The sequence below is a fragment of the Thermostichus sp. MS-CIW-37 genome (assembly GCF_054060065.1).
The window spans coordinates 1-54,885 of the sequence record NZ_JBSSCV010000005.1; the positions used below are offsets into that span (position 1 = coordinate 1).

55 protein-coding genes, 1 tRNA gene, 1 pseudogene and 1 riboswitch (1 of these 58 only partly in view) are annotated in these 54,885 nt (G+C 59.2%); of the genes and pseudogenes, 30 read left to right on the top strand and 27 right to left on the bottom strand.

Annotated features, from left to right (window positions below; translation table 11 throughout):
• Positions 1–332 precede the first annotated feature (332 nt).
• Together ACVWYZ_RS03515 and ACVWYZ_RS03520 are read right to left on the bottom strand one after the other, a co-directional pair.
• On the bottom strand, positions 333–1,130 hold the full coding sequence (locus ACVWYZ_RS03515; RefSeq protein ID WP_457466194.1) for an ABC transporter permease: 798 nt from the start codon (positions 1,128–1,130) through the stop codon (positions 333–335).
• 266 nt (positions 1,131–1,396) lie between these two features.
• Entirely contained in the window at positions 1,397–2,218 is an 822-nt protein-coding gene (locus tag ACVWYZ_RS03520) for an ABC transporter ATP-binding protein (protein WP_457466073.1), read from the bottom strand.
• Positions 2,219–2,414: 196 nt separating this feature from the next.
• Here ACVWYZ_RS03520 and argJ point away from each other — a divergent pair, with 196 nt between their 5' ends.
• The 3 genes and pseudogenes from argJ to hypA all read left to right on the top strand — a co-directional run bounded on the left by argJ (position 2,415) and on the right by hypA (position 4,685).
• A complete protein-coding gene (argJ, locus tag ACVWYZ_RS03525) occupies positions 2,415–3,632 on the top strand; it encodes a bifunctional glutamate N-acetyltransferase/amino-acid acetyltransferase ArgJ (protein ID WP_457466196.1) in 1,218 nt (405 codons plus the stop codon).
• Between the two features lie 126 nt (positions 3,633–3,758).
• Positions 3,759–4,283, top strand: a pseudogene (locus ACVWYZ_RS03530) (arginase family protein); the annotation flags it as partial.
• A 3-nt stretch (positions 4,284–4,286) separates the two neighbouring features.
• Positions 4,287–4,685 carry a hydrogenase maturation nickel metallochaperone HypA gene (hypA, locus tag ACVWYZ_RS03535; protein WP_011434106.1) on the top strand — a complete coding sequence of 133 codons (399 nt, stop codon included), beginning with the start codon at positions 4,287–4,289 and terminating at the stop codon, positions 4,683–4,685.
• Here the strand turns inward: hypA and ACVWYZ_RS03540 are convergent.
• Positions 4,682–4,945 (bottom strand): TMEM14 family protein, encoded by a 264-nt coding sequence (locus ACVWYZ_RS03540; protein ID WP_457466075.1) that lies wholly within the window; start codon positions 4,943–4,945, stop codon positions 4,682–4,684. The two genes, hypA and ACVWYZ_RS03540, sit on opposite strands and share 4 nt — an antisense overlap.
• Positions 4,946–5,147: 202 nt before the next feature.
• On the opposite strand from ACVWYZ_RS03540, the gene ACVWYZ_RS03545 reads away from it, so the two are divergent.
• The 3 genes from ACVWYZ_RS03545 to ACVWYZ_RS03555 all read left to right on the top strand — a co-directional run bounded on the left by ACVWYZ_RS03545 (position 5,148) and on the right by ACVWYZ_RS03555 (position 8,463).
• A complete protein-coding gene (locus tag ACVWYZ_RS03545; RefSeq protein WP_414374622.1) occupies positions 5,148–5,723 on the top strand; it encodes an ureidoglycolate lyase in 576 nt (191 codons plus the stop codon).
• A 577-nt stretch (positions 5,724–6,300) separates the two neighbouring features.
• On the top strand, positions 6,301–7,416 hold the full coding sequence (gene ftsZ, locus ACVWYZ_RS03550; protein ID WP_457466077.1) for a cell division protein FtsZ: 1,116 nt from the start codon (positions 6,301–6,303) through the stop codon (positions 7,414–7,416).
• Positions 7,417–7,485: 69 nt separating this feature from the next.
• The gene (locus tag ACVWYZ_RS03555) at positions 7,486–8,463 is read left to right on the top strand and encodes a D-alanine--D-alanine ligase family protein (RefSeq protein WP_457466079.1); all 978 of its coding nucleotides are present in this window, start codon (positions 7,486–7,488) and stop codon (positions 8,461–8,463) included.
• 42 nt (positions 8,464–8,505) lie between these two features.
• Here ACVWYZ_RS03555 and ACVWYZ_RS03560 read toward each other — a convergent pair whose 3' ends face one another.
• A complete protein-coding gene (locus ACVWYZ_RS03560) occupies positions 8,506–9,003 on the bottom strand; it encodes a hypothetical protein (protein WP_414330341.1) in 498 nt (165 codons plus the stop codon).
• 155 nt (positions 9,004–9,158) lie between these two features.
• Between ACVWYZ_RS03560 and bchM the strand changes: the two genes are divergently transcribed.
• On the top strand, positions 9,159–9,824 hold the full coding sequence (bchM, locus tag ACVWYZ_RS03565) for a magnesium protoporphyrin IX methyltransferase (RefSeq protein ID WP_414419521.1): 666 nt from the start codon (positions 9,159–9,161) through the stop codon (positions 9,822–9,824).
• 140 nt (positions 9,825–9,964) lie between these two features.
• On the opposite strand, the gene ACVWYZ_RS03570 is transcribed toward bchM, so the two are convergent.
• From ACVWYZ_RS03570 to ACVWYZ_RS03585, 4 genes are all read right to left on the bottom strand, one after another.
• Entirely contained in the window at positions 9,965–10,693 is a 729-nt protein-coding gene (locus ACVWYZ_RS03570) for a HEAT repeat domain-containing protein (protein WP_457466081.1), read from the bottom strand.
• A 106-nt stretch (positions 10,694–10,799) separates the two neighbouring features.
• On the bottom strand, positions 10,800–11,570 hold the full coding sequence (locus ACVWYZ_RS03575; protein ID WP_011433685.1) for a peptidylprolyl isomerase: 771 nt from the start codon (positions 11,568–11,570) through the stop codon (positions 10,800–10,802).
• Positions 11,571–11,665: 95 nt separating this feature from the next.
• Positions 11,666–12,421, bottom strand: a complete 756-nt coding sequence (locus ACVWYZ_RS03580) for a hypothetical protein (protein WP_457466083.1) — start codon at positions 12,419–12,421, stop codon at positions 11,666–11,668.
• A gap of 82 nt (positions 12,422–12,503) precedes the next feature.
• Positions 12,504–13,457: a DUF1517 domain-containing protein gene (locus ACVWYZ_RS03585; protein WP_238376757.1), complete on the bottom strand. Its 954-nt coding sequence runs from the start codon at positions 13,455–13,457 to the stop codon at positions 12,504–12,506.
• A 201-nt stretch (positions 13,458–13,658) separates the two neighbouring features.
• Here ACVWYZ_RS03585 and ACVWYZ_RS03590 point away from each other — a divergent pair, with 201 nt between their 5' ends.
• The 3 genes from ACVWYZ_RS03590 (at position 13,659) to nusB (ending at position 17,685) form a co-directional block, all read left to right on the top strand.
• The gene (locus ACVWYZ_RS03590; RefSeq protein WP_414330353.1) at positions 13,659–14,519 is read left to right on the top strand and encodes a Cof-type HAD-IIB family hydrolase; all 861 of its coding nucleotides are present in this window, start codon (positions 13,659–13,661) and stop codon (positions 14,517–14,519) included.
• Between the two features lie 11 nt (positions 14,520–14,530).
• A complete protein-coding gene (locus tag ACVWYZ_RS03595) occupies positions 14,531–16,690 on the top strand; it encodes an ATP-dependent helicase (protein ID WP_457466084.1) in 2,160 nt (719 codons plus the stop codon).
• Between the two features lie 119 nt (positions 16,691–16,809).
• Entirely contained in the window at positions 16,810–17,685 is an 876-nt protein-coding gene (gene nusB / locus ACVWYZ_RS03600; protein WP_457466086.1) for a transcription antitermination factor NusB, read from the top strand.
• Positions 17,686–17,690: 5 nt separating this feature from the next.
• Here the strand turns inward: nusB and ACVWYZ_RS03605 are convergent, their stop codons facing one another.
• Both ACVWYZ_RS03605 and ACVWYZ_RS03610 read right to left on the bottom strand, forming a co-directional pair.
• Complete coding sequence (locus ACVWYZ_RS03605) at positions 17,691–18,134, bottom strand: DUF29 domain-containing protein (RefSeq protein WP_414331397.1); 444 nt, start codon at positions 18,132–18,134, stop codon at positions 17,691–17,693.
• Between the two features lie 143 nt (positions 18,135–18,277).
• Positions 18,278–18,349 (bottom strand) — tRNA-Gly (locus tag ACVWYZ_RS03610).
• A gap of 233 nt (positions 18,350–18,582) precedes the next feature.
• Here ACVWYZ_RS03610 and ssuE point away from each other — a divergent pair.
• The 6 genes from ssuE to ACVWYZ_RS03640 all read left to right on the top strand — a co-directional run bounded on the left by ssuE (position 18,583) and on the right by ACVWYZ_RS03640 (position 23,865).
• Positions 18,583–19,110 (top strand): NADPH-dependent FMN reductase, encoded by a 528-nt coding sequence (ssuE, locus tag ACVWYZ_RS03615; RefSeq protein ID WP_414414120.1) that lies wholly within the window; start codon positions 18,583–18,585, stop codon positions 19,108–19,110.
• 232 nt (positions 19,111–19,342) lie between these two features.
• A riboswitch (Glutamine riboswitch) is annotated at positions 19,343–19,424 on the top strand.
• A gap of 79 nt (positions 19,425–19,503) precedes the next feature.
• The gene (locus ACVWYZ_RS03620; RefSeq protein ID WP_083757650.1) at positions 19,504–19,677 is read left to right on the top strand and encodes a DUF4278 domain-containing protein; all 174 of its coding nucleotides are present in this window, start codon (positions 19,504–19,506) and stop codon (positions 19,675–19,677) included.
• Between the two features lie 799 nt (positions 19,678–20,476).
• Complete coding sequence (secG, locus tag ACVWYZ_RS03625) at positions 20,477–20,716, top strand: preprotein translocase subunit SecG (protein ID WP_011433676.1); 240 nt, start codon at positions 20,477–20,479, stop codon at positions 20,714–20,716.
• Between the two features lie 12 nt (positions 20,717–20,728).
• On the top strand, positions 20,729–21,391 hold the full coding sequence (locus ACVWYZ_RS03630) for a YqiA/YcfP family alpha/beta fold hydrolase (protein ID WP_457466087.1): 663 nt from the start codon (positions 20,729–20,731) through the stop codon (positions 21,389–21,391).
• 58 nt (positions 21,392–21,449) lie between these two features.
• On the top strand, positions 21,450–22,184 hold the full coding sequence (locus ACVWYZ_RS03635) for an HAD family hydrolase (RefSeq protein ID WP_414343669.1): 735 nt from the start codon (positions 21,450–21,452) through the stop codon (positions 22,182–22,184).
• A 37-nt stretch (positions 22,185–22,221) separates the two neighbouring features.
• Positions 22,222–23,865 (top strand): gamma-glutamyltransferase family protein, encoded by a 1,644-nt coding sequence (locus tag ACVWYZ_RS03640; protein WP_457466089.1) that lies wholly within the window; start codon positions 22,222–22,224, stop codon positions 23,863–23,865.
• A gap of 5 nt (positions 23,866–23,870) precedes the next feature.
• On the opposite strand, the gene fabG is transcribed toward ACVWYZ_RS03640, so the two are convergent.
• Positions 23,871–24,632 (bottom strand): 3-oxoacyl-[acyl-carrier-protein] reductase, encoded by a 762-nt coding sequence (gene fabG / locus ACVWYZ_RS03645; RefSeq protein ID WP_011433672.1) that lies wholly within the window; start codon positions 24,630–24,632, stop codon positions 23,871–23,873.
• A 558-nt stretch (positions 24,633–25,190) separates the two neighbouring features.
• Between fabG and ACVWYZ_RS03650 the strand changes: the two genes are divergently transcribed.
• Entirely contained in the window at positions 25,191–25,685 is a 495-nt protein-coding gene (locus ACVWYZ_RS03650; RefSeq protein ID WP_457384829.1) for a DUF3531 family protein, read from the top strand.
• 12 nt (positions 25,686–25,697) lie between these two features.
• Here ACVWYZ_RS03650 and ACVWYZ_RS03655 read toward each other — a convergent pair whose 3' ends face one another.
• Positions 25,698–27,458 carry a sulfatase gene (locus ACVWYZ_RS03655; protein WP_457466091.1) on the bottom strand — a complete coding sequence of 587 codons (1,761 nt, stop codon included), beginning with the start codon at positions 27,456–27,458 and terminating at the stop codon, positions 25,698–25,700.
• 81 nt (positions 27,459–27,539) lie between these two features.
• A complete protein-coding gene (gene lptC / locus ACVWYZ_RS03660) occupies positions 27,540–28,514 on the bottom strand; it encodes an LPS export ABC transporter periplasmic protein LptC (RefSeq protein ID WP_457466092.1) in 975 nt (324 codons plus the stop codon).
• Between the two features lie 155 nt (positions 28,515–28,669).
• Between lptC and ACVWYZ_RS03665 the strand changes: the two genes are divergently transcribed.
• From ACVWYZ_RS03665 to ppk1, 3 genes are read left to right on the top strand one after another with little or no spacing between them, the layout of a single operon-like run.
• Positions 28,670–29,539: a branched-chain amino acid ABC transporter permease gene (locus ACVWYZ_RS03665; protein ID WP_414388243.1), complete on the top strand. Its 870-nt coding sequence runs from the start codon at positions 28,670–28,672 to the stop codon at positions 29,537–29,539.
• Positions 29,539–30,498: a branched-chain amino acid ABC transporter permease gene (locus tag ACVWYZ_RS03670; protein WP_414522371.1), complete on the top strand. Its 960-nt coding sequence runs from the start codon at positions 29,539–29,541 to the stop codon at positions 30,496–30,498. Before ACVWYZ_RS03665 ends, ACVWYZ_RS03670 begins: the two co-directional genes overlap by 1 nt.
• Before the next feature lie 58 nt (positions 30,499–30,556).
• Entirely contained in the window at positions 30,557–32,731 is a 2,175-nt protein-coding gene (ppk1, locus tag ACVWYZ_RS03675; RefSeq protein WP_457466199.1) for a polyphosphate kinase 1, read from the top strand.
• An 80-nt stretch (positions 32,732–32,811) separates the two neighbouring features.
• On the opposite strand, the gene ACVWYZ_RS03680 is transcribed toward ppk1, so the two are convergent.
• Positions 32,812–33,390 (bottom strand): DoxX family protein, encoded by a 579-nt coding sequence (locus ACVWYZ_RS03680; RefSeq protein ID WP_049749590.1) that lies wholly within the window; start codon positions 33,388–33,390, stop codon positions 32,812–32,814.
• Between the two features lie 301 nt (positions 33,391–33,691).
• Between ACVWYZ_RS03680 and ACVWYZ_RS03685 the strand changes: the two genes are divergently transcribed.
• The 3 genes from ACVWYZ_RS03685 (at position 33,692) to ACVWYZ_RS03695 (ending at position 36,603) form a co-directional block, all read left to right on the top strand.
• The gene (locus tag ACVWYZ_RS03685) at positions 33,692–34,783 is read left to right on the top strand and encodes an ABC transporter ATP-binding protein (RefSeq protein ID WP_457466095.1); all 1,092 of its coding nucleotides are present in this window, start codon (positions 33,692–33,694) and stop codon (positions 34,781–34,783) included.
• Between the two features lie 155 nt (positions 34,784–34,938).
• Positions 34,939–36,006, top strand: coding sequence for a GntR family transcriptional regulator (locus tag ACVWYZ_RS03690; RefSeq protein ID WP_457466201.1), 1,068 nt, complete (start codon positions 34,939–34,941; stop codon positions 36,004–36,006).
• Positions 36,007–36,120: 114 nt separating this feature from the next.
• Positions 36,121–36,603, top strand: a complete 483-nt coding sequence (locus ACVWYZ_RS03695) for a hypothetical protein (protein WP_457466097.1) — start codon at positions 36,121–36,123, stop codon at positions 36,601–36,603.
• On the opposite strand, the gene ribB is transcribed toward ACVWYZ_RS03695, so the two are convergent.
• The 13 genes from ribB to ACVWYZ_RS03760 form a co-directional block, all read right to left on the bottom strand.
• The gene (gene ribB / locus ACVWYZ_RS03700) at positions 36,592–37,845 is read right to left on the bottom strand and encodes a 3,4-dihydroxy-2-butanone-4-phosphate synthase (RefSeq protein WP_457466099.1); all 1,254 of its coding nucleotides are present in this window, start codon (positions 37,843–37,845) and stop codon (positions 36,592–36,594) included. The genes ACVWYZ_RS03695 and ribB overlap by 12 nt on opposite strands.
• A gap of 98 nt (positions 37,846–37,943) precedes the next feature.
• Positions 37,944–39,113: a molybdopterin-synthase adenylyltransferase MoeB gene (gene moeB / locus ACVWYZ_RS03705; RefSeq protein ID WP_414374571.1), complete on the bottom strand. Its 1,170-nt coding sequence runs from the start codon at positions 39,111–39,113 to the stop codon at positions 37,944–37,946.
• Between the two features lie 2 nt (positions 39,114–39,115).
• Positions 39,116–39,397 (bottom strand): MoaD/ThiS family protein, encoded by a 282-nt coding sequence (locus tag ACVWYZ_RS03710; RefSeq protein WP_457466101.1) that lies wholly within the window; start codon positions 39,395–39,397, stop codon positions 39,116–39,118.
• Positions 39,398–39,644: 247 nt separating this feature from the next.
• The gene (locus ACVWYZ_RS03715) at positions 39,645–40,133 is read right to left on the bottom strand and encodes a M67 family metallopeptidase (protein WP_457466103.1); all 489 of its coding nucleotides are present in this window, start codon (positions 40,131–40,133) and stop codon (positions 39,645–39,647) included.
• A gap of 161 nt (positions 40,134–40,294) precedes the next feature.
• Positions 40,295–40,591, bottom strand: coding sequence for a DUF6464 family protein (locus ACVWYZ_RS03720; protein WP_414329336.1), 297 nt, complete (start codon positions 40,589–40,591; stop codon positions 40,295–40,297).
• Between the two features lie 119 nt (positions 40,592–40,710).
• Positions 40,711–42,144, bottom strand: coding sequence for an argininosuccinate lyase (gene argH / locus ACVWYZ_RS03725; protein ID WP_457466105.1), 1,434 nt, complete (start codon positions 42,142–42,144; stop codon positions 40,711–40,713).
• Between the two features lie 153 nt (positions 42,145–42,297).
• Positions 42,298–42,516 (bottom strand): hypothetical protein, encoded by a 219-nt coding sequence (locus tag ACVWYZ_RS03730; RefSeq protein ID WP_414356446.1) that lies wholly within the window; start codon positions 42,514–42,516, stop codon positions 42,298–42,300.
• Positions 42,517–42,987: 471 nt separating this feature from the next.
• On the bottom strand, positions 42,988–44,703 hold the full coding sequence (locus ACVWYZ_RS03735; protein ID WP_457466108.1) for a PP2C family protein-serine/threonine phosphatase: 1,716 nt from the start codon (positions 44,701–44,703) through the stop codon (positions 42,988–42,990).
• Positions 44,704–44,799: 96 nt separating this feature from the next.
• On the bottom strand, positions 44,800–45,969 hold the full coding sequence (locus ACVWYZ_RS03740; RefSeq protein ID WP_414374574.1) for a glycosyltransferase family 4 protein: 1,170 nt from the start codon (positions 45,967–45,969) through the stop codon (positions 44,800–44,802).
• Positions 45,970–46,108: 139 nt separating this feature from the next.
• Positions 46,109–47,653, bottom strand: a complete 1,545-nt coding sequence (locus tag ACVWYZ_RS03745; protein ID WP_457466110.1) for an MFS transporter — start codon at positions 47,651–47,653, stop codon at positions 46,109–46,111.
• A gap of 147 nt (positions 47,654–47,800) precedes the next feature.
• A complete protein-coding gene (locus ACVWYZ_RS03750; protein ID WP_414329330.1) occupies positions 47,801–48,145 on the bottom strand; it encodes an MgPME-cyclase complex family protein in 345 nt (114 codons plus the stop codon).
• A 73-nt stretch (positions 48,146–48,218) separates the two neighbouring features.
• Entirely contained in the window at positions 48,219–48,680 is a 462-nt protein-coding gene (locus tag ACVWYZ_RS03755; protein ID WP_457396161.1) for a hypothetical protein, read from the bottom strand.
• Positions 48,681–48,843: 163 nt separating this feature from the next.
• Positions 48,844–49,962, bottom strand: coding sequence for a class I SAM-dependent methyltransferase (locus ACVWYZ_RS03760; RefSeq protein WP_457466112.1), 1,119 nt, complete (start codon positions 49,960–49,962; stop codon positions 48,844–48,846).
• Positions 49,963–50,217: 255 nt separating this feature from the next.
• On the opposite strand from ACVWYZ_RS03760, the gene ACVWYZ_RS03765 reads away from it, so the two are divergent.
• The 7 genes from ACVWYZ_RS03765 to ACVWYZ_RS03795 all read left to right on the top strand — a co-directional run.
• Positions 50,218–50,880 carry a response regulator gene (locus ACVWYZ_RS03765; RefSeq protein ID WP_457466114.1) on the top strand — a complete coding sequence of 221 codons (663 nt, stop codon included), beginning with the start codon at positions 50,218–50,220 and terminating at the stop codon, positions 50,878–50,880.
• The gene (locus tag ACVWYZ_RS03770) at positions 50,873–51,565 is read left to right on the top strand and encodes a queuosine precursor transporter (protein WP_457466116.1); all 693 of its coding nucleotides are present in this window, start codon (positions 50,873–50,875) and stop codon (positions 51,563–51,565) included. The genes ACVWYZ_RS03765 and ACVWYZ_RS03770 overlap by 8 nt, the downstream gene beginning before the upstream one ends.
• 142 nt (positions 51,566–51,707) lie before the next feature.
• Positions 51,708–51,893 carry a photosystem II reaction center protein PsbZ gene (gene psbZ / locus ACVWYZ_RS03775; RefSeq protein WP_011433643.1) on the top strand — a complete coding sequence of 62 codons (186 nt, stop codon included), beginning with the start codon at positions 51,708–51,710 and terminating at the stop codon, positions 51,891–51,893.
• Between the two features lie 336 nt (positions 51,894–52,229).
• A complete protein-coding gene (locus ACVWYZ_RS03780) occupies positions 52,230–52,748 on the top strand; it encodes a DUF2808 domain-containing protein (protein WP_414374581.1) in 519 nt (172 codons plus the stop codon).
• A gap of 222 nt (positions 52,749–52,970) precedes the next feature.
• Positions 52,971–53,813 (top strand): undecaprenyl-diphosphate phosphatase, encoded by an 843-nt coding sequence (locus ACVWYZ_RS03785; RefSeq protein WP_457466118.1) that lies wholly within the window; start codon positions 52,971–52,973, stop codon positions 53,811–53,813.
• 85 nt (positions 53,814–53,898) lie between these two features.
• On the top strand, positions 53,899–54,036 hold the full coding sequence (locus ACVWYZ_RS03790; protein ID WP_414374584.1) for a DUF4351 domain-containing protein: 138 nt from the start codon (positions 53,899–53,901) through the stop codon (positions 54,034–54,036).
• A gap of 303 nt (positions 54,037–54,339) precedes the next feature.
• On the top strand, positions 54,340–54,885 hold the 5' portion of the coding sequence (locus tag ACVWYZ_RS03795) for a hypothetical protein (protein WP_457466120.1). The gene runs 57 nt beyond the window's last position; only the first 546 of its 603 coding nucleotides appear in the window; the start codon lies at positions 54,340–54,342; its stop codon lies beyond the right edge, outside the window.

Sequence of the window (54,885 nt, forward strand, 5' to 3'; positions counted from 1 at the left end):
GTCAGGACTTGGGTCATGGTTCTATCATAACTTCCGCATTCCTCCCGACACTGACCCTACGGGTACAGTGCGGGGCTCCTGCGATTTCTAGCTGAGATAGCCGCCGACAGCAAGCGCAGCGATATCTCTGGGCTTTTCCAGAAGACGCCTTTCACCTGCTCCTATTCAAGGCACTTAGTCGTTTCAGGTTAGAGTGAGGCGCCTGAGCTATTGAGAAAAGCCTTTGGCCGCGTGCGTTCAACGTTTTAGGGGTGGGTGCAGCGTCCTAGTTTGAATCCAAATGACCCTAGATGTTAGAGAGGGGGCCCTAATTTTCACCAAAGTTCAATTTTTCAGTTCTCTCGGCGCACAGCGCTCTCATGCCACTTGCCCAACACCCTGTCGGATAGAGCACTTAAGGAAATAAAGATCAGGATCCCCAAGCCGGTGACCAAGATCAAGGCCGCAAACATGCGGGGCACCTGCAGGTTGAAGCTGGAGATCAAGATCTGGTAGGCGATCCCGGCCCGCTGCCCGCCAGTACCAGCGACAAACTCCGCCACCACCGCCCCAATCAAAGAGAGGCCACCGCTGATGCGCAGGCCCCCCATGAAATAGGGCATGGCACTGGGTAGCCGCAAGTAGATCAACGTTTGCCAGCGGTTGGCCTTGTACAGTTGGAACAGGTTGAGCAGGTTGTGATCGACGCTGTTCAGCCCCAGAGTGGTGTTGGAAAGAATCGGGAAAAAAGCCACAATCCAGGCGCACACCACCATCGCGGCAAAGGTGTTGTTGCGCAGCCAAATGATGATCAGCGGGGCGATGGAGACAATGGGCATCGTCTGTAAAATCACCGCATAGGGGAAAAAGCTGCGCTCAATCCACTTGCTCTGGGTGAACACAATCGAGACCAAAAGCCCCGACACTGTGGCAGCCAAAAAGGCCACCACCGTAATTTGCACAGTGATCAACAGGGAAGGAAAAAGCGTTCCCCAGTCGCGGATGAGGGTTTGCACCACCAAAATCGGCCCCGGCAAGAGGTAGTGGGGCACTCCTGTTACCCGCACCGCCACTTCCCAGCCCACCAAGAAGAGGATCCCGACGATAAGGGGGGCAATCACTTCCAGGTTGAACCAACGGCCCAGATTCAACCCCTTTGCAGGCACCCCTGAGCCGGCACTCGGTATGTCTGCCTCATCCGTGGGTTGGGATCCGAGTTTTTCTCCAACTGCGCCGGTCAGCTTGGGCAGAGACCAATCTGGCCAATGGAGAGGCCAGCTCTCCCCCAAGCCAACAAGGGATCCCAGCCAGCGGCGCAATGGGTCGAGAAGGTGGACAAACGGGTCGAACATATCGTGAGGTTGGGGCATCAAGGGACTTACGCAACAGAGAGAACACCGCTAAGCCAGGGATCCCATCAGCGCAAACGTCCAGCAGAGAGGGGGCGCAAATAGGGGGGATCCTGAGCTGAGCCGTGCATGGCCTCGTGCAGACGGGCCGACACTTCACGGCAGTAGTTGTTGTAAAGGGAAGAGGTGCGAAAGTCTTCCGAGCGGGGATAGGGCGCATCGATGGGAATATCGGCTATCACCCGCCCTGGGCGAGCCGCCATCACCACCACGCGGTTGGACAGGTAGACGGCCTCGTAAATGTTGTGGGTAACAAAGATCACTGTCCAGCGCTTTTCTTGCCACAGCTCCAACAGGTCGCTGTTCAACTTGCTGCGGGTGATTTCATCCAGAGCTCCGAAGGGTTCATCCATCAGCAACACCTGCGGCTTGGTTACCAGGGCGCGAGCAATGGAAACCCGCATGCGCATGCCGCCCGATAGCTCGCGGGGAAAACTGCGCTCAAACCCCTGCAGGCCCACCCGTTGTAGAGCTTCCAAGACATCTCGATCGGCTTTTGGCTTGGGCTCACCTGCCAACTTCAAGGGCAGACGCACATTGTCCATCACCGTTGCCCAAGGCATGAGAGCCGGTTCCTGAAACACAAAGGCCAACTTGGGTTCCCCTTGGGGAGCATCCTTCTCAAGATTTTGCCCCCATTCGATAGAGCCTGTGGTCAGATGCCCCAGACCCGCCACCAACCGCAGCACCGTGCTTTTCCCACAGCCGGATGGCCCCACCAAGCTGACAAACTGCCCTTCTTGGATGGTCATATTCATGTCCTGCAAAGCCACCGTGCCATTGGAATAGACCTTGCTGACATGGTTGAGGGTGATGACAGGGGCAGGCATGGCTGGCAATTCCCGGAGCAGAGGAAGCACACACTTTCAAAATAACCCTCTCTGCCGCCTCTGCTTGGTAGGCGTAACTACAACTCTTTCCCTCAGAACCGGTTTCCAGAGAGTTTCTCACGGAAAGCTTGCGATGACCCAAATCGGAGCAGCAAGTCGGTATGATGTTGCCGACCACCCTCTGGCCAAGGAACACATGGGATCCCCATTTAAACCGGTTGCAGGTGCTGTTACAGCCCCGCGAGGATTTCGAGCCGCTGGAGTGGCCGCTGGCCTCAAGCCCTCAGGAGCTGCGGATCTGGCTTTGATCGTTTCCGAGTGCGATGCGGTTGGGGCAGGCGTTTTTACCACCAATCAGGTCAAAGCAGCCTGTGTTACCTACAACCAAGGGATCCTCGCCCAACAGCAGCTGGTGCGGGCCATCCTCTGCAATGCTGGGCAAGCCAACGCCTGTACCGGACAAGAAGGAGAGCGCAACAACGCCCAACTGGCCCTCTGGGTGGGAGAACGGTTGGGGATCCCGGCCCATCAGGTGCTCACGGCCTCCACAGGGGTCATCGGGCGACAACTGGAAATGCCGAAAATCCAAGCAGCCCTGCCTGGCCTTATCGACAGCCTCTCTCCAGAGGGGGGGGAGAGCGCCGCCCGCGCCATCATCACCACCGACTTGGTGACCAAAAGCGTTGCCCTGCAGGCCGAGATCGACGGGTACACCGTCAGGGTGGGGGGCATTGCCAAGGGATCCGGCATGATCCACCCCAACTTGGCCACGATGCTGGCTTTTTTAACCTGTGACGCGGCTGTGGATCCCCGCCTGTGGCAGCAGATCCTCAAGCAAGCTGCCGACCTCAGCTTTAACCAAATCACGGTGGATGGGGATACCAGCACCAACGACATGCTCTTGGCCCTGGCCAACGGCCAAAGTGGGATCCCACCCCTGCAAGCCGGCACAGAAGCTGCCCAGACCTTAGCGGAGATGGTCAACCAAGTTTGCATTCATCTGGCCAAGGCCATTGCCCGCGATGGGGAAGGAGCTACCAAGCTGCTGGAAATTCGGGTGTGTGGGGCTGTGGATGATGCGGCAGCCCGACACATGGCCCGTGTGATCGCCAGCTCTCCCTTGGTGAAGGCGGCAGCTTTTGGCAACGATCCCAACTGGGGACGGGTGGCAGCCGCCGCCGGACGGGCCGGGATCCCTTTTGACAGCCGCCGGTTGGATATTCGTCTGGGGGATTTTCTGCTCATGCAGGCGGGAATGCCCCTGGCTTTCGATCGCAAGGCGGCCTCTGAGTACTTGAAAGGGGATCCGGTGACCTTTACCGTGGATCTCCATCAGGGATCCGGCCAGGGCGTGGCCTGGGGCTGCGATCTCAGCTACGATTACGTGCGCATCAACGCCGAATACACCACCTAATGGGGGATCCCAGCCATGACCACCGAATCGAACGCAAATAACGGCTTTTCTACCGAAGCCCAAGCGGCTTTGGCCAAAGAAGCGAGGCTTTCCCTATCCGGCTGGCAACAATGAGTCGAGGCTTAGCCTTGGTTTCATGCCACCAACATCCGCAACGCACCGGCCCACAACCTGGTGCAACTGGGCATTGGTGGCTGGCAAGTGCCACGGCAAGGGGTGAAGGTGTGCCGGGAGCGGGCCACCCACATCCTCACCGTTACCGACATCACCGAAATGGGCTTGGATGCAGCCGCCGATTTCGCCCTCGAAAAAGCCCTAGACGGCACCGATTGTGTGTACATCAGCTTCGATATCGACTGCATCGATGCCGGCTTTGTGCCGGGTACAGGCTGGCCGGAGCCCGGTGGGCTGCTGCCGCGGGAAGCGCTCTACTTGCTCAAGCGCATTGTGCGGGAAGCACCGATCTGTGGCCTGGAGGTGGTGGAAGTCTCTCCCCCCTACGACATTAGCGATATCACAGCTCTAATGGCCACCCGAGTTATTTGCGATACGCTGGCCCATTTGGTGGTATCTGGGCAACTGCCGCGCCGAGAGAAGCCCGCCTACATCCACCCGGAGGCGACGCCAGAAATGGCCGGCGACTGGAGGTAAGAGATGCACGAGACCGACATGACCCGCGCCTTGATCCAAACACTACGTGACTGGTGGCAAAGTCAGCCGGGACAGCCTCAGATCGCTCGGGTGCACCTGGTGGTAGGACAGTTCACCTGTGTAGAGCCGGCCAGCCTAACCTTTGCCTATGCCGCACAAACCCAGGGTACTTTCCTACAGGGATCCCAGTTGGTCATCCGGGAAACGCCGCTCATTGCCTATTGCCATCCCTGCGGCCAAGAATACAAGCCAGAAATAGGCCGGCGCTATGCTTGCCCCAACTGCGGATCCCCGATGGAAGAGATTCGCTCGGGCCGAGAGCTGAAAATTGACTACATCGAGATTGACTACATCGAATGTTCAACAAACTTCACCCCACCGGCGCAACCAGAAGTCGCCTAGGCCGCTCCAAAGCTAAGTCCCAGAAGGACAGCTGCTCCCAAGCTGAGGATGAACATCAAGCCGGCAGGCATTAACGTTCGGGTTTTGCGGTAGCGCAGGGCGAATACGATAGATCCCAGCACTGTCGTCCCCAGGCCCAAGCCCAGCCCCCAGCGGGGATCCACCCCCAGCAGCCCATAGCTGACTCCGCTGAGGGCGGCCCCAACCAGCCGCAGAGAGCAAAGAGCAGAGAGGAAGGAGGAGAGATTTCTTCCTCTCACTCCTCTCTTCTCACTTCTCACTCCTCGCTCCTCGGTACTCAATTCGAGACCTAGTACGTGCCCTCAAGAAGGACAAGGTAAGAATTAGAGACGCATAGACCGTTACCGGGAAAACCGTTTCTTTCCTGTCGCTCTCAATAAGATAAAAAGTCTGACTCCAATCCAATTGACCCCAGTCCAAGAAAGAGCGAGGATGCCAACCATGAGTACGACTGCAACTGCCACCACCGTTGTCCGGGTGCCGATTGTGGATGCCACCCCGGAAAATGTGCAACCCTTCGGCCAACTTTTGGGGGACGATGTGACCAATCCTGGCCTGGGGATCCCCTTTTATCAGGAGCGTGTCCTGGAAGGACAAAACATCGACTTTCAGTACACCGGTAGAGCTGTTATCCGTACCGCCAAGATCCTGCCCGGCTATCCACCTGTGCTCTGGCTAGAGCGCCACATGCGTATGACCCAGTTGTTCGTCGGTCTGGGGCAAGAGCCGTTCATCATGGTGATGGCTCCTCCCAACCATCCCCAAGAAGCTCCCGATCTCGACAAAGTACAAGCCCTGCGATTCCCTGCCGGGCATGGGCTGCTGCTGCACCTCGGCACGTGGCACGATTTCCCCATTGCCTGCGAGCGCCCCGTTGTGGTGCTAACCGCCAACTCCGAAGAAGTGGTGGAAGCCCTGGCCAGCATGGAAGATGCCCACGAAATGAATCAGGGAGATGTATTCAAAATTTCCCTCCCCCAACGGCTAAAAGCGGAGATCCACCTAGAGCTGGTCTGAATGCAAGTCCGGATCCCTGAATCTCTACAGGATGCCAAAGCCTCAGTTCTACAAAGTGGCGCTCTATCAGCCTTTGGCTGGATAGGGGACTCTTCGCCTTAACTGGGCCTTAACTAGGGCCAGACTCTTGTACCGAAACCTCCCTTTGGACCCTTCTTCCCCTGCAAGGGTCTAAGTATTCGAGAACACCTATTCTTACACACAAAAGCTTCGAGACAAGTTCAGAGAGAAATGCCTCTAGGCAAGAAAGGCTACCTGAGATTCTGCCGACAGGCGTCTTTAGGAGGGCCGTATTCAGCGGGAAGATTCACAAACGTCGGCAGCGTTGGCATCTGGAGGGAGTTGCTCTATATTAAATCAGCTAGCATATTCGATATTTGCCAGAATTTAAGTTATTGTGAGAGCTGACATGCCATCCAATTGGTCAGACATCCATCCTCCCAATCCTGGGCAAGGGTTGGGTTCAGCCCAGTCTGCGCCTTCCCATTGGAATGAGGGCTACAGGGGAGAAGGCTCTCACGCCGAGTATAAGAGGAACGGATCTCAGACCAGAGCGGCGGATCGTCCAGAGGAGATCATGCCGAGCAATGCCGCAAAGATTAAGGTTGTAGGCGTGGGGGGTGGGGGTGGCAACGCGGTCAGTCGGATGGCGGCCAGCAACCTTGTGGGCGTCGAGTTTTGGAGCGTCAACACCGATGCGCAGGCCCTTGCCCAGTCCTCGGCAGTGAACCGCTTGCAAATTGGGCAGAAGCTGACTCGAGGCTTGGGTGCAGGCGGTAACCCGGCCATTGGCCAGAAAGCGGCAGAAGAATCCAGCGAAGAAATAGCAGCAGCCATCAAAGGAGCAGATCTGGTCTTCATTGCCGCCGGCATGGGGGGAGGCACGGGCACGGGTGGAGCACCCATCATTGCCCAAATTGCCAAAGCCAGCGGTGCCCTGACGGTGGGAGTGGTGACACGGCCCTTTTCCTTTGAGGGCAAGCGCCGCAGCAAGCAGGCCGAGGAAGGGATCCAAGCGCTGCGGGAGGCAGTTGATACCCTGATTGTAATTCCCAACGACAAGTTGCTTTCGGTGATCTCCGAGCAAACCCCTGTCCAAGAGGCTTTTCGCGTTGCTGATGATGTGCTGCGGCAGGGGGTGCAGGGCATCTCGGATATCATTCTCATTCCCGGCATGATCAACGTGGATTTTGCCGATGTGCGCAGCGTGATGGCCGATGCCGGCTCTGCCTTAATGGGAATTGGCATGGGATCCGGCAAATCTCGCGCCCGCGAGGCTGCCATTACCGCTGTATCTTCGCCGCTTTTGGAAACCTCCATCGAAGGGGCCAAAGGTGTCCTCTTCAACATTACCGGTGGGCCGGATTTGTCCTTGCATGAGGTCACGGTGGCTGCCGAGATCATCGCCGAGGCAGTGGATCCCGAGGCCAACATCATCTTCGGCACCGTCCAAGACGAGCGCATGCAGGGGGAAGTGCGCATCACGGTCATCGCCACCGGTTTCCAAGAGAAAGCCCGTCCAGCCGCCATCCCTGCTGCAACCAAAGTTTCTGCCTCCAACAAGTCAGGGGTTCGTAAGCCCACCCCCACGAGCCCTGAGCTGCCGCCTCGACAGCCCCCGGAGCCTGAGCCGCCGATGTCTGGAGGCTTAGATATTCCCGAGTTCTTGCGCCGCCGACGGCCCCCTTCGTAGAGTAGAGTGAAGGAATGCCGGTATCTTGGTGCCGGTTGTCAAGGGTGGGGAGTGCTTCGGGGTTAAGCCATGAACATTGTTGTCTTGGCGGGGGGTCGTTCGGCAGAACGTCAAGTCTCTTGGGTAACGGGTAAAGCCTGCAAGCGAGCTTTGGAGGATTTGGGCCACCGGGTGAAGATGATCGACCCAGAGGAGGATCTGCCGCTGCGCCTTTGGCAGGAACGGCAAGCCGGCTGCGATTTCGTTTGGATTGCCCTGCATGGCCCCGGCGGCGAGGATGGGGTGGTACAGGGGATGCTGGACTGGCTGGGCCTGCCTTACCAAGGATCCGGGCCGCTGGCCAGTGCCCTGGCCATGGATAAGCTGGTCTCCAAGCAGATCTTTCGCGCCGCAGGGATCCCTACCCCCGATTGGCGGGTTTGGGATGACCAAAACCCCCTCGCTTGGGCTGACTGTGCGGCAGAGTTGGGATCCCCACTGGTGATTAAGCCCAGCAACAACGGCTCGACGGTGGGCATCAGCATTGTCCGGGATGAGAGGTCATTTGCTCAGGGGCTGGAGTTGGCCCGCTCAGTCTCGTCGCGGATTTTTCTGGAGCGCTATGTTCCCGGAAAGGAGATCACCCTCTCGATCTTGTCCGGCCAAGTTCTTCCGGCCATTGAGATCATCCCCGCCCAAGGCGACTTCTACGACTACGAAGCCAAGTACGCACCCGGTGGCTCGCGGCATTTGATCCCCTGTTCCCTCAGCCCGGCAGGGTTGGCCCGCTGTGAGGCGGCAGGTCTGAAGGCCTACCAGGCGTTGGGGTGCGAAGGCTTGGCGCGGGTGGATCTGCGGGTGGATCCCGAGGAAAATCCTTGGGTGTTGGAGGTGAATACACTGCCCGGCATGACCCCCACTTCCCTCTGTCCCGATGCGGCGGCAGCTCTGGGGTGGACGTTCACCGAGTTGGTGGAGCGAATGCTGCAGGATGCCTTGCAAAAAGCCCAATTGACCGGATCCCGGCATCCTCAAAGTTCATCGGCGACTCTCGGCAACGCTCCCTGAGGCTTTTCCCAAGACAAGAACAAGAACCTTTACCCAGCTCTTTCAGAGAAGGGCAACCAGCAAAAGAATCACCCCAATTCCAACAATCAGTACAGCTCCCCCCAGCCACACCCAGGAGATGCGGGACCTGCTGCCTATGTCGGTTTTCCCGACAGGATTCTCCGGCGCAGGTTCAGGCTTTGAGTTGACCGAATCCGGGGCAACAACTGTCAGATCCTGCAGTAGGCGATCGCCTTTTTTTTCCAACAGAACTGTGGTTTCTTCTGAGGCCAGCAGCGGGTTCAACAAGGGGGCCGTTTGCTCCCACTCGTATTCAGAATGTCCCGACTCACGCCCGTACACCGTGACCTGCTCTAAGCCGGGCAAGCCCAACGCCCTGAGCTCCACCCGCACCCGCTCCGTGAGATGGGGGTAGTCCACTCGAGCCAGGGGGGGCCGATTCAGGAGAACGTGTAGATGACCTTGGCGGCGTTTGACCGCAATTCTGACCGGGGCAGCCAACCGAGCCTGCAACGCTCGGGCAATCTCAGCTTCGGTCATGGGGCAACATCCAAGGCATGCGAGTTAATTCTAATACAATCCTAGGGCAACGATGCAGAGGGTTACGGGGCCTCGGGGTAGAATGGGATGCGCGTTGGCGAAGAAAAGCAGAGCGTTCATCTTTTTCTCTCGCCGGATCCCTAGCCGGAAGTTCTATGCAGGAAAAAACCATTGTCCGCGATTATTTCAACTCCGTTGGCTTCGAGCGCTGGCGGCGCATCTATGGCGAAGAAGAAGTCAATTTCGTCCAAAAAGACATCCGCCTTGGCCATGCCCGCACGGTAGAGACGGTGTTGCAGTGGTTGGGGGATCCCTCGGGTTTACGCATTTGTGATGCCGGATGCGGGGTGGGCAGCCTCAGTTTGCCCTTGGCCACCAGAGGGGCGCAGGTGTTCGCCAGCGACATCTCGGAACAAATGGTGAACGAAGCACGCCGCCGCCAGCAAATGGAGTTGGGATCCACAGACAACCCACACTTTTGGGTCTCGGATCTGGAGGAATTGACGGGGGAATACGATGTCGTCATCTGCCTCGATGTGATGATCCACTACCCTGAAGCCGAGGCCCTGCGCATGCTAAAGCACCTGACCCGCCTGGCTCGGTCCCGCCTGATCTTCAGTTTTGCCCCCAAAACCCCCTGGCTGACGCTGCTGAAGAAAGTGGGAGAGTTCTTCCCCGGCCCCAGCAAAACCACCCGCGCCTATCAACACCGAGAGGCGATCTTAGTGAGCCAATTAACCGAATGGGGCTGGAAAGTGCAGCAGCGACAAACCATTCGCAGCCGCTTCTACTTTGCTTGGCTCCTCGATCTGGTTCGGTGACACTCGATCTAGTTCGTTAAACGGGAATGAAACATTTTCGTCTAGCTCCCCTCTCCCTCTGGCAGCGAGGCTGGGAGTAGGGGCAGCAGCGTGGAATGCTTGGGGAGTGTCTCAATCTAGTTTAAAAATGACTATAACGATCAGCTGAGGTTATCCAGTTGCTCCAGCAAATCGGGATCCGCCAGCTTTTGTAGGGCAAGCCGCGCGTCATCCCGCACCCCCCAATCGGGATCGCGACTGGCGCTGGTCAGCAATTGCCTTGTTAGCATCGTGTAAACAATGGGATCCTCGAGAGCCAGTTTCACCTGTTGCCCCAGGATCCCTAAGCTCCAGGCACAGTTGCCGCGTACCGCCGCGATTGGATCTTGAGCCAAACCCCGGCAGAGAGCTGCGGCCACCTCATGCAATGCCGGGCCGGGCAACACTTGCGCCTGAGCCAATTGTCCGAGGGCACTGGCAGCCCACAATCGCACTGCCGCGATATCCCCGGCCAACACTTCCAGCAACACCGGGTACGCCCGCGGATCCTTGGCATTGCCCAACGCCCACACCAAACCTTTGCGCACATAGCCGTTCCAATCCCAGCGCAAGCCCTCGATCAGAACCTCCACCTCAGTGGGATCCGGATTCCGACCTAGGGCATAGGCCGCTCCCACCCGCACCAACGGGCAGGGATCCCGGACTAGGGCCAGCAGGGGTTTAACGGCACGGGGTTCTTCGATCTCACAGAAGGCGCGGGCCGCCTGCATCCGCAAATAGGGATCCGGATCCTGCAACTGCTGCAGCATCAGCTCCACATCCACCTCCGGCGGCGAGTGAGGTGGCAGCTCGTCTAGGGGCTCAAGGGGGGAAAAAGCGTCTTCTTGCATGAAAGGGTGCCCAGGTGTTGGCGGAGGGGACGAGGGCAAAACTTGCCCTTCCTCAAGGCAAAAGCCAGAGCCACAACAACCAAACCAGCAGCAGAGTTGCTGCCCATCATAAACTGCCGGGATCCTCCATCTGATCTGCTCTTTCCGGTTGGGATCCCGGCACCCTAAGCAAGTCCGCTCCTTCCAACACCCGCGCCGAGCGGATCACATCTCCCACCTGGATGCGCTCCACCCACTCCATCCCCTCGGTGACGTAGCCGAACACGGCATAGCGCCCGTCCAAAATCGGCAGAGCAGAGAGGGTGATGTAAAACTGGGAAGAGGCTGAGTCAAGTGGGCTAGAACGGGCCATGGCCACCGCCCCCAAACGATGGGGCAAGAGCAACTTACTCAGAGCAGCGGGATCCTGGATCAAGGTGTTGTAGCGGGGGTAGGGTTCCCCACGCAGCTGAATTTCCAGGGGGATGGTGCGCAGGCGGTTGCTCCCCGGCTCTGTTGCACCCCCTGTACCGTCACCACGGGGATCCCCACCCTGCACCACAAAAGGCTGCGGATCCTTTTCCACCCGATGGAAGGTGAGGCCATTGTAAAAGCCCCGCTGAACCAAATCCACGAACTGGCCGCCGGTCAGGGGTGCCGCTTCCCCGTGGATCGCCAAGATCACCTTGCCTACCCCCTCAGCAGTTTGCACCTCCATCTCCACCACTGCCTTCCCTTGCAGTTGCGGGCGGCTAGCATAGGCCGCCGGGATCCCAGAGGGGGATTCTGAGAGGGGGGGTGTACTGCGACAAGCCAACAGCCCGAGACAGAGGTATCCCAGAACTAAGCCCACTCCCACTCTGCAGCGGCTCATTCGCCCCAGCTTGGCGAATTTCATCTGCCCCTTCTCCCTTTTTCAATCCGATCTCCCACCCTTCCGGCGCTGCTCCCATCGAGATCTCTTAGCCCGGGGGGGATCCCTATTTGGATGCTTTAGATTCGCTGCGACAGTCCCAACTGCAAGGTGACGCTTTGAGCGCCATTGCTCACCCTCACACCGTAGGGGCTGATGGAGGTAACCCGCCACTCTGCTTTCACCGCATGGCCAACAGCCACCTGCCGCACCACGTTGTCGATCAAGATCAGAGCCTTGGGGGCACCTGGATCGTGGATCAATCCCACCAGCTTCATTTGCGGCACAGGCTGGGGTGGGATCCGCGCTCGCACCGGAGGCGCAGGTGCCCTGGGGGGAGAAGGAGCGCCGACCCCTCTTGAAGCAAGAGGAGCGGCAACAGTCGGCGGTTTTGCCGGTTCGACCAAGACAGCCTTCGCCAAATCGCTGGGGGGAGTTTCAGGATTTTCATCCACCTCAGCAACGGAGGAAAGCAGGGGCTTCCGGTGAGAATCAGAATGGGATGAATCGGCTGCCTCAGCCAAGGGATCCCGAGTGGCCTGCGAAAAAACCACCGCCCGCGGGCGCAGGGTCATCCAAAAAGCCAGCCCTGCCACCAAGGTAGCGGCCAAAGCCATACCCAGCAGTAATCCTCCGGCAGCAGAGAAGCGCCGGGAAGGCAGTGGGGGCCGTGTGCCGAGGTAAGGATATTCGCCGGCTTCTGACAGCCCCTCTTCCAAGCTGTTCTCCAAATCCTCGAACAGCTCATCCAACAGAGAATCTGCCTGCTTGACTTGGCCAGACCATGCCCAAGGGGAACGACGGCCTCTGCCCGCTGAAGCATCTAACCCGGACATACAACCTCCCTAGCCTGAGCGGCGGGGATCCCGAGGCGTTGAGACACTCAGCCAACAGTTGCCGTCTATCGCCCAAAGGCTCTCAAAGGAGCCGCATTTCCGGGTACTCGGTCAACAGCGCCTCTGCCGACAGGGTGTCTCCCTCCAACTGCGGCGTCCACAGCACTTCGATGGCCACAATCCGATCTGCCGGAATCGAAGCCAGCTGCAACAGGCACTGCCGCAGATCCGCCATGGAGTTAACTACAGGTAGTGTACCCAAGTTACCACGATACGCAACCAGTAGAGTTACCAGCAGGTACTCGCCAACATCTGGGATCCCAGCAGCAGATCGCTGCAGCGCCGCTTGGGAGACTTGTTGGATCTGGTTGTTGCGGTTGCTGAGGCTTTCGACGCTGAACTTGCTGCGCTCTTGCAAGGAGGCTTGGTAGAACAGGGATTCGGCGCGGGAGAGGGGCAGCTTCTCCGCTTGGGCATGGCCATAGGCCCAGTAGTCGCTGTAGCGCATCAAGCCAAGGGTGACCTCTTGCAACAGTTGGCTCAGCCCTTCTGGCGACTGAGTATCCGCCTCCAGAGCCAGGGCGTTCATGTCTTTTTGCAGTTGCCGGGCGCTGGCCAGCAGTCCCACTTTTACCTGCGCAACAGTTACCTGGGGATCGCGAACCCCAATGCTATCGTCCCCTTCTTCGGATCTGATCCCCGAGCGCAGCGTCTGCACCAAAAAGCTACCTGCCCCAACCAAGAGCAGCAGCGTCAGCAGGCCGCCACCCCCCCCTCCCCAGAAAAAGGGCACCAGCAGCGGAAAACCAAAGCCGCCTCCATAGCTGGGGTAGACAGGAGCTGAGTAGTGCGGGCCAATCGAGCGGGGGGCAGAGAACGTCGGAGACCGGAAAGATCCGCCGCCAATGCGACCGCCACTGCGTGCCCAAACAGCGCCTATGGGAGCCAGGGCCAAGGTCAAGGCCAGGGCAATGGCCAGCAGAGGCCGGCAGACGCGACCGATTCGTTTCAGCATGATCACAATGTTTTCGTCCATCACGGGGCTAGTCTCTCTTAATTCTACGCTTTCTCGTTGGCGGGAATAGGGGCGGAAACCGATCCCCCACCCGGCCATCTCACTTGTTCAATTCTTCTGTGTTGATTCTTTGTGTACTGAGCCGGCCAATGACCGTCAACCAATCGAGGCAGAGCCATGCTACGGTCTGGAAGGTTGCCAGGAGGAGGGCAAACAACAGCAATGCAAACTCAGGCTAACGTCCAAGCCGAGGAAAGAGAGCGGGCATCTTCTCCACCCCGTGCCCAGATTCGGCTGTTGGTGGTGGATATCGATGGCACGATTGCCGGGCCTTCCAACCAGGTTTCAGAGCCGGTTCGGGAGGCCATTCAGAAGGCCAAAGCAGCAGGGGTGCGAGTAGCCATCGCTACGGGTCGCATGCATCGTTCTGCCGAGCGGTTCCACTACGCGATTGGGGCCGATATGCCCCTATGCAGCTACCAGGGGGCTTTAATTCGGGATCCCGATAGCCAAAAGACCCTAAAGCACTGGAGCCTGGACTGGCCGCTGGCCGAGGAGTTGTTGCAAGCGTTGCAGGATCAGCCGGTGGGGGTTCACCTCTACATCGATGACCAGCTCTACTTACGGGAGCTGAGCCCTCTCAGTCAGGCCTATGCTGAGCGCTCTCAGGTGCCGTTCCAGATGTTCTCTTCCGCCCAATACGGACGAAGCCCCACCAAGATCCTGGCTGTTTCTGAGGATACCGAGTTCCTGCAGGAATTGCAGGGATCCCTGCGGCGGCGGTATTCCCCTGACCAGCTCTACCTCACCCGTTCAGAGCCGATTTTTCTGGAGGCTACCCATCCGGCGGTGAACAAGGGCAATGCCGTTCGTTTTTTGGCCGAGGAAATGCTGGGGTTGTCGGCGGAGCAGGTGATGGCCATTGGCGATGGCGACAACGACATTGAGATGCTGCGGTATGCGGGGATCGGGGTGGCGATGGGAAATGCCTCGCCTGCTCTCTTGCCCCATGCCGATTGGATTGCCCCTCCTGTGGCAGAAGACGGGGTGGCGGCAGCCATCGAGACCTTCATCCTCAGCTAGGCAGGGATCCCATGCTGGGTCTGGCTTCTTCTCCCTTTCCTGAGGTCACCCTGCGTCCGGCGCAGCAACAGGCGTTGGCCTACCAATCGGGGCCGCTGGGGATCGCCGCCGTTCCGGGGAGCGGCAAGACCTTTATTCTGGAGCTGTTGATCGCCGATTTAATTCTCAATCGGGGGATCCCACCGGAGCGCATTGGGGTGTTCACCTACATGCGTTCGGCGCGGGGCAACTTGATCAGCCGCATCAATCAACGTTTGCAACGGGCGGGGTATCCGGATCGCTTTACCCAGGCCTTTACCCTGCATTCTTTGTCGTTGCGGGTGTTGCGGGAGGCCCCCAGCCGTTGGGAGGAGCTGTCTATTTTGGAGGGATACGAACAGGAGCGGTTGCTCGGCCGCCTGTGCCGCGCTTGGCTCGTCCGCCATACTCAGCTCTGGGAGCCGCTGATCCCCGGCGACAACAACCCGCAAAAGATCGCCCAAAACCGAGCCCAGTTCCGGCGCAGTTTCCAGCAGATGGTGCAGGTGGTCATCAGCAGGGCCAAGAATCTGCGCCTGGGGCCAGAAGTGATCCCCAGCGAGGGCTATCTGGGCTGGGCTGCTCCCATCTACGCCGGTTATCAAGCGGAATTGCGTCGCCTGGGCAAGTTAGACTACGACGACCTAGGCTGGCAAGCAGTGGATTTGATCGAGGGCAGTCCGGAGCTGCGGGAGCAGGTGCAGAACTGGTACGACTACCTGTTCGAGGATGAGGCCCAAGACAGTTCCCCCCTGCAGGAAGAGCTGCTGCGGCTGCTCAGCCAACGCACCGGCAACCTGGTGCGGGTGGGGGATCCCAACCAGAGCATCATGGGCACCTTTACCAGCGCCGAGCCGCGGCTGTTTCGCGCCTTTTGCCAGGCCAGTCCTCAGGTGGTGCTCTTGGATGAATCCAGCCGCAGTGCCCCCCAGATCATCGCTTTGGCCAACCGCCTGGTGGAGTGGGTGAATCAGCAGCACCCCATCCCGGCTTTGCGCACCGCTCTGGCCCCCCAGCCCATTCAACTGGCCACCTCCGGTGGCCAAAACCCCCCGGCCAGCGAAGGTCGGGTGGACTTTCTGCGGGTCGTCGGATCCCCGGAAGAGGAGCTGCAACAGGTGGCGCGGCAGGCCATTGCAGCCACCCAAGCTTTTCCCAGCCAAACGGTGGCCATTCTGGTCACCACCAACGAGCTGGGGGGCAAGGCCCTCAGCTATCTCCAGGAAATGGGAGCGGAGCGGGTGATCGACCTGTTGCGGGGCAGTCCCAGTCAGCGGCGGGTGTTGTTGCAGCTCAAGGGAATCATCGACTGGTTTGCCCAGCCCACTGCCCCCACTCGCTTGGCTGCTGCTGTGGATTGCTTGGCGGATTGGGCGGGGATCCCACGTGCTGAACTGGGACCGATGTTGAGCTGGATCCGCGCCTCTCTGCCGGAGCGGCTGCTATTTCCCAACTTTGGTGAGGCTCCCGCTCTGCCCGATGGTCCCTCTTGGCAAAACTTGGGCAAGCTGCTGCGCACTCTGGGGGCTTGGTTGCGGGCCGGGCGATCCCCTTGGCCGGAGGTGCTGAATGTGATCGTTCAAAGCCTCTACCGCAAGCCGGAAGAGCTGTTTGTGGGTCGCTATGTAATCGATCAGCTGGAGCAGGTGCTGGGATCCCTGCCCGAAACCGATTGGCAGGAGATCGCCCAAGAATTTCAAGTGATTCTGGATCACCGCCTCAACAACTTGCCTTCGGAGATCTTCGCCTTCGACCCCGAGCCGGGCAGCATCACTGTCACGACTCTGCATCGGGCCAAGGGGCTGGAATGGGATCAGGTGTTCATCCCCCAGGTGTCGGCCTACGAGTTTCCCACCCAGTACGGGGAGCGGCCCCTGGGGCTGAGGTTTTTGGATGAAGTGGATATGCAGGCAGAGGCCCTGGCTCAGTTGCGACAGCTCAGCCCCAAAGGCGGCTGGGATCTGCAGGCCGACTCTGCCACCAAGCAAGCCTTTTTGGACTTGGCAGCGGAGCGGCTGCGGCTGCTGTATGTGGGCATCACCCGCAGCAAACGACGGCTCACCCTCTCGGTATCCAGCCAATCTCGCTTTGGCACAGAGCAGAGTTCATCTTTGGTGTTTCGGGTGTTAAGTCGCAGTTTTAGGGCCGGTTGACCGGGTGAGTCTCTCGTTCTTCATGGATTGGCAACCTGCTAGCATGGCTAAGCCCGATAGCGCTTGCGCGCCGCCTTGCGGCAATGGGGCAGTCTTTCAGAAGCTATGGATATTCTGCAATGCAACCTCGGCGTATTGCCCGCGAACTGGCCCTGCTGGGGGTCAATCAACTGCCAGCCACGGCGGCCAAACTGAGCGAAAAACAACTGGAGGACTTGCTGCTGGCAGCCATCCGCGCCCTGAGTGAAGAGACCCATGAAACCCTCTCCACAGCGGCGGCGGAAATCCAGCGCAGCGACCGTTTGTTGCACGAGAGCGATCCTCTATTGTTGGCCGATTCGGATCCCAAAGAAGAGGGTGGATCCCGCTCCGTCACCCTCCGCCTTCATCAAGCCCAACGGCACCTGCAGCGCCTGGAAATCACTCTGAAGGAGGCGAAGGTTCCTGACCCCAATGCCTTACGGGGGGAATTGCTGGAGCTAATCCAGCAGGTGCAAGTGGCCCTCGGCAACGCCGGCCAAGCCTTAGAACACCTGGAACAGCGGCTGCACAGCGTCCGCCACATCTTGGATGAGGTTGTCCAGTTGTCCCAAAGAGCAGTCAACCGGGTGGGCGTTGCCCTGTCCATGCCGGAACTGTTGTACATTGCCCAATCCCAAGAAGTGCGCGCCTACGCTTTGCAACTGTTAACTGCCCTGCGAACCCACAAGGAGGCGATTGATGCTCGTTTGCAAAAGGCTTTGGTGGGTTGGCAATTGCAGCGGGTTGGTCGGATCGAACGAGATATCCTGCGCCTGGCGGTGGTGGAGATGGAAATACTGGCCAGCAGCCCCGTGAAGGTTGCCATCAACGAAGCTGTAGAATTGGCCAAAAAATACGGGGATCCTGAGGCCGCCGCTTTCGTCAACGGAGTGCTGCGACGGGTAGTGGACAGCCAGCTGGAGACCCACCGGGGTCGGGATCCCTCCCTCCCTGGTTCTGGTTCCGAGGGCTGAGCAGATCACTGGGGATCTTCCTTGCCAGGATAAAAGTCGGGATCCATCACCTGCTCAAATGTGTAGGGACACTGGGCAGGCAGATCTGCTTCAGACAATGGTGTTTCTCTCACCACCAACAGGATCCCGTCCTGGTGAGCCTCTTGCAGGGCTGCCGAAAGATCGGGCTTGAGGCTGGGACTGTCTTTGAGCAATCGCTGGATCTGGCGGCGTTGTTCAGTAATCGTTGCCCGCCAACTTTTGCCTCGCAGGTGGGGTTGCAATTGCCACTTCAGCAAATGCCCTACCAGGATCCCCAGCCGGTGCAGCAATTCCCGGCGTTCTTGCCTGCCCAAAGCCTCGATTTCCTCCACCAAGTTGGCGATATCCAGTTGATCCCACTGCCCCGATTTCAGCAGTGCGGCTTGCTTTTGCGTCCAGGCATAGAAGTCGTACTCGTAAAGTTGCATGCTTCATTGCCTAACTGGGCACTGGCCAAGGAGATCTTACTGACCCCGAACTACCCCTTTTTACCTTGAGCTCATTGATTTCCCGGACTAGGCCAAGTCCGGGAATGCTTGCGGAAAGCGGGTTTTGCCGGTTGGTTGGGGAAAGCGGGCGATGAGACTCGAACTCACGACATCCAGCTTGGGAAGCTAGCGTTCTACCACTGAACTACGCCCGCGTAAATCAATCTCAAGTTTAGCAAGCTGAAACCCTTGCTGAATCTAACCTATCACGTTCCCGACCCCTTGAGTAGGTGGGGAGTCGGGGGGCATATTTTGCCCGCAATTTGACCAGCAGGGAATGACGTCGAGAGACAAAGCTATCGTGCATGCTGGGGCAGGGCGAGAGTGGGTTAATCATCTTTCACATGGGATCCCTGGTACAACTGAGGCAGTATTCTGTCTGCGGCCTATGTCCAGCATCCTCCTGCTCTCCGGTAGTCCCAGCACTCCTTCTCGCTCAGAAGCCGTTTTACATCACGCTGCCGGGATCCTGTCCGATCTGGGATTGACCACTCAGTTTGTTTCGGTGCGGGATTTGCCCCCAGAGGATCTGGCACTGGCCAAGTTCGATAGCCCTCAACTCAAGGCAATTCAGCAAAAGGTGGCCCAAGCTACCGGGATCGTCATCTCTGCTCCCGTTTACAAAGCCTCCTATCCAGGTGTGTTGAAGGCACTGCTGGATTTGCTGGATCAAGACGCCTTTACCGGTAAAGTGATTCTCCCCATTGCCACCGGGGGAACCCTGGCCCATCTGCTGGCCATCGACTTTGCGATGAAACCTGTGCTGGCGGTGATGGGGGCAACCCACATCCTGAGAGGGGTTTATATCCTGAGTTCTCAAATTCAGTTGGACGCTGCCGGAACACTACAGCTAGAGGCCGACATCGAGGAACGTCTGCGAGCAGGGCTGCAGGCACTTGCGCAGGCGGTGAAATAGAAGAAATCAGAATTTTGCGGAGACTGGCCGAATACGGGATTGGTGCCCTGGGCCCGAAACCGGTTGCGGCAATCTATTCCGAAAAGTGCATAGGTGATTGCCCAGTCAGGCCCAAGAAGCCGCGGAAGAGCCGACGGCAGGGGATCCCTTTTGCGGGTATGGCCGGATTAAATTTCTATAAATCCCCCAAAAAACCTACAAAACCGTAAGTTATGATACAGACATAGGATAAATCGTTCATCTCTGCAGTTGGCTCACCAGTGGCCTGGAGCTGTGCAGAGACGGAAGTAGGGGTCTTCCCGAAGGAACGCGCCTCAACTGAATCGCGCCACTCTTTCCGTGGCGTAGGGCCCAACGACAACAAACTCAACCCTTCGTTGATGGAGGCGATATATGAAACTCTCTTTCCGTGGCAACACCTTTGACTACGTTCCTGCGCATACTCAGCTCAGCGATGAGGAGTTGCAGGCTCAGTATCGCGGTCAAACCTTCTGTGTGCACCACACCAGCAAGAAAGCGATGCCTCACCCTCATCAGCCCCTGACCTACCGGGGCGTAAGCTACTGAGGTGAATACTGTTTGCCCTTGTAGGTGAGGTGGGGATCCTCTGGAAATCTCCATAAGGGCTGGATAAAGACTGGGCGGCCCCGTTTGGGGTCGCCTTTTGGGGCAAAACAACTGGAGCAAAACAACACCTCCAGAAGAGATGGCTTAGCCCAGCCAGTTCAGATTCTCAAGCAAGATCGATATCCATCGATATCTTCTCGATATCTTCGTCCGCCAGCTTCTCTCCCCGTCTAGTGACCTGAAGGATTGCGTCGAGGCTGCCTGGGGACAGGTTCTATGTCTTCTGGAGTGGGTTTGCTGGAAGGGTGAGGTGGACCTTGCCAAGGTTGACCTCAAAGGGAGGAGCCAAATCGGTCGCAAGTGCTGGGGGACAGTCAGCAACAGCTGGGCTGTCGGGGGGCCTCAGTGCCCTGAATGCCGGTACCGGGTGCATCGGGACCCAGCCTCAGCCTTGGGAACTGTGCTGGGTGGATTAGAGGTTGTTTTGCGAGCTGGCAGTAGCCAGGGAGGCTGGGGAAGGGAAGCCACCTGTCCAGTCGTTTTGTCGGGGGTTGTAGACCCAGGCAAGTGGCAGGGGGCAGGAATGGCCAGCCGCGAGGTAAGGACTCCGTCCTGCTGACGGGAAGGGAAGCCTGTGCTCTGTCCGCAGGACGAGCGCCGGGAGGATGCCACAGAAGATGGGTGGGTCTGCACCTGCCAACTTGATTCTGAAATGGGAGCGATGCCGAGACAGGGTGCGCTAAGATGAGGTTCCAAGCGATAATGGCTTTGGCAACTTGCCCTACAGGGATCCGCTGCGATGGAAGCGTTTTTCGAGTTTCTCTGGTCGGCTTCGGCCATCTTGCTGGTGATCTTGGTGCTGCTGCACAGCCCTAAGGGGGATGGGTTGGCGGGCATTGGCGGGCAGGCCCAGCTGTTCTCCAGCTCCAAGAGTGCTGAGCAAAACCTCAACCGCATCACCTGGACGGTAGCGACCCTTTTCCTCTCCATCAGCGTGGTGTTGGGGGCGGGCTGGCTCTCGGCAGCCACAGGGCCATAGGGATCCCTTTCCGTGTTGGCCATTTACCTGCATGGATTCGGCTCTGGGCCGCAGTCGGCCAAGGCAACTTTCTTTCGGCAGCGGCTGCAGCAGGTGGGGATCCCTGTTCAGGTGCCTGATCTGAACCAGGACAATTTTGCCCAGCTCACCTTGACCCGCCAGATCCAGCAGGTTTCCAGCCAGCTTGCCGAGATGAACTACCCCCCTGTCACCCTCATCGGCTCTAGCTTGGGGGGCCTGGTGGCTGCTTGGGTTGCCGAACGACAACCTTGCGTGCAGCGCTTGGTGCTCTTGGCGCCGGCTTTTGGCTTTTTAGGCCATTGGCTGCCGCGGCTGGGGGCAGAGGCGGTGGAGACTTGGCAGCGAACCGGACAACTCATGGTGTTTCACTACGGAGAAGGCCGCCCTCTCCCTTTGGAGTACGGCTTTGTTGCCGATGCCCAGCGCTACCCGGATGGGGCGTTGCGACGGCCTGTGCCCACCTTGATTGTGCACGGGATCCAAGACGACACCATCCCCATTCAAGCCAGTCGAGACTATGTGGCCCGTCGCCCCTGGGCCCAACTGGTGGCGGTGGAGAGTGACCACGCCCTGACGGATGTGTTGGATCCCATCTGGCAGATCACCAGCCGCTTCTGCGGGTGGGGGATGGAGACGGGGCAGTATGGTTGTTAAAGGGGATCCCTGTCCCGTGCTTGCCCATTCGCGAAAGCGTCGCGTAGCGATAATGTCTATGCAATCCAAAGTGCTGTGCCTACAACAGGGGAAGGCTGACGTGACTGCCGGCTTGCTCTTCGATATGGACGGGGTGATTGTGGATTCGGAACCAATCCATGCCCGCGCCGGGGCCATTGCCCTGCAACGCTGCCACCTATCCCTGGATTTGGCCCCCATCTCCCTGCAGTTCAAGGGGCGCACCGACCGCGACATGTTCGAGTACCTTGTCCAACACCAGACGGACACCCCACCTGCAGAACGGCCCCTGCTGGTGCAGCGCTTGATCGAGGAAAAGGCCAAGGCTTTTGGCGAGCTGCTGGCAGAGGTACCCCTGGTGCCGGGGGTGCTGGAGTTTTTGGCGGCCAGCCGCCAGCGCTTTTCTGCCCTGGCCGTCACCACTTCGGCCATCCGCCGGGATCAAGCGCAGATTTTCCAGCGCTTCGACCTGCACCGCTGGTTTGACGCGGTGATTACCGCCGAAGACATTCAGCGGGCCAAGCCCGACCCAGAGCCTTACCTGAAAACGGCTGCCGCTGTGGGGTTGGATCCGGCGTTGTGTTGGGTGATTGAAGATTCTACCCATGGGATCCGCGCCGCTAAGGGGGCTGGCTGTTTTGCGGTGGGCCTCACGACGGCTTTCACCGCCGAGGAACTGCGCCACGCCGGGGCAGATGTGGTGGTGGACAGCTTTGCGGAGTTGGCCGCACTCCTGTTCGCGAGAGCGTCGCGTAGCGATAACCTGCCTGTGTAGGGAGCCCAGCCCATTCGCGAGAGCGTCGCGTAGCGATATGCCAGCACCCACTTTTTTGCGGCAGGCCCTGGATCGCTATCCGTTTGCTTCGCGGCGACGGGTGGTGATGGGCAGACAGGGATCCGTGGCCACCAGCCAACCTTTGGCGGCAATGGCGGGCATGGAGATGTTCTGGGCGGGCGGCAATGCTGTGGATGCAGCCGTGGCAATGGCGGTGGCTTTGACGGTGGTGGAGCCAACCTCCAATGGCATTGGCGGCGATGCCTTTGCTCTGGTGTGGGAGGGGGGGGAGGAGGGTCAGCTGTACGGGTTGAATGCTTCCGGTCGCAGCCCAGCCGCCCTGACGCCGGAGCGGTACCGGGACTATGGGCGGATCCCCCCCTACGATTGGTTAGCGGTGACGGTGCCGGGGGCAGTTTCCGCTTGGCAGACCTTGCACCGGCGCTGGGGAAAGCTGCCGTTCGAGCGTCTGTTTGTGCCTGCCCTTCGTCTGGCGCAAGAGGGATTTCCGGTCTCTCCCCGGGTGGCCCAACTGTGGCAGGCGGCGGAGTCCATCTATTTGCCCCTGCCAGATCCCCGCCACGAGGCCTTCAAGGCCGTTTTCTTTCCCCAAGGGCGTGCCCCACGGGCTGGAGAGCGCTGGAGCAGCCCCCTGCATGCTCAAACCCTAGAAGAGATTGCCCGTAGCGGTGGGGAGAGTTTTTACCGGGGGGAGCTGGCGGAGAAGTTGCTGGCTTTCTCGGAGGCCACGGGCGGCTTCCTGTCCCCCGCTGACTTGGCCCAGCACCGGGCCGATTGGGTGGAACCCATCCATACAGATTACCGCGGCTACACCGTCTGGGAGATCCCCCCCAACGGGCAGGGCATTGCCGCTTTGATGGCGCTCAACCTTTTGGAGGGTTTTGAGCTGGGTCGGATCTCCTACGATGCCGGCGAGCGCTATCACCTGCAGATTGAGGCAATGAAGCTGGCCTTTGCCGATGTGAGCCGACAGGTGGCGGATCCGGAGTATGTGCGGGTCAGTCCTGCCCAGATGCTGGATAAGGCTTATGCACAGCGGCGGCGGCAGTTGATCGGGAGGGAGGCGATCCCCCTGGCCCAGCCAGGGCTGCCGGAGGGGGGAACGGTTTACTTGGCTGCAGCTGATGGTGAGTTGATGGTGTCTTTGATTCAGTCGAATTTCGATGGCTTCGGCAGTGGTCTGCTGGTTCCGGGCACGGGCATTGCTCTCCACAACCGCGGCACGGGTTTCACCCTGGAGCCCGGCCATCCCAACCAGGTGGGCCCCCGCAAGCGCCCCTACCACACGATCATCCCCGCTTTTCTATCCAGAGAAGGGATCCCCCTCGGCCCTTTTGGTGTCATGGGGGGGGCAATGCAGCCCCAAGGCCATGTGCAGGTGGTGGTGAATTTGGTGGATTACGGCCTGAACCCCCAGGCGGCTCTGGATGCGCCCCGCTGGCGAGTGCTGTGGGATCAGGGGATCCCGCAGGTGGCGCTGGAGAGCACGGTGCCGCCCCAGGTGGTGCGCGAACTCTCCGCCCGCGGCCATGCAGTGCAGGTGGTGGACGCAGAAGAGGATTGCGGTCTTTTTGGCCGGGGACAGATCCTCTTGCGGGATGGGGATCACTTCATTGCGGCTTCCGAACCCCGTGCCGATGGCCTAGCCCTGGCGTGGTAGAGTGCCTAGCTCATCACCATGCCGCCATCGATGGCGAAAACCTGTCCTGTGATGTAGGCCGCCGCCGGATCTGCCGCCAAAAAACGCACCAGCCCCGCCACTTCTGCCGGGGATCCCAGTCGTCCCAGGGGGATCTGCGCCAAAATCGGGCCAGGATCCAGTTTTTCGGTCATTTGGGTGGTGATGAACCCCGGTGCCACGGCGTTGACGGTGATGTTGCGGCTGGCCAGCTCGCGAGCTGCCGTCTTGGTGAGGCCCACCACCCCTGCTTTGGCGGCGCTGTAGTTGGCCTGGCCGGCATTGCCCACCAAGCCCACCACCGAGGTGATGTTGATGATGCGCCCCTGGCGCTGCTTTACCATGATCTTGGCGGCTGCCTTCAGGCAGAGAAAGACCCCCGTCAGGTTGAGATCCAGCACCGCCTGCCAATCTTCTGGCTTCATGCGCAGCAGCAGGGTGTCGCGGGCCATGCCGGCATTGTTCACCAGCACATCCACCCGACCCCACCGCTCCATCACCTGGGCAAACAGGCTCTCCACTGCCTCTGGGCAAGACACATCGGCGGCCACAGGGATCCCTTCTCCCCCCAGGGCCGCGATCTCCTCCACCAGGGACTCGGCTTCGGCAGCGGAGCGGGCGTAGTTGATCGCCACTTTTGCTCCAATGGCCCCCAGGTGCAGGGCAATCGCCCGGCCAATGCCCCGGCTGGCTCCGGTGACCACAGCCACCCGGTCTTGGAGGGAAGGCAAAGGGAGAAGCTCAGACATAAGCGGCAGGTTCCTCGTGATTCGGACAGCGTGATTAGGACAGCCGCAACAGTATAGGATGCTTTAGAGCCCTCTGGTTGCCACTGGCTTCCCTGCGATCGCTTGCGCTGCGTCCCTCATAACCGCCGTTCGCGCTACTTGGATGGAGTCCTTCGGCATAGGCAGGAGGGATCCCACGGCTCTGTGCAGTCACCCTGCCCGCAAGATGTGTTGACGGACGGATTCCCAGACCAACGGGCGAGCAGAGCCGGACTATGATCAAAGGCTAGGCCGCAGCAGAGCATGCCTCTAACCCCCAAAACCCTGAACTTTGCTGAATTTACTGAGCTTTAGGCGGTTTGGCAAAAGTCATTGAGAGGGATATAGTAGACCAAGTTTCCCCCTGATCCTTGAGTCCACCGCAACGGTTGCCGGGAAGTGAAGGGGGAAAGCGCTCGGGGGGTATTCCTCAGGGCTTTGCGGGATACCGCCTTCCTGCTCAGAGATAGGCAGGATGCGATCGCTTCTTTCCTGAACCATGTTCAGGAGAGTTCAGCGTGAATGTATCAGGAACTGTCCATGCAAGTGGAGTTTCGCGAGTGCGATCCGGGAAATCTGTGGATCTGGTTTGAGTTTGCCGAGCCGCCGGTCGAAGCTGAGCTGGAGTACCTCAACGAGGTGCTGGAGTCATGGTACGTGCTGGGCAAACTGGGGGGATTTAACGCCGAGCGCCTGGTGGCCCAAGAGGCAGAGGCGGATCTGAGCTATCTGGAGTATCCCAACGAATCGGATCCCTTGCCTTCCCTGATGCACAACATGGGATCCCTGGAAGAGAAGGACAACTGGGCCCGCTGCTGGTTTGATCTGGGCACCGCCGATGCGATGGCGCTGGATGTGTTGATCAACGCCCTGCGCACCCTCAGCCTGGAATACATCGGCCTCAGCCGCGTGATTATCGGCGGGCAAAATGAGGATTGGCCAACGGCGGATCCGGAGGAGATGGATGACATGGATGACTACGATCTAAACGGCTATGTGCGGGATCACAGGGAGGAGGAAGGAGGGCTGGAATAGCGGGATCCCTGCCTACTCCAAGTAGCCCAGCTCTTGCATCTGCCGCACCAAGTCGGCATCGCTTTCCACATTCACCTTGCGAGGAGCCGTGCTAGGCCGCCGGGACTCTGCCCAGCTCACCCACGTTCTCAGCCCCTGCTGTAGGCGAGCCAGCCAAGCCTGGGGCCAGCCGGTCTCCACCGCCGACCCGTCGTGACAGCGTTGCGGATCAGCATCAGGGAGAGAGGAGACAGGATCCCCGTCGCCGACCCAGAGCAGATCCCGCAGCTCCGCCGGATCCTGCTCCAAGTTGTAGAGGCTGGGACGATCCCCCGTTTGGATGAGCTTGGTCATCCCCTCATAGAGGGCACGGCGGATGTCGTAACAGGCACGCGCCCGCAGCAGGCTGTCGTTGCGGTTTTCCATAGCCCGAATGAGGAGGTGGGGCGGGAAGGCTTCGCTGAGCACTGTCCCCTGCTCAGGATCTTCCCCTGCCAAGGTGCGGGCCAAGCTGAGGCGGGCGACCTCGCGGCGGAGCTTGAGGCTGACACAGGGGGCACCGTTGGGGGAAAGGTTGGGGCTAAAGCCAGCAGCTTCCAGGAGGGTATGGAAGAGGCGGCGGGTGGAAACGGGGGTGGCAATGCGTTTTCCTGCCGGGAAGTGGCCGGGATAGCGCAGGATGAGGGGCACGCGGATCAGCTCTTCGTAGACCACAAAGGCGTGGCCGACGAAGTCGTGTTCCCCCAGCCCTTCACCGTGATCGGCGACGATGGCCACCAGCGTATTCTGCTCCAGGCCGGTGTGGCGCAGGGTGTCGAAGACGGATCCCAGCAGATGATCTTGGTAGGCCACCTCTGCATCGTAGATATCCCGAAGCACCTGAGCTTGCAGCGGGGAGAGGGGTTCCGGCAGGGGCGCCATCCAGCGGTAGGGTTGGGCGTTGTATTGGCGCAGAAAGTCGCGGGCCTCGCGATTGCTTTTGAAATAGGGGGCAAATGTCTGCACAAAGGGCTCCGGCGGCCAGTAGGGCAGGTGGGGCTCCATCAGGTTGACAAAGCAAAAGAAGGGCCGTGCTCCGGGATCCGACCGGCGGCGGGCCATCTGCTGCAGGTAGCGGTTGAGGTCGGCAATCGAGGCGGCGGTGTTGCCTTTGAAGTTGAGCAGGCGGGTCCAGAGGGAGGCAAACCAGGGGTGCAGCGCCAGCTGGAAGAGGGCGTCGGAGCGGGCAAAGGCGTTTTGCACCGGATAGGAGAGCCGCCGCCAAAATTGGGTGTAGGCGGCCAGCCAGCGGTTCAAGGGGGCGGGCAAGGGGGTGCCTTCGGGGGGGCGGGTGGGCAGAGCGCCACCGTAGTTGTAAAAGGTTTCAAAGCCGCGCCGCAAGCCGTTTTTCAGGATCCCTACCAGGGGGTTGTTGCAAAAGCCCACAGTGGTATAGCCGCTCAGCTGCAACAGCTCTGCCAGGGTGGGCAGGGCGGGGCTCAGCTCCAGATCTGCTTGGACAGTCTGGTGGGTGCTGGGATATTCCCCCGTAAAGAGGGAAGCGTGGGAGGGGATGGTCCATTGGGCAGGGGCAATGGCCCGCTCGAAGAGGGTGGATTCGGCAGCCAGCCGATCCAGGTTGGGGCTGGTGGGCACTTGGCGGGCACGCTCCGCTTCCGACCAGTAGCAGGAGAGACGATCTGCCCGCTGGGTATCCAGCACGATCAGCAGGATGTTGGGGCGTTCTGCAGCAGCGCCAGCCCTGGCGGGGAAACATCCTGTTTGCGTCAGCGAGACGGAGTCCTTAAAACTCACCACAACCCACCTGATACGTTTCTTAAAGTATCCCTATCCTGCCATGCTCTCGGCCAGCTTTCTGCTTCCCCCACCGCCTCCTCAGGGCAAAGTGAGCTGGGTTTGGCTGTTGCCCTGGATCCGAGCGGTGTTGGCCTGCCAATCCAGGATCCCTTGGTTGCCCCTAACGGTCAGAGCCTGGCCGGGCTGGCGGTAGCGCACGTTGCCCTGGGCTTGCAACTGGGTGGAGCCGATGCGCCAGCGGATCTCCTGGGCCTGCAGCTCTTGCCCTGTCTGCTCGGCTTTGGCTTGCCCGTTGCCCAATATGCGCAACTCGGTTAGAGGCAGGGGAGCCCGCAACTGCTCGCCCCTGAGGCGCAAAGCTTGTAAGGGAGCGTAAACCTCTACAGACCCTACTGCCTGCACTTCCCCGACGCCAAATTGCCACAGAAAACGGCTGGCAGCCAGCTCCAGATCCGGATCCCGGTACTCTGCCCGCACCGGCTGAGTGGGATCCAGGTTCTCCAACTGCATCTGGGCTTGGCCAAAATCAACGAGCAGCCGCTCCCCCTGCAGGGATCCCTGCCCATCCAACAGCTCCACTTTCACCTGGCCCTCGGCTTGGAGGCGGCGCTGTTCCGGCAGCCATTCCACCCGTTGGGCCTGCAGACGCAGGTTGTCTCGCTCCGATTCCACCTCGACTTGACCCGTCAATTCCAAACGTCGTTCGCCGGGGTAGGCAGAGCCTTGCTCGGCGCGGGTGCGGATGGCGCGGTTGTCTTCGTCGAAGAATTCTCCCTCAACGGCCTGCAAATGGGCGGATCCCAACTGCACAGGAGCGGCACCATTTTCTGGGGGGGACTCATATTCGGCCAGGCGAGCCTGTAAGCGCCAGAGAATGGCACCATCCGGTCTGGCCTGGGTGAGGGTGATGTCTTCGTAGATTAACTGGGGAGTGGGAATGGGATCCGCAGGTGTGGGATCCCTGTCTGGGGATGGCTCCAGCGCTCCGCAGGCAAGGCTCAACAGGGCCAAAGCTGCCAGGGAGCTGAGGATGGACAAAGACCTGGACTGCATGGATCTTCTTCCTTGTGGGCGCTCTCCCCTACCCTAGCTTTCTTAGGACTCCGTCCCGCTGGCGCGATCAGCCGTATCCTTCCGCTGCGCTGAGCCGGATCCCGCTCTCGGCAAACCCGTGGCATTATCAGGGCAAAGTGTTTTTGGGGGCAAGCGTGACCCAACTGTTGCAACTTTTCATCTACGGCCTTGTCTTGGGCAGCATCTACGCCCTGGGAGCAATTGGGGTGTCGCTGACCTTTGGCATTTTGCGCTTTGCCAACTTTGCCCACGGGGATCTGATGACCCTGGGGGCCTACTTCGGCCTGACATTTGTTGGGTTGGGTTGGCCAATTGGGGTCAGCCTGCTCCCGGCAGCTTTGGCCACGGTACTTTGTGCAGTTGGGATCGACCAACTCATTTATCGCCGCCTGCGCCGGGAGGCACCAGTGATCTTGCTCATTTCTTCTTTTGGCACCGCCCTGATTCTGCGCAGCCTGGTGCAGATCATCTGGGGGCCCAACAACCAGGTGTACCGCAGCGGGATCCAGTTGCCGTGGCGGCTTGGGGAGCTGCGCATTAAGCCCGATTGGGCGGTAATCCTGGCGGGAACAGCCCTGTTGGTGGTGGCACTGCATCTCTTCTTACAACGCACGCGGGTGGGCAAAGCGATGCGGGCCATGGCCGACAATTTTGAGCTGGCCAAGATTACCGGCATTGATACGGAGCGAATCGTTCTCTGGACTTGGGCCATTGGCGCAGCCTTGGCCTGTGCAGCAGGTGTGTTCCTGGGTATGGATACCCGGCTGCACCCCACCATGGGCTGGCGGCTATTGCTGCCCATTTTTGCAGCGGCCATTCTCGGCGGCATTGGTCGCCCTTACGGGGCCATTGCCGGAGGGCTGGTGATTGGCCTGGCGGAAGAGTTTTCCACCTTGGTGATGAACCCTGCCTATAAAACCGGGGTGGCCTTCGCCATATTGGTATTGCTGCTGATCTTCCGACCCACAGGATTACTGGGATCCCCGGGTGGGGGGGATGTCTGATGTTGAGCTACGGCATTTTCTTTTTGATTTTGGTGGGGATCTACGGCGTGCTGGTGCTGGGCCTCAATATCCAGTGGGGCTACGCCGGCATGTTCAACATCGGGGTGGGGGCTTTTTTTGCCGTGGGAGCCTATGCCAGCGCCATTGTCACCACACCCCCAAGCGCCGAGCATTTGGGCGGCTTCAATCTGCCCTTTTGGGTGGGTTTTGCCATAGCTGTGGCTGTCGCCGGGGCGATTGCCTTTTTGATCGGGTTGATTACCCTGAAGCTGCGTTCCGACTACTTGGCCATCGCCACCATCGGCATTGCTGAGATCATCAGCCAAATCCTGAGAAATGAGGGCTGGCTGACCAATGGCGTACGGGGAATTACCCGCATTCCACGACCCTTTCGCGGCTGGATCCCAGGTCAGGATACCCTTCTCTACTTGGGCTTGGTGCTGGTCATTTTGGCGGTGGTCTATTGGGCTGCGGAGCGGGCCTATCGCTCCCCCTGGGGGCGGGTGCTGCGGGCCATTCGCGAGGATGAACCGGCAACCATGGCCGCCGGCAAAGATGTGCTCCAGTTTCGCCTGCAGGCGTTTGTGCTGGGATCCATGCTCATGGGGTTGGCGGGGGCCCTCTACGCCCATTTTGTCAATTTCATCAGCCCAGAAGCCTTTCAACCGGAGTTTGCCACCTTTATCGTTTGGGTAATGCTGATCGCGGGGGGCAGTGGCAACAATCGCGGCGCCTTGCTGGGAGCGCTGGTGATTTGGGGGGTGTGGTCGGGCAGCGAGTGGCTCACCAACCGTTTGCCGCCCCAGTGGGCCACCCGGGCTGGCCCTTTGCGCATTTTGTTGATCGGGATCCTGCTCCAGGTCATTCTTCTGACGCGCTCTCAAGGATTGTTGCCTGAACGTCCGCCCAAGCCCGTCTTGGGCACTTCTCCTTCGCCTCAGCAGAACCCCGCAGGATAGGATTGGGTCGGCTCCAGCTGTTGTTGACGTGTTTGAGACAACCCAGCCCTCTGCCGCCATGACTCCGCGCCCCAAGGAAACCGACCCTTCCTGGCCACCTTGCAACCCTGACACGACGGGCTGCCCCCCGGATGCCGGACAACCAGGGATCCGGACTACACCCATCCAAGAGGGCTATGCTCTGCCGGAGCAGTATTTCAACCGGGAGCTGAGCTGGATTGAATTCAATGCCCGGGTTTTGCACGAGGCCCTGGATGAGCGCACACCGCTGCTGGAGCGGCTGAAGTTTCTGGCCATCTTTGAGAGCAACCTGGACGAATTTTTCATGGTGCGGGTGGCGGTGATCCGTCGTCAGTTGGAAACGGGCGTGTTGGTGCTAACCCCGGATGGCCTTACACCGCAGCAGCAGTTGCAGCAGATCTCGAGCCACCTGCGCCCCCTGATTCGAAAATTGCACACTTGCTTCCGGCAGGAACTGGTGCCCAAGCTGGCGGAACAGGGCATTCACATCCGCGATTTTTCCGAGCTGGCCGAGTCGGAACGGCAGGAGCTGCGGGACTACTTTGAGAGGCGTTTGTTTCCAGTGCTCACCCCCTTGGCGGTGGATCCAGGCCATCCCTTTCCCTACATCTCCAACCTCAGCCTCAGCTTGGCGGTGGTGGTGCGGGATCCAGAGACTGGCAAGGAGTATTTTGCTCGCGTGAAGGTGCCCAACACCTTGCCCCGCTTTGTGCCGCTGCGGGATGGGGTGAGCTTTGTGCCGCTGGATCAGGTGATTGCCCACCATCTGGAAGCGCTGTTTGTCGGCATGCAGGTGCTGGAGTACTACCCCTTCCGCATCACCCGGGATGCCGATCTAGAAATCCAAGAGGACGAGGCCGACGATCTGCTGGCTGCCATTCAAGAAGAGCTGCGCAAGCGCCGCTTCGGCTCAGTGGTGCGCATGGAAATTGCCAGCCAAACTCCGGCAGCCATCCGACAACGGCTCAGCGAAGAGATGCGCCTCAACAGTGACTCGGTGTACGAAGTGGATGGCCTCTTGAGTATGGGGGGGGTGATGGCGTTTCTCAGCCTGGATCGGCCCGATTTGAAGGATCCCCCTTGGGGGCCGGTTACTCCCCCTCGCCTGCGTACCGCTTCGGTGAGCGATGAGCCGGTGGACATGTTCTCCGTCATCCGGGAAGGGGATCTGTTGGTGCATCACCCCTACGATTCCTTCGCCGCCAGCGTGGAGCGGTTTCTGGAGGAGGCCGCCAACGACCCCCAAGTGCTCACCATTAAGCAAACCCTCTACCGCACCTCCGGCGACTCGACGGTGGTGAAATCCCTCATTCAGGCCGCCGAAAACGGCAAGCAGGTGGCCGCTCTGGTGGAGCTCAAAGCCCGTTTCGACGAAGAAAACAACATCCTCTGGGCCAAAAAGCTGGAGAAAGCCGGGGTACACGTGGCCTATGGCCTGCCGGGGCTGAAGATCCACTGCAAGCTGGCTTTGGTGGTGCGGGAAGAGGGGGGATCCCTGCGCCGCTACGTCCACATCGGTACCGGCAACTACAACCCCAAAACCGCCCGTATCTATACCGACCTAGGGCTGTTCACTTGCGATGAGACCCTCTGCAACGATGTTACGGAATTGTTCAACCTACTGACGGGCTACTCACGGCAACGGCAATTCCGCAAGCTCTTGGTGGCCCCCAGAACCCTACGCCAAGGCATGGAAGCCCTGATCCGCCGCGAGATGCGCCATGCCCAAGCGGGGGGCCAGGGGCGTATCATCGTCAAGATCAACTCTCTCACCGACCCGGAAATGATCCGGCTGCTCTACGAGGCCAGCCAAGCCGGGGTGGAGATCGATCTCATCGTGCGGGGCATGTGCTGCCTCAAGCCCGGGATCCCAGGCCTGAGCGATCGCATCCGCGTCATCAGCATCATTGGCCGCTTTCTCGAACACTCGCGCATCTTTTACTTCTATAACAACGGCCAGGAAGAATACTTCATTGGCAGCGCCGACTACATGACCCGCAACCTGGATCGACGGGTTGAGGTGGTCACCCCCGTAGAAGATCCCGTGTTGCAGCAGGAGCTCAAGGCGATCTTGGACATCTGCCTGACGGACAACCGGCAAGCCTGGGAGTTGCGCCCTGATGGCACCTACGTGCAGCGGCAACCCAAGCCAGGAGAGCCTGTGCGCTCCACCCACCAACGCCTGATGGAGCGGGCCGCCAGCCGCATTTAGCAGGATGACTCTCACTGCTAACCTCTCTCTCAGAGGGAGAGAGGAGCAGCCTCGCCGCTATCGGGAATGGCCACCAAAGCTCAGGATCCGGTGGTCTTGGCGGCCTCGGCCTCTTCCTCGCCCAGCGCAATTACCCGTTCCGTGGCCTGCAACGAAGACTGCAAGCTCTCCAACTTTTCCCGGCTGGCGCGGTTCAGCCACGACTCGATTGCATTCACCAAGAGCTGATCCACAGAGAACCAGCCCCCCCCATTCACCGCAAAGGCCAGGAAGATCGCTGCGTAGATGGCGGATAGCTCCAAGTAGGGAACGCTGAAGCCGGCCACCTTAATGTGATGGAACATGGCCACCGCCATCGTGGCGAACAAGCCCAGTGCTGCCCCTCGGGTCAACAAACCCAACGCCACCATCGGAGCTGCGATCAGCTCGGTATAGGCAGCCACATAAGCGAAGAAGATCGGGAAGGGCAACCCGATCACTTCTACATAAGCCGTCGCAAACCCTTCAATATCTGCCAGTTTGTCAAGGCCGTTGTGAATCATGAATAGCCCTGCCACCACCCGCAAAACGGTCCACGCCACTTGAGACCAGCGCGGAGTTACGCTGTCGTGACGCAAAGCTGAGGCGAGTAGCACGGGAAACTGCTGAGAGGGTGCCATAGGATAAAACCTGCGATGCAAAGATGAGCAAAGATTCTAACTTATTGTAACGATTCTAAATTTCTGTAACAAGATGGGGTTCAGATCCCCAGTGGTCAAGGGATCCCATGCAAAAACAGGGATCCCATGCAAAAACAAGGCCTCCGGCCCGCTTTCGCGACCGGTCGGGTGGGTTTCCGGCGAGCTTTCACCCTCGCACACCACCTCTGCTCTTGGCCTGGGACTTTTCCGGCCTTGCTGAGACCTGTCAACCTCTGTAAATGGATCCCTCATAATGGGTTCATTGGCTGACCCTGTCGCTATGATTGCCGAATCTGTCCTCGCCTCTGATGTCAGCTCCGCCAAATCCCAAGCCGGGAGAGAGGAGGGATCCCCACCTGCCATTCGTTTGCGGAGGGTCAGCCGCAACTTTTCCGGGATCCAAGCGGTGGACGGGGTGGATTTGGAGGTGCAGCAGGGGGAGTTTTTTACGTTGTTGGGGCCGTCGGGTTCGGGCAAAACCACCTGTTTGCGGATGATCGCGGGCTTTGAGCGTCCGGATGAGGGGCAGATCGAATTGAACGGCCAGAATGTTTTGGGTCTGCCGCCCTACCGACGGCCTGTGAACACGGTGTTTCAGGACTATGCTCTCTTCCCCCACATGACGGTGGCGGAGAACGTTGGCTACAGCTTGATGATCCGCGGCATACCGCCGAAGGAGCGCCAAAAGCGAGTGCAAGAGGCGCTGGAGCTGGTACAACTGCCCGATCTGGGATCCCGTAAACCCAGCCAACTTTCAGGGGGGCAACGGCAACGGGTGGCCTTGGCGCGGGCTTTGGTTGGCCGACCGCAGGTGCTCTTGCTGGATGAACCTTTGGGGGCGCTGGATTTGAAGTTGCGCCAACAGATGCAGTTTGAACTCAAGGCCCTACAACACCGCCTTGGTCTCACCTTTTTGTACGTCACCCACGACCAAGAAGAGGCCCTGACCATGAGCGATCGTATTGCTGTGTTCAATCGCGGGCGCATCGAACAGGTGGGATCCCCGGCAGAGCTCTACGAGCGACCTGCCACCCGGTTTGTAGCCGGTTTTATCGGCCAAACCAACTTGATCGAGGGATCCCTGGCGGAACGATGCGTGGGAGAAGCGGCCCTGTTTGCTTTGCGCCCGGAGCACATTCGGATTGACTTATCTGAAGAAGGGATCCCCGATGGCCACTGCCGCTTGCGGGGACGGATTTGCGACACTGCTTATCTAGGGGCTTTCATTCGCTATCAGGTATGGGTGTCCGGCTTTGAGATGAAACTTTTGGCTGTGCAACCCAACCCCGGCCTGAATTTGCGGCAGCTACCGGAAGGGATGGAGGTGACTTTGAGTTGGGATCCCAGCCGGATGCACCGCATCCCCGAATAGGGCTCTCAATCCCGATCTCCTCTGGAGCTTGTCTATCCGGCGTCGGCGCTATCTTGCAGGCAGTTGACACTCCCGCCGACTGAAGTCGAGGGATTCTTACGTAGCCCAGAAACGGGCTCGCAACGGCGTTGTCAAAGGGAGAAAAACGGGCCATGATGCGCATTTCCATCCAGCCGGGGAGCGGGATCCCTGGCTCCGTGCAGCTCTTTAATTTGCTCTGCTTCGCCATTGCCTGTGGGCAGTTTCCTCCCGGCTGCCGCCTGCCCAGCACCCGTCAATTGGCCATGCAAACGGGCCTGCATCGCAACACCATCCACAAGGTTTACCGCCAATTGGAGGCCATGGGCCTGGTGGAAACTCGGGCCGCCTCCGGCATCTACGTGAGCGGCACTGCCCGGCATGCGGTCACCGCCTCCCCCCTTCGCGTCAGCGGTGCGGAGCACTTTCTCAACCCAAATCTGGATCGATCCAAACAGGCCCTGCAACAGGTGCGTCAGGGCATCGATCAGCTTCAGCAGCAAGGCTTTTCTCTGGAGCAGGTACGGGATCTGCTGCTGGCGGAGATCGATTGGCGGTTGCGCTGCAGTGCTCAAGTGCTGGTGTGTGTGCCCAACCGGGATTTGGGTACAGGACAACTGATGGCCCAGCAAATCCAGCAAACTCTGGGCATCCGGGTACAGTTGGTGCCCCTGGAGGATCTGGCCACCGTTCTGGATCAGATCCATTCCGGCACTGTGGTGACGCTGCACTATTTTCTCAGCGCCGTCGAGGCCATTGCCCAACCCCGGGGGGCCCGTGTTCTGACAGTGGAGGTGTCCGACTACGCCCGCGAAATTGCCCTGATCCGCCAATTGCCTTCCTACGCCTGTCTGGGGCTGGTGAGCATCAGCACTGCCCTGCTGGAGGTTGCCGAGGTGATTGTCTACAGTCTGCGGGGAGACCTGCTGGTGCTGACGGCAGTGATCTCGGATACGGAACGGGTGGGATCCCTAATCCGCCGCGCCCATACCCTCATCTGCGATGAGGCCAGCTACCCTACCCTGCGCGCCTTGGTGCGCCAAGCCCGAGCCGATCTAATCCGCACACCCAACCTAGTCTGCGCCACCCCCCACATCGGAGAAGCGGCTATGGCCGAGCTGAGACGGGAACTGGGTGGGATCCCTGGAGCCGGAGGAGATGGGGACGCAAGCAGTAGCAGTTTGCAAGGCAAAGAAACCCATTAAGCCTTGTTGCAGGTGAGCCATTTTGCGGATGACAGGCTGCCCGATATCGTGTTTAAGTGGAAATACGGTAAAAGCTTACTCACTTTGATTCATCGCTGATCAGTCTTTACACGTATGGTGATCCTCGACTACGCCTCCGCCGATCATGACCATGTGGCGGTCACCCGGGAAGGTTTCTGGGAGGCCATCCGCTTCCAAGACCATTTTTACGTCTTCAACCGGGGCTTTTCTCAGCTGCAAGAGGCCATCGCCAGTTGCCGCTACGACATGGATCACGGATCCCTGATCAGCCTGGTGGTGGTGCGCCCTCAGGGCTATGAAGTGTGGTCGCAGGTGGGATCCGACATTCCCGTCTTGCCGAAGCAACTCTTGAGCCCCACAGCCAGGGACTCCGTCTCGCCGGCGCGCCAGTGCTCCGCACCCCTGTCACCAGCGCGGAAGCGTCGCATAGCAATGACGGCTCCATCGGGGCCCGAACGTCCTTTCTGGTCTTTCTGGGGCTGGGGATCCAAGGCTTATGTGGTGGATGGCGAGCCGGCTGCACCCCAGTCTTTGTTCCACCATAGCCCTCGGCCCTACAACGCGCTACAGGCTTGAGCCGGAATCGGTTGCGCCAGCGTCGTGCAGCAACAGTTTCAGGGAACAGGACGGCTCCACATGCAAATTGAGATCCGGCTCTTCCACCAGCAGGGGCACGCGCTCGGCCACTTCCAGGCCAAATCCTTTCAAGCCGCTGATGTGGCGAGAGGTATTGCTGATCAGGCGCATTTTGCGCACCCCCACATCCCGTAGGATCTGGGCTCCGATGCCGTAATCGCGCAAATCCATGACCACCGGCGGCGCGGTTTCAGAAAGGCCCAGATCTTGCCGGGCGTAGGACTTGATTTGCTCGATGAGACTCAGCTCCTGCTCTTGCCGGCGCAGGTACACCAGTACCCCCTTGCCTTGGTGGTCGATCATTTTCAGGGCGGCGGTCAATTGGCGGCGACAATCGCAGCGCAGGGATCCCAGCGCATCCCCCAGGGGACACTCCACATGCACGCGCACCAGGACGGGCTCAGCGGCAAATTGGGTCGGATCCCCTTTCACCAAGGCCAGGTGCTCGACTTGGTTGAGGCTATCGCGGTAGCCGTAAACCCGAAACTGGCCAAACTCCGTTGGCAGGGTGGCGGCAGCCTCTCGGTGAACCAGTTGTTCGGTGCGCAAGCGGTACTCGATGAGGTGGGCGATGGTGATGATCTTCAAATCGTGCTGACGGGCATATTCGATCAACTGGGGCAGGCGGGCCATGGAGCCATCCGGGTTTTGGATCTCGCAAATCACCCCTGCCGGATACAGCCCGGCCAACATCGCCAGATCCACCGCTGCTTCCGTATGGCCAGCCCGTTTGAGTACTCCGCCCTCCCGTGCCCGCAGCGGAAAGACATGCCCAGGCCGGCGCAGATCTTCCGGTCGCGTGTGCGGGTGAATGGCCGCCTGAATGGTGCGAGAGCGATCGGCAGCGGAAATGCCGGTGGAAACTCCAGCCTCTGGCCCAGCATCAATGCTGACGGTGAAGGCAGTTTGGTTGCTGTCGGTGTTCTGCCCCACCATCAGCGGGATCTTCAGCTCATCGAGGCGGGATCCCTGCATGGCCAGGCAGATAAGGCCCCGCCCGTAGGTGGCCATGAAGTTGATAGCTTGGGGCGTGGCAAACTGGGCAGCACAGACCAGATCCCCTTCGTTTTCTCGGTTTTCGTCATCGACCACGATGACCATGCGACCACACTTGAGGTCTTCGAGGGCTTCGGGGATGGAGTGGAAGATCGTTTCTGTCTCGGCCTGCGGGATGGCACTCATGGAAAAAGGGAGAATCTGGCGCAACCGGCCCTGCGCACCGGATCTACCGGATCTATGCTAGAGCAAACCGGGCGACAGGTAGGGATCCCAAGGCAGGGTCAGTACTTGGGAATCGAGGGATCGTAAGCCTCCGCCCAGGCGAGGATCCCCCCGCGCAGGTTTTTTCCTTGGATCCCGGCAGCTTGCAGGATCTTCAGGGCTTTGGCCGAGCGTGCCCCACTCTTGCAGTGGACGATCAGCTCTGAGCCGTTAAGGAGGCGACGCACCTGCTCCACCCCATCGCCATTTTCAATTTGGGGCAAGGGGATCAGGTGAGCACCGGGGATCCGGCCTATCTCCCACTCATTTGGGTTGCGCACATCGACCAACACAAAGTCTTGGTGAGCATCCATCCGCGCTTTCAGCTCGGCCACAGTGATCTCGGGGATCTCTGTCTGGCCAGCTTGTTCTGTGGCTTGGGCTGGCGGGATCCCGCAGAACTGTTCGTAGTCGATCAGCTCAGTGATGGGCGGAGTAGCCGGGTTTTTGCGCAGCTTCAGCTCCCGGAAGCTCATGTTCAGGGCATCGTAAAGCAGCAGCCGCCCACTTAGGGTTGTGCCCACGCCCAGCAGGATCTTCACGGTTTCGGTAGCTTGAATAACACCGATGATGCCGGGGAGGATCCCCAACACTCCCCCTTCGGCGCAGGAGGGCACTAGTCCTGGTGGGGGCGGCTCGGGGTAGAGATCCCGGTAGTTGGGCCCATCTTCGTAGTTGAAGACCGTCGCTTGTCCCTCGAAGCGGAAGATCGAGCCGTAGACATTGGGCTTGCCCGTCAACACACAGGCATCGTTCACCAGGTAACGGGTGGGGAAGTTATCGGTGCCATCCACAATCACGTCATAGTTGGCAAACAGCTCCAGTGCGTTGTGGGCCTTCAGGGCGGTGTTGTAAACATCCACTTGACAGTGGGGGTTGATCTCCAGGATGCGGTTCTTGGCCGATTCCACCTTCGGCTTGCCCACCCAGGAGGTGCCGTGGATCACCTGCCGCTGCAGGTTGGACACATCCACCACATCAAAATCGACAATGCCGATCCGCCCCACGCCGGCTGCCGCCAAGTACAGCAACAGGGGCGAGCCAAGGCCGCCTGTGCCGATGCACAGCACTTTGCCCGCTTTCAGCCGCTTCTGTCCTTCTAGGCCCACCTCGGGCAGGATCAAATGCCGAGAAAACCGCTCCATCTCTTCGCGGGAGAGGCTAACTTGGCTGGTATCCAGGTTCAACATGCTCACAACCCTCCAGCAATAGCGGGAACGATGCTGATGACGGCTTGTTCTCCCACGGGGGTGTTGTTGCCTTGGGGCAACGTGCGCACATCCTCGTCGTTGAGGTAGACATTGACAAAATTGCGCAGCTTCCCATCCTCGGTGTAGAGGTGGCGCTTCAGCTCGCCGTAGCGGGCGATGAGGTTGCTCATCACTTCGCCGACATTGCTGCCCTCGATCTCGACAGCCTCCAGGTTGTCGGTGTAGGGGCGCAGGGGAGAGGGGATCAGAACTTTGGTTGCCATGGGAGTTCGGGGAGAGATCTTGGGTATCTACTGGAGACTTTTGAGGATCCAGAGGATCTGGGCTGACCTATCCGTCTGGCCGATCTGGTTGGAGCAGTCTACGGATTTCGATGATTCAGCTATGTTACAGACAAGGTTCAGCACTAGACTACCGCTTTTTCCGGTGGTACCCATCCCAGCTTTCAAGGATCCCAACTGAACTTAGCCGTGAATTTCAGCCTCAAACAGCGGCAAAGCCCAAACGACTCTAGCTTGCCAAAGCCGGGAGCGAGGGGATGCGAATGTCTTCCAGCATCTGCATCGGCTCCCGTTGGGGCTGCTCCTGCTCATCCAAAACCCAGCTCACCACCTCTTCTGCCTTGCCATCGCGCACGCTGACGATCACACAGGAAAAGCCCCAGGGAAAAGCATGCTGCCGATCAAACTCGGAGGGGATGGCCGCATGGTTGGGATGGGAATGATAGGTGCCCAGGATCCCCAGCCCTTTGCGCACCGCATGGTCGTTGGCCCGCTTGAAATCCGCCGGATCGATCAAGAAGCGGCGGCGGCTGGATTCTCCGTCTGCCAGAGGGTTTTCCGCTTGATCCCAGGTGTTGGTCACCGACCAAAGCTCGTGGATGATCTTGTCGGATCCCCGGATTTCCCCAATTAAAATGCCGCAGCTCTCGTGGGGAAAGGCTTGTTCGCCGTGCTGGCGGATGCTGTGAAGGTGGTCTGCCGAGAGGTAGAGGGCCATGAATCTCGCCTTTGCCGATGGAGTTACCGTTCTTTTATTCTGGCACAAGTTGGCCGGGGATCCCTCAACTTAGCTACAGCGGATGCCATTGGGGCGCAACGGGCAGGCCGTTCCGCAGAGGCCGCCGCTGCTGAAAATGTTCGGCCACCAGTGTGGCGCGGTCAGACCCGTCCATCGAGTGAACCCAGAGGTGGCTCTGGCTTTGGAGGGGTGACGGGGGCATAGTGGGGGCAACCCTGGCACGGCCCTTGGGGATGGACGGCACAGCGCAACCAAGCCGAGTGGGCACTGAAAACACAAGAGGGATCCCCCAGGGGTGGGCCAAATTCGCCGGCCCGTTGACGGCGCAGCAGCACCACTTGCCGTCGCCAATCTTGCAAAAATCGGCTGTAGGCGCGTTCCCGCCAGCGACGCTTGGCCGCATTTTCGAGGACGTGGGCGGTGAGGTTATCCAACATGGAACGATACCCAGGGAAGAGGCCAACAGGCTGGGAGTTGCGTTGGATGGCTGAGAACCTCAGGATGGCACACTCTGGCGAGGAGAACCTAAGAACTGTAAACTCTCCTATAGATTGGTTTAAGTTTGTGGCGTTCCTCCCGATGGCTCTGGCTGCTGGTGGCGGGCCTGGGCCCGTTGCAGGGCTTCTCGCACCACAGCAAAGCCCGTTCCCCCGGCGCTGAGCCGCGTGGCCACCACCTGGCGGGGCTCAATGGCCGTCAAAATGTCCGCCTCAAAGGCCGGGTGGAAGGTTTTCCAGCGCTCCAAGGGCAGATCCCGCAGCAGGATCCCCTCTGCCAAACAAATGCGCACAATCTGCCCCACCAAATCATGGGCTGTGCGAAAGGGGATCCCTTTGCGCACCAGGTAGTCGGCCACATCGGTGGCGTTGGAGAAATCTTCCTGCACAGCAGCGGCCATGCGCTCAGGTTGAAATTGGATCCCTTCCCGCAGCAGAAGGGTCATCGCCTCTAGGCAGGCTTTCAGGGTATCGACCGTGTCGAATAGCCCCTCTTTGTCTTCTTGGAGGTCTTTGTTGTAGGCCAGCGGCAGCCCCTTCAAGGTGACCAACAAAGCCTGGAGATGGCCAAACACCCGCCCCGCCTTGCCGCGCACCAGCTCCGGCACATCGGGATTTTTCTTCTGGGGCATGAGGCTGGAGCCGGTGGCACAGGCATCGGTGAGGGTGACAAAGCCGAACTCCTGGGAAGCCCAGAGGATCACCTCTTCCGAGAGGCGGCTGAGATGCACCAAAATCAAGCTGGCGGCAGCGTGGAACTCCACCAGGTAGTCTCGGTCGCTGACGGCATCCAAGCTGTTGGCGCTGATCCGCTCAAATCCCAGCAGATGGGCGGTGAGCTGCCGATCAATGGGCAGGGAAGTGCCGGCCAAAGCTCCGGATCCGAGAGGACAGACATTCGCCTCTTCCCGCACCCGCCCCAGCCGTTGCCAGTCTCGCCAGAGCATTTCTTCATAGGCCAAGAGGTGGTGGGCTAAGCTAATCGGCTGAGCCCGTTGCAGATGGGTGTAGCCGGGCAGGATCGTCTCCAGATGCCGCTCGGCCAAGTCCAACAAAACTCCGCGCAGCTCCCAGAGAGCTTGACGAAGGTGATCGATTTGATCCCGCAGATAGAGGCGCAGATCGGTGGCCACTTGGTCGTTGCGGGAGCGCCCGGTATGCAGTTTTTTTCCCACTTCCCCCACCAAAGCCACCAAACGACGCTCGACGGCATAGTGGACATCCTCTGCCTCTGGATCGGGCCGGAAGGTGCCGGCAGCCGCCTCCTGTTGGATCTGCTCCAATCCCTGCCGGATCTGGTCGGCCTCTTGCCGGGTCAGGATGCCACAAGCGGCCAACATTTGCACATGAGCCAGGGATCCGGCCACATCGTAGGGCAGCAGGCGGATGTCGAAGCCGATGCTGGCGTTGAAGCGGGCGATGGCAGGATGCAGGGATCCCTCGAAGCGTTGGCTCCAGGGGCGAGGGGTGGAAGTTACCGTCGGCTCAGACATCGGCTGGGAACCGGAAGAATGGGGAGAAGGATTGACCACCGTAGGAAGACCCCACTGCAGTTGTGGAGAAAAAACACAGAAACCGACCGCCGACGGCCAAAACCCCGCCGGCCCAGGCCCAATGGATCCAGCTAGAGCAATGGTGACAAGGCCCTAGTGGGAGCTGGTGATGCTCTTGAGCATGTAGCCCACTACGATCCCTGCCAAGAGCGCCCAAATTTGGCCCGATTCCACAAAGCCATTCCAACCCTTGCGGATATCGCCCAGCACATCCTGTCGGAACACCTGCCCGACAATCATTTCCGTCTGGAAAGCCGCGGGGGCCGGCAAGTAAACCGAGGCGGTTTCAGACCCAGAAGGAGAGAAGTTCATGGTTGTACCTCAGGTGTAGATAACACAGTGCAGCCAACCTGGTAGCTCCACCAGCTAGAGCGTACCGCTCTGAAAGACCTACGAAACGCCAACAAACACTTCCACTCGCACCGGCGGCGCGGAGTGCTCAGCGTCTGCCGCGCTTCTGCTTTCTTCCTGCCTTAACGAACTATGGCTGGCAGCAGAGATCACCCCCACTGCCCCGCCAGAGGGATCTCCACAGGCGTGACTTCCCCGCAAGCTGCAGGTAGCCGCTCCTTGCTCTCTGAGAGAGCCACACAGACTAAAGCTGGAGCAGGCTTTAGCCCATGCAGAACGCATGCCAGAACTAACCAACTAGCCTAGTAGTCCGGCAAAACCACGTCAACCAACCCACCGTTGCTGCCCAGCCCAGTAGCGTTGAGTAGCTTGCTTGAGCTATTGTGAGCGTTGCGGCCTGCTGTCATTAACCCTGAGTTTGAACTTTTTTAGCTAGGCTGGCTCGGAGTCGGGCAACACCTTCAACACCACCAGCGTTGTATCGTCCACGGGCTCAGGCCGCAGGGAAATCTCGTCCTGCAACAGGAGCTCTGGATCCTCGGGCAGCCATAGGGGAAGAGGGTGGGATCCCCGGCGGCCTCGGAAGGCATCCATCTGCTCAAACAAGCTCTCCAAGATGTCTTCGGGGGAGTCGTAGCGACAGGCAGCATACTGGATGGCGTCCATCAGCCCAGAGGTTTCCAAGCGCTCGCCGCGGGTGTTGGCTGTCTCCGTGTAGCCATCGGTGTAGTACACCACCACATCCCCCGGTTGCAGTTGCACGCAGCTTTCCGAGTAGTGGCTGTTCCCCTCCAAGCCGATCAGCGCCCCCTCTGTGTCCAGGGGTTGAATTTGCCGGGTGCGGGCTTGCCACCACAGGGTGGGGTTGTGGGCCGCGTTGCTGAAGCAGAGGCGATGGGAGCGGGGATCGTACTCCGAATAAAACAGGCTGATGAAGCGATTGGAGTTTTCCAGATCGCTGTACATGGCCCGATTCAAGCGCTGCAAAACATGGGCCGGCGAATGGCGGTTGAGGGCTTCCGCCCGCACCATGGCCCGGGTCATGCTCATCAACAGGCCGGCAGGTACCCCTTTACCCATTACATCTCCAATGACAATACCCAAGCGAAAGTCTTCAGCTTCTTCAAATGAGGCTGGAGGGGCAGCCGGATCCGATGTTTCCGGTCGTTCGCCGGGAATCTTGATGAAGTCGTAGTAGTCACCCCCCACTTTGCTGGCCACCCGGCAACGGGCTGCCAAGCGAATCCCCTTGACTTGAGGGCACTCCCGAGGTAGCAGTTGGGTCTGGATGTAGGAGCCGATCTCCATCTCTTTTTCCAGGGCCATCTTGCGGCGCAAGGCTGCCGTCAAGCGGTCATTTTCGATGGCCACCCCTGCCTGATCGGCGACCAAGCGCAACAGTTGTTGGCGACGTTCATCCCAGTGGTAGCCAGGCTGACGGCTGAAGACGTACAAGCGACCCTGGACAGAGTTGCGAATCAGCAGCGGCGTGCCGAAAAGGCGTACATCCGGCCCCAAGCTCTGGCAGAACCGTTCGTCCAAGAGGTGTTCAAGGGCAGGGATCTTAACAGACAGGGATCCCTCCGTTTTGAGGATGGGCTCTTGAGCCGAGAGGGTCTGGGTAATTTGCTCCATCTCAGCCCGAATCTGCTCGCGGTGATTGAGATCAGAGCAATGCAGTTGATCCAACTGGATGGTGCCGTTGGGATTGAACAAAACCAGGGCTCCCCCTTCGGCATCGGTCAGTTGGCTGGCCACAAAAGCCGTCAGCTCCAGGATCTGGTTCAAGTTGTTAAAGGAGCGCAGGGCAAAAGCCAACCACGCCAGCAGATACTGCATCCGATAGTGTTCTCTCCCCAGCTCTGCCACGCGATCCGGCATTGCAGGGGCAGGCACAATGGCCGGCTTGACCTCCGGCAGCTCTCTATCATCGGACGCAACGGCACCTGAAGAGGTGGGATCCCCATCCTGGCTGGCCTGAGCTGAGCGCAAGTCCCCCGGAGTGTCCGTAGGCGGCAGCGACGGAGCATTGGGGGGAAAGGGACTTTTGCCTGAATCCTGGGCCAGCAAGGACTCTGACCCCAAAGAGCTCGACAGCCCGGCAGAGGGCTGCCCTGAAACGGCCTTTTGGGGGCTGTGATCATCCATCGGGAAGGCTGGCTTAATCCCTTGGAAACGTAACGAAACAGCTTAGCAAAAATCTCACAAGCTTTATCACACAAAGATCAAGATCCTCATTTTCCCTCACACCCGGCGAGGCTGACGGGATCCCTGGCACAGTTCCCGGTAGAGCTGTTCCACCTGGTTGATGTTGTGGCTGAGGGTATAGCGCTCCAGCACCCGCTGGCGGGCCTTCATCCCCAGCAGTTGGGTAAACTCCCGTTGATCCCGCAGCAAAGGCAACAGCGTTTGCAGCTCCGCCGTCACCCGTGTCGGATCCAGCAGGATCCCGGCTCCATCGGCCAAAACCTCGCCATCGGCACCCACATCGGTGGCCACTGCTGCCAGCCCACAGGCCATCGCCTCCAACAGGGACAAAGAGAGCCCCTCGATTAAAGAGGGCAAAATAAACACATCGGCTCCTCGCAAGATCTCGATGCGTTGCTGCTCGTCGGCAATATAGCCCAGCCAGTGGATCCCATGTTGAAGGGTGTAGAAGGGCTTGAGGGTGTTGAGCAGCGGCCCATCCCCCACGATCAGCAGACCACACTTCTCCCCCATTTGGGAGTGTTTCCAAGCCTTGAGCAGGGCCTCCAGGTTTTTCTCCGGCGAAACCCGCCCCTGATAGACGAAGATCCGCTCCAGTCCCAACCGCTGTTTGAGGGTGGAGGGCCCAGGCGCATACTTGTCCACATCGACCCCATTGGGAATGACCACCACCTGTTGGGGGCGCACCCCCAGCTTGACCAAGATCTCCCGCTGCGTTTCCGAGAAGACGATGGTGCGGTGATAGTTGGCCAAACACGGTGCGTAGAGCTGGTAGGCCAAGTATTGGGTGCGAGAGGCGATGTTGCGCCGCCGTCGGTCGAAGGCAGGGTGGAAAGTAGCCACCAGCGGCTGGTTGAGCTCAGCGCAGATCTCCGGCAACACAAAGTCGATGGGAGAAATGGTCAAGGAGGCATGCACCAGATCCGGCTGCAATTCCTTGAGAGCCTGGGTGAGCAACCGCTTGGCGTTGGGGGCCGGGATCGTGTAAATCTGCGATTTGTACAGACAGGGGAGGGAAACGTCTCGACGATCCAGCTCCGCCCTCCAGCCTTCACCACCGGGATCCAGAGCGGGCGATTGGCCGTCGTTGGTGAAGTGAAAAAAGCTAACCTGATGTCCCCGATCCAAAAGGCCGTTGGTCACCTCGCGGCTATAGGTGACGTTGCCACAGAAAGGTGTTTTTTTGCCTATCCAGGCGATGTGCATGGGCGGATCCCCGCGGAGCTAAAACGCTGAGCTGCAAAGGGAGTCTCGATGCTCAAGCCTCTACAAGAGTAGCAGAGTTAGCTCCTGCCTTGGCCCGTCCCCTCGGAAGAGGATATCCAACCTCGCGCTGCGGCAGGATTTACGAGACCTCTCTGCCCAATAGGCTCCAGGTGTACAGCCCCGCCAGCCCCGCCAGAACAGACAGGGCCAAAAACATCCAGGGAAGGCCAAGGCGGGCTTCTGCCAATCCCGTGAACACCAGCGGCAAACTGAGGGCAATGTTGGCGGCGTTGTTCTGGAGCCCAAAGATCTTGCCTCGCAGATGGTCAGGCGTTTCCTCTTGGATCAAGGTTTGCATCGGCACCGCCACCAAAGCCCCCCCACAGCCCAACAGGGCAATCCAGCCCAAGCTGGGCAGCAACCAGTGGGTCGTCCAGGATAGGGCTGCCAGAGCCCCACAGAGCAGCAGGGATCCCAGCCCAATCCAGGCGCGGCGGCTCACCCGTCGGCCCGTATGGCCGACCCAAAAGGCGCCGATCCCCATGCCCAGGCCGGCAGCGGCCAACAACACCCCGAACTGATCTGGCTTCAGCTCTGCCATCACTTCTGCCATGCGCACCGCCAACACTGCCAGCGCCGCAAACAGCGAGTAGAGCACCACCACCTGCACCAAGGCAGCTCGGATCAGGGGCATCTGGCTGACATATTGCAGGCCCAAGCGGAGATCTTCCCAGAGGTGGGGGACTTCCCAACGCCGGGGCTCTAGCTTCTCGTGGGGTTGCAGCAGCAATAGCAGGGATCCCGCCAAGAGGTAGGCTCCCCCCACCAACAGCTCCGGCCCCACTTCCCAGCCCGGCAACCAATGGCGTACCCAACGATCTGCCAGGGTTAACAGCGGCTCCCCCACGGCAAACCCGACGATCAGCGAAGCCATCATCGTGGTGGTGTACAGGGAGTTGGCCGCCAGCAGCTCTCGCTTCGGCAGGATCAGGGGCAAAGTCGCCTGCTCGGCAGGAGCAAAAAACTGGGTCAGAACCGAGACGGCAAAGCTCACCAGCAACAGCCCCGCAAACCCCAAGGGGATCCCCGGCCAAAGGTCGCGCCCGGCAGTGAGCCAGAGCAGCGGCGGCAACAGCAGCACTAGGATCCCACGCCCCAGGTTGGAGAGCACCAACACCCCTTTTTTCAGCCAGCGATCCACAAATACCCCTGCCAGGCTGCCCAATAGCATCGCCGGCAGCGTAAAAGCCAGCATGATGGCCGAGACCCAACCGCTGATGGAAGCCCCTTCGGGTTGAAATTCGCGGGCAACCAAGCCGATCAGCAGCACCAATAACACCTTGTCCGCCAACTGCGAACACACCTGCCCCATCCACAGCAGCAGGAAATTGCGTCGGCGCAGCACGGCAAGAAAGTTTCTCAGGCCCGGCTCAGCCAGACCTTGATCTTCCTCTTCCTTTTGCCCTTTTTCGGGATCCTCAGGAGGTGGCTCCGGCAGGGGATCCCCAGGAGAACACTCCGGCGAGCTGAGGGCGGGGCTTGCTGTCGGCTCAGGCAAGAGAGCTTCTGACTTCAGCCCCCAAGTTGGCGTTGACGCAGGTGGGGGATTCTGGAGAGGGGAACTGGGGTGGCAGATCCCTGCCCCTCCCTCCGGCCAGCCCCATCGTTGCTCCAAAGTCATCATGCTCCCCAGGTGACCTGCCCATTTCCCCGACGTCGGCCCCACAACAGAATGGGATCCCGTCAGCAAACAAAAGTGGAAATGGGGTGCCCCGATCTTATCTTGGCCCGCCTTCCAATCCACCAACCCAAATCTTGGGAATCGGCAGGCCTAGCTTCCTGCGGCAGACAAGGAGCGCAAGGGATCCGGGATCGACTCGCTTGGAGCCACAAAGCTGCCCTTCTCTACAAAGGTTAAGCGCAGGCTCAGCCAACGAATAAAATCCGCGTTGGTGGATACCACTGCCCCCAGGGGCTCCTTCAACTTGTCCCGCAGGGGCTTTAACTCTGGAGCTTCCATGAAGGCCGGCTGGGGCACCCAGAAGAAATCGACAGGGCAATGGCGCTCCTCGCAGTATCGACGACGCTCCTCCAGCACCTCTTCCAGAGGCTCAGAACGTAAGAAAGACAGGCTGGCAACGACAAAATGATAGGTAGTCGGTTCGGCAGCAGACATAAGATTGCTGTGGAACTGTGTTGAGAATAAAGGCTAGAGCCGAGCGTCCACCGCTCCTTGCAGATCCTCTCCCTCAGAGAGAGGCAGATTTGAGCAGATGCGGAGCCGGATCGCGGGAGCTACACAGCGGCTGACAGTCTTCCAACTGCCGGAGAACGGGTAGCCGCGCCATGACTTCCTCAGGGGGCATGGAGTGTTCTGAAGCCTGCTTGAGGGTAGGTAGAGCCTGAGCTGCCCATTCCCGAGCCCAGGGAGCGGACTCAGGAGTTTCCTTCTCCTCCAACAGCTCTTGGCAAAGGGCAGTTGAGCGCTCCAAGTCACCACTGCCCTGATATGCCATGATCAGAGCTACACGAGCCAAAACGCACTCTTCCGGATCTGCCCTAGAGCCATTGCGCTCGCTCAGGCGGTGCTCCTGTCTCTCTTGGATGGAACAGCAGTAGCAGAACGACTCGAGAAGGTTGATCGCCTCCAGGTAGCGCTCCTGCTTGAGAGCAGTAATGCCGGCGCGGAGGGATCCATGGGGGTGGGACATGAGCCTAAGCACAAGAAAAAGATCTTAGACGGACTTGCACCCAAGGGTTATCCAGTTAGTGACCCGTCTTCTTATCCAAGGTTTCGTGTCTAAAACTACTATACACCCTCTGGACAAGTGACCGCCGATTTACTCTTCCTCATTAAGCTTGTGGAAGGGGCGCTCAACCCTTACGGGCTAGGGTGTAGGCGCTGACATAGTGAGTCTCCCGGCGCAACACCGCACAGCCTGCCTGTTGCAGGCGCAACCCCAGATCGTCGTGGATGTAGTCGCGGTAGTAGGGTTCGTGGAAGGTTTGCATAAAGGCTTCCATCGTCTCCTTCAGCTCTGGCGAATCCAGCAGTTGCACCGAGTCGCAGATGACCACCACGCCCCCTGGCTTCACCACCCGACTCATCTCGTTGATGACATTTTGTCTGGCCGGGCCAGGCAGCTCATGAAAGAGAAAAACGCTGATGACGGCGTCAAAGGTGGCATCGGCATAGGGCATGGCCTCGGCGTTGGCGCGGATAAGCTGGGGCAGCTCCCCCGGCAGCTCCTGCAACAGTCGGTTGGCCTTGCGCAGATAGGCAGGAGAAAGATCCAGGCCATACAAAGCCGCTTTGGGCAGGGATCCCCGCAGCAAGCGCAGCATCCGCCCCGTGCCACAGGCTACATCGAGGATGTGGGGGCTGACCAAGGTGGGATCCAACGCATCTTTGAGCAGGCGAATCACCCGACGGCGCATTGCATCCGCTGTGCCCCCAAACAGCAGCTCCACCTGCAGGTCATAAAGCTCAGCCGAGCTGTCGCTCAGGTAGCCGTTGGTTTGGTAATGGAAATTTTGCAGGTAGTATTTCGGATAGCCCTCGGTGGAGATGTCTTGAGAAAACTCTTGGTAACGCTTGCTGTGAACCCGCCGAGTAATTTGCGGCAAATCCAACCACACCTGCGGGTAATAGCGGGCAAAGTCCAGCCAGGGGTTGTCGAACAGGAGCGCGTGAGGGTAGTACCCTGCCTCAGCATCTTGCCAGTCCGCTTGCAGGAGTTGTTCGTAACGGGCCCGCAACACCTGTAGCGTGTCAGCGCTCACCCGCACCTTGGCCCGCGGCGGCGGGGTCCTCCCGGAGGAGAAGCTTTGCAGATCCCTGAGCACGGAGAGCATCAGATCTGAAGCTTGGGTGGAGAGCGCTTTGTGGGCAAAGCCGAAGATGTTTTTGCCCCACTGAAAAGCGCGGTAGGCAGCTTCTCCGACTGGAGATGGGATCGGCAGCGACAGCTCAGGACTTAGTTGTAGGCTCATAACCCTGCAAGGTGCGAATGAAGAATGAAGGCTTAACGTTTGTTTACACTTAATTATAGCAAGGCGGCCACGCCGGGCCGGCAGCCGCTGGGCGCGGGGAAAACCTGGCGGAATTGGATCCCTGAGCACACCCCATCTGGCCAAGCAGGGGAGTACTCTAGTGGTGTCCTCAAAAGGATGTCCCCGATTGCCCTATGAGCTGGAGGAAGGGGCTGATCAGGTCGATTTGATAATGGGAAGAGGGAGCGCCTCAGCATGACAACCAAGACGGTGTTGGTCATTGACGATAGCATCATGATTCGCAAGATGGTGGCCAGCATCTTGGCCGATCAGTTCCAAGTGGTGGAGGCCAAAGACGGGTTGACAGGGCTGGAAGCGGCCAAAAAACATCACCCCGACCTGATCCTGCTGGATTTTGTCATGCCCAAGATGGATGGCTACGACACCTTGCAGGCCATCCGCCGCGAAGACAGTCTGAAAAATACTCCTATCATCATGATGTCGGGGCTGAAGGAACAGGTGACTGCCCGCATCCCTGAGCCCTTTGTCGATTTTGACTTTATCGAGAAACCGTTTGAGGCAGATGCCCTTTTGGCTCGCATCCAAAAGGCCCTCCAGGTCGCTCCTGCCGCCGCACTGGAGCCGGGATCCGAAACCAACACCCAACTGATTCTGAACCGGCTCACCGCCATCGAGACGCTGCTTATCCAAGGTACGGAAAACCTGATCCAGCGGGAAGTAGTGACGCGGCTTGCCAACCTCAACCAGCGCCTAGATCGTCAGGAGTCTCACAGCGCTAACCTAGAAGAGCAAATCCGTAAGCTCACCAGCGAAGTGGAACGGCACAGCCAGGGCTTAGCCCTAATCGTCAAAGAGCTGCGGCATATCCGTAAACTATTGGGGGGTCTTGATGGCTGAGCAAAGCTTTGAGCGCGCCTACCGACACCTGGATGCGGTGACGGCTCTATTTGTGGCCGTGCTGCTGATCTCCAACGTTGCTTCCAGCAAGATCGTTCTTCTGGGGCCCTTTACCTTTGACGGGGGCACCATTCTTTTCCCCCTCAGCTATATCTTTGGCGACATCCTCACCGAAGTCTATGGCTATGCCCGCTCGCGACGGGTGATCTGGCTGGGATTTATCTCGGCGGCCCTCATGTCGGTAACGTTCATGATCGTGGGATCCCTGCCTGCGGCCCCCGACTGGCCCTATCAAGAAGCCTACGACCAGATTCTGGGCCTGACGCCCCGCATTGTCCTGGCCAGCTTAATCGCCTATTGGGGAGGCAGCTTTGCCAACGCCTACGTACTGGCCCGGATGAAGGTGTGGACGCGGGGACGGTGGCTGTGGACGCGCACCATCGGCTCTACCTTGGTGGGCCAAGCGGTGGACACGGGTCTGTTTGTCACTTTGGCTTTTTGGGGGGTGTTCCCCGGCCTGGGCAGCTTAATACTCTCCAACTATGTGTTCAAGTGTGCCGTTGAGGTGGCGTTTACGCCCCTGACCTATGCCATTACCGGCTGGCTAAAGCAGCAAGAACAAGAAGACTACTTCGATGTGGCAACCGACTTTAACCCCTTCCGCATCCAGCCTGTATCCAGGTGAGTCCATCAACTGCCCCAACGGATTTGGCTTTGAGAGGGATCCCATTTTGGTATAGTCAAAGCGTTATCCTTTCTATCCTGCTGCCGTCCGGTGTTACCGGGAGCTTTTATCCAAGACAAGACTTTTGTGAGGGATCCGAAAGATGATGCTCGTTTTCCAAATTGCTTTGTTGGTGTTGGTGCTTTACAGCTTGCTCTTGGTGGTGGCGGTGCCAGTGCTCTACAGCTCAGCCAGCGACTGGAGCCGGGCCAAGAATGTGATTTTGGTGGGATCCCTGCTCTGGGTGCTGATGGTGATCGGGGTGGGGGTGCTGAGTTTCCTCAAGTGAAGAAGCAGTAGAAGGGCAGGGGCATCTTGCCGTTGCAATCGGCGCTGTGGGGGGCTGCACTGTGGGTATGGTGGCCCAAAGTTCTTGTTGAGATCTCTGCCAGAACTGCGTACTTGCGCACCCCGGTGAGCCCTAGGCTCTCTCGGTAGAGGGGATCCCATCCTCTACAATGGACGGCGAGGCGTCGGCCTTGCTTGCCATCGGTCAGGCTGTCTACAGGCCGCGCTAGTGAGCTTTGAAGGTGCTGAGGTGTTTCAACCAGCGGAGGTTTGGGTGTTGAGAGCAGTGATGAGAGCAGGGAAATGTTCGCAGGAACTTGGCCTTGCTCGGCGAGGCATGAGGCTGGCCTTGGCGGGCCTGTTGATGGGGAGCCTGGGATCCCTGGTGATGCCCCATTCTGCAGAGGCGCAGTCGGGTTTGGTGATCACCGGCAGTGAAGGGGTACCTGTCCTCAGCTATCGGCTCGATTTTGGCGGGGTTCGCAGTCGTTTGGATCGCTATCGCCTGACCATTCCCCCCCAGAATGTGGCGGTGGCAGAAGTGCAGATCAACGGGGACAGGAATTTCGATGGCCGCATCGATCCGGAAAGTGTCCGCCTGGAGGTAGAAGGCCGGCCTGTAGAGCTGGATCAAGTGTACTGGAACGAGGAGTTTCGCTCTCTAGAGGTGGTGGCCCGTCAACCCATTGCTGCCGGTCAGGAGATCCGTCTGGTGCTCTCCAACGTGCGCAACCCTTCATCTGCCGGTATCTACCGTGTGGAGGCGCGGGTACGGGGTACGGAACCCAACCCCCTCTTCCGGAATGTGGGCAACTGGCTGATTACCATTGAAGACCCAGAGCGGATTGGCTTCTGATCTATTGACCCGATGATCTGACCTACTGTTGATCTTTGCGGCGATCCTATAGGCACAGCCCTTTTGCGGGTCTGGGACAGCGACACCCAAGTTCCCGGCCAGTTGGGGTGGGATCCCTCTGCAAGTGTTTGTTCGCCGTGGTATGGGCTGCTGGAAAAAGCCGGAGTTCTGAGTTTTTCTAAGAATGGGGATTGTGCAAATCCGGCAAGTTTGGGTGGGGGAGTGTTTACCTTGTTGCTTGCTGACACCTGGTATCCCAATTGGTGGCAAGCTCTGATTTTGGGCATGGTGCAGGGGATCACCGAATTTCTTCCCATTAGCAGCACGGCCCATCTGCGGGTGTTTCCGGCTTTGGTGGGGTGGCCGGATGCGGGAGCTTCGTTTACGGCGGTGATCCAGTTGGGCAGTTTGGGGGCGGTGCTGATCTACTTTGCCTCTGACCTGCGCCAGTTGATCCTCGGCTCTTGGAAGGCTTGGCGAGAACGAGATTTTCAGCAGGAGCCTTGGCGGCTGTCGGTCGGGATCTTGGTGGGAACAGTGCCAATTGTGGTTGCCGGCTGGGCCATCAAGGCAATTTGGGGATCCCCGCCCCGCCAGTTGTGGGTGATCGCCACTGCAGCCATTGGCTTGGCTTTGTTGTTGGGCTGGGCAGAGCAAACGGGCAAACGCCAGCGAGACCTTCACAGCTTGGGCATTTGGGATGGGATCTGGGTAGGGCTGGCCCAAGCTTTGTCCCTGATCCCTGGGGTGTCGCGCTCCGGCTCGACGCTGACGGCAGGGCTGTTTCTCCATTTGCAGCGCTCGGCTGCCGCTCGCTACTCCTTCTTGCTGGGGATCCCGGCATTATTTTTGGCGGGGGTTGTGGAGTTTATCTCCGAGTTCGAGGCAGAGGCCCTGCTGCCGCAGGGGTTGGGGACGCTTTCGGCCTTCGTCTTTTCCTACTTGTCTATCGATTGGCTAATTCAGTTTTTGCAGCGCAGCAGCACCTGGCTGTTCATTGTTTATCGGATTGGCTTTGGCTTGTTTATTATCTTGGGTTTAGCGCTGGGGTTCCTAAGACCCTAATCAAGCTCAGTCAACTACAATCCACGGGGATCCCTGAGGTGGTCACTCCTTTCTGGCTGCTTTTCCCACTGAGAAGATTGGCAAAATGGGATCCCTGCCTGAGGAGGTGGAGGCTCAGATTCGGTCTTTATCGGTGGAGCGCTTGGAAGAGCTGGGTCTAGCCTTGCTGGAGTTCCAGTCGTTGATTGACCTCACCACCTGGCTTGATGGATTCAGCCATTAAAGGTTCAGGGCTCCGTATCATACGCTGACGAATCTAAAGATTGGGCCTGTGTGTTGCAGCGCACTTGCACTTTGTTGAAGCAGATGTTAGTTTCTACTTGAGCATCAGGCTGCAAATCCAGTCTTGCTCTTGTCGGGTGATGAACGGTAGATCCTCCTGAGAGAGTTCCTTCTAGGGATCCCTGCCCTAATTTTGTGTTGCTTGTAGCTCCAATAGAAGGATTGCCGGATCCCTGTGGGGGTCACTTGTGCCACTTGAACTGCTAGAACCAAGGCGATTATGAACGGCCTCAGGATACTGCTTATGTTGATGCTCTCTTCTGTGTTGGTGTTGCTGTGTGGGTGCAGTGGCGGGGGAGGTTCTACCCCCAGTGCAGAAGAAGAGCCCAATCCTGATCCCACTACTGGATTTGTGCCGGGTGAGGATCCCTCTCCAGATATGATCCCGGTCGATGAACTGGATAGGTTGTTCCCCAATTTGCCGCCGGATCCGGGGGAAGAAGGCAAGCAGACTTTAGAGGGGATTGATGCCGATGGAGATGGCGTGCGTGATGATGTGCAGCGCTGGATTTACCGCCGGTATCCCAATGATGAGCTGAAGCGGAAGGCCATGCTGCGATACGCCAAAGCTTTACAGGCAAGCATCGTGAATGTTGACAGGGATAGTCGAGACCAGGTGCGTGCAAGAGTGCTTGATCGTTTCCGAGCAATTCGATGTGCGCGGTTAGCATTTGGCGGGGCAAATGAATTCGACCTGATTGATGAAGTTGCTGAAGCAAGAAGGGAAGTGGAATTTCAAATGCTTAACACCCAGGAAAGAGTTATTGCAGATTTAACTGTTGATGCCAAG

What these genes read in the sequence shown, in the direction of transcription:
- ACVWYZ_RS03575 (WP_011433685.1), bottom strand. Translation starts at nt 11,570, where the DNA reads ATGAAATTCGCCAAGCTGGGGCGAATGAGCCGCTGCAGAGTGGGAGTG.
- ppk1 (WP_457466199.1), top strand. Translation starts at nt 30,557, where the DNA reads ATGACTCCGCGCCCCAAGGAAACCGACCCTTCCTGGCCACCTTGCAAC.
- bchM (WP_414419521.1), top strand. Translation starts at nt 9,159, where the DNA reads ATGCAGGAAAAAACCATTGTCCGCGATTATTTCAACTCCGTTGGCTTC.
- ACVWYZ_RS03580 (WP_457466083.1), bottom strand. Translation starts at nt 12,421, where the DNA reads ATGTCCGGGTTAGATGCTTCAGCGGGCAGAGGCCGTCGTTCCCCTTGG.
- nusB (WP_457466086.1), top strand. Translation starts at nt 16,810, where the DNA reads ATGCAACCTCGGCGTATTGCCCGCGAACTGGCCCTGCTGGGGGTCAAT.
- ACVWYZ_RS03710 (WP_457466101.1), bottom strand. Translation starts at nt 39,397, where the DNA reads ATGGCAACCAAAGTTCTGATCCCCTCTCCCCTGCGCCCCTACACCGAC.
- ACVWYZ_RS03760 (WP_457466112.1), bottom strand. Translation starts at nt 49,962, where the DNA reads ATGAGCCTACAACTAAGTCCTGAGCTGTCGCTGCCGATCCCATCTCCA.
- argJ (WP_457466196.1), top strand. Translation starts at nt 2,415, where the DNA reads ATGGGATCCCCATTTAAACCGGTTGCAGGTGCTGTTACAGCCCCGCGA.
- ACVWYZ_RS03640 (WP_457466089.1), top strand. Translation starts at nt 22,222, where the DNA reads ATGCCAGCACCCACTTTTTTGCGGCAGGCCCTGGATCGCTATCCGTTT.
- ACVWYZ_RS03560 (WP_414330341.1), bottom strand. Translation starts at nt 9,003, where the DNA reads ATGACCGAAGCTGAGATTGCCCGAGCGTTGCAGGCTCGGTTGGCTGCC.
- ACVWYZ_RS03780 (WP_414374581.1), top strand. Translation starts at nt 52,230, where the DNA reads ATGAGGCTGGCCTTGGCGGGCCTGTTGATGGGGAGCCTGGGATCCCTG.
- ACVWYZ_RS03755 (WP_457396161.1), bottom strand. Translation starts at nt 48,680, where the DNA reads ATGTCCCACCCCCATGGATCCCTCCGCGCCGGCATTACTGCTCTCAAG.
- ACVWYZ_RS03770 (WP_457466116.1), top strand. Translation starts at nt 50,873, where the DNA reads ATGGCTGAGCAAAGCTTTGAGCGCGCCTACCGACACCTGGATGCGGTG.
- lptC (WP_457466092.1), bottom strand. Translation starts at nt 28,514, where the DNA reads ATGCAGTCCAGGTCTTTGTCCATCCTCAGCTCCCTGGCAGCTTTGGCC.
- ACVWYZ_RS03695 (WP_457466097.1), top strand. Translation starts at nt 36,121, where the DNA reads ATGGTGATCCTCGACTACGCCTCCGCCGATCATGACCATGTGGCGGTC.
- ACVWYZ_RS03585 (WP_238376757.1), bottom strand. Translation starts at nt 13,457, where the DNA reads ATGGACGAAAACATTGTGATCATGCTGAAACGAATCGGTCGCGTCTGC.
- argH (WP_457466105.1), bottom strand. Translation starts at nt 42,144, where the DNA reads ATGTCTGAGCCGACGGTAACTTCCACCCCTCGCCCCTGGAGCCAACGC.
- ACVWYZ_RS03670 (WP_414522371.1), top strand. Translation starts at nt 29,539, where the DNA reads ATGTTGAGCTACGGCATTTTCTTTTTGATTTTGGTGGGGATCTACGGC.
- ACVWYZ_RS03720 (WP_414329336.1), bottom strand. Translation starts at nt 40,591, where the DNA reads ATGTTGGATAACCTCACCGCCCACGTCCTCGAAAATGCGGCCAAGCGT.
- ACVWYZ_RS03730 (WP_414356446.1), bottom strand. Translation starts at nt 42,516, where the DNA reads ATGAACTTCTCTCCTTCTGGGTCTGAAACCGCCTCGGTTTACTTGCCG.
- ssuE (WP_414414120.1), top strand. Translation starts at nt 18,583, where the DNA reads ATGTCCAGCATCCTCCTGCTCTCCGGTAGTCCCAGCACTCCTTCTCGC.
- ACVWYZ_RS03735 (WP_457466108.1), bottom strand. Translation starts at nt 44,703, where the DNA reads ATGGATGATCACAGCCCCCAAAAGGCCGTTTCAGGGCAGCCCTCTGCC.
- ACVWYZ_RS03620 (WP_083757650.1), top strand. Translation starts at nt 19,504, where the DNA reads ATGAAACTCTCTTTCCGTGGCAACACCTTTGACTACGTTCCTGCGCAT.
- ACVWYZ_RS03745 (WP_457466110.1), bottom strand. Translation starts at nt 47,653, where the DNA reads ATGATGACTTTGGAGCAACGATGGGGCTGGCCGGAGGGAGGGGCAGGG.
- ACVWYZ_RS03520 (WP_457466073.1), bottom strand. Translation starts at nt 2,218, where the DNA reads ATGCCTGCCCCTGTCATCACCCTCAACCATGTCAGCAAGGTCTATTCC.
- ACVWYZ_RS03605 (WP_414331397.1), bottom strand. Translation starts at nt 18,134, where the DNA reads ATGCAACTTTACGAGTACGACTTCTATGCCTGGACGCAAAAGCAAGCC.
- secG (WP_011433676.1), top strand. Translation starts at nt 20,477, where the DNA reads ATGGAAGCGTTTTTCGAGTTTCTCTGGTCGGCTTCGGCCATCTTGCTG.
- ACVWYZ_RS03790 (WP_414374584.1), top strand. Translation starts at nt 53,899, where the DNA reads ATGGGATCCCTGCCTGAGGAGGTGGAGGCTCAGATTCGGTCTTTATCG.
- ACVWYZ_RS03750 (WP_414329330.1), bottom strand. Translation starts at nt 48,145, where the DNA reads ATGTCTGCTGCCGAACCGACTACCTATCATTTTGTCGTTGCCAGCCTG.
- ACVWYZ_RS03545 (WP_414374622.1), top strand. Translation starts at nt 5,148, where the DNA reads ATGAGTACGACTGCAACTGCCACCACCGTTGTCCGGGTGCCGATTGTG.
- ACVWYZ_RS03715 (WP_457466103.1), bottom strand. Translation starts at nt 40,133, where the DNA reads ATGGCCCTCTACCTCTCGGCAGACCACCTTCACAGCATCCGCCAGCAC.
- moeB (WP_414374571.1), bottom strand. Translation starts at nt 39,113, where the DNA reads ATGTTGAACCTGGATACCAGCCAAGTTAGCCTCTCCCGCGAAGAGATG.
- ACVWYZ_RS03570 (WP_457466081.1), bottom strand. Translation starts at nt 10,693, where the DNA reads ATGCAAGAAGACGCTTTTTCCCCCCTTGAGCCCCTAGACGAGCTGCCA.
- ACVWYZ_RS03685 (WP_457466095.1), top strand. Translation starts at nt 33,692, where the DNA reads ATGATTGCCGAATCTGTCCTCGCCTCTGATGTCAGCTCCGCCAAATCC.
- ACVWYZ_RS03590 (WP_414330353.1), top strand. Translation starts at nt 13,659, where the DNA reads ATGCAAACTCAGGCTAACGTCCAAGCCGAGGAAAGAGAGCGGGCATCT.
- fabG (WP_011433672.1), bottom strand. Translation starts at nt 24,632, where the DNA reads ATGTCTGAGCTTCTCCCTTTGCCTTCCCTCCAAGACCGGGTGGCTGTG.
- ACVWYZ_RS03680 (WP_049749590.1), bottom strand. Translation starts at nt 33,390, where the DNA reads ATGGCACCCTCTCAGCAGTTTCCCGTGCTACTCGCCTCAGCTTTGCGT.
- ACVWYZ_RS03650 (WP_457384829.1), top strand. Translation starts at nt 25,191, where the DNA reads ATGCAAGTGGAGTTTCGCGAGTGCGATCCGGGAAATCTGTGGATCTGG.
- ACVWYZ_RS03595 (WP_457466084.1), top strand. Translation starts at nt 14,531, where the DNA reads ATGCTGGGTCTGGCTTCTTCTCCCTTTCCTGAGGTCACCCTGCGTCCG.
- ACVWYZ_RS03740 (WP_414374574.1), bottom strand. Translation starts at nt 45,969, where the DNA reads ATGCACATCGCCTGGATAGGCAAAAAAACACCTTTCTGTGGCAACGTC.
- ACVWYZ_RS03765 (WP_457466114.1), top strand. Translation starts at nt 50,218, where the DNA reads ATGACAACCAAGACGGTGTTGGTCATTGACGATAGCATCATGATTCGC.
- ribB (WP_457466099.1), bottom strand. Translation starts at nt 37,845, where the DNA reads ATGAGTGCCATCCCGCAGGCCGAGACAGAAACGATCTTCCACTCCATC.
- ACVWYZ_RS03635 (WP_414343669.1), top strand. Translation starts at nt 21,450, where the DNA reads ATGCAATCCAAAGTGCTGTGCCTACAACAGGGGAAGGCTGACGTGACT.
- hypA (WP_011434106.1), top strand. Translation starts at nt 4,287, where the DNA reads ATGCACGAGACCGACATGACCCGCGCCTTGATCCAAACACTACGTGAC.
- ACVWYZ_RS03555 (WP_457466079.1), top strand. Translation starts at nt 7,486, where the DNA reads ATGAACATTGTTGTCTTGGCGGGGGGTCGTTCGGCAGAACGTCAAGTC.
- psbZ (WP_011433643.1), top strand. Translation starts at nt 51,708, where the DNA reads ATGATGCTCGTTTTCCAAATTGCTTTGTTGGTGTTGGTGCTTTACAGC.
- ACVWYZ_RS03690 (WP_457466201.1), top strand. Translation starts at nt 34,939, where the DNA reads ATGCGCATTTCCATCCAGCCGGGGAGCGGGATCCCTGGCTCCGTGCAG.
- ftsZ (WP_457466077.1), top strand. Translation starts at nt 6,301, where the DNA reads ATGCCGAGCAATGCCGCAAAGATTAAGGTTGTAGGCGTGGGGGGTGGG.